The organism is Candidatus Avelusimicrobium sp. (genome assembly GCF_051874775.1).
Classification (GTDB): Bacteria; Elusimicrobiota; Elusimicrobia; order Elusimicrobiales; family Elusimicrobiaceae; genus Avelusimicrobium.
This window is the reverse complement of the sequence record NZ_JBJEGE010000019.1, coordinates 1-52,814: the sequence shown is the minus strand read 5'-3', so window position 1 is coordinate 52,814 and position 52,814 is coordinate 1. Positions and strand designations below refer to the sequence as shown.

The window sequence follows — 52,814 nt, the reverse complement described above, 5'->3', positions numbered from 1 at the left end:
ACTCCTAAACAGCCACGATCGGCCTTGGTTTTTGGAATAGAACGTCCCCTTGCTAGTTAAGGCAATAATTTCATTCCCGACGACTTGCAAATCTTTAAATTGCCCGGCCGTCGTACCTATATAGCGCAATAGCCAGCTGCGGCCCCCGTTGTACGAATACTCAATATGGCACGCGTTTTTGGGACTAATACGCAACATTTCTTTCCCTACTGCAATTATTTGGCTCATTTCTTTTTCTCCTGAAATAATTTTAAAACTTCAATTAAAAAGCTCAACACTACAAGTGACTTCTCAACTACTTTTGTTACAGTTTGTTTCTTCACTAGAAATATCCTCCCTCAGATTATCATCCTACCAAATCTGTGCGACAACTCATTTGTCGGGCTAATTTGTTATGCTATAGGTGACGGACACAAAAAAGGCGGCGCGTTACGTTGAGCCTTTGGAATAACCCACATAACCGCCGCCTGTCCGTCCCATAGGAACGGACTCAAACGATTATTTTGAGGATTCCAAAGTGCCGCCGGCAAATCCGTCAGCTCTGCTTGGCCTCTAGCCAAACTTCCTAAAATAATAAATTGTACAGGGATTTCTCCCTTCACAAATTATAACATTATATTTGGCATCTACGGGGAAAATAGCATATAATAAACCTATGATTAAATCCGCCACTTTACATAAATTTACCCGCATCTTATATCTGCTGAACAAGTTGGATAAAGGCACCGTTACGCTTACGCAGGAAGCGAAAGAACTCGGTTTTTCCACGCGCACCTTACAGCGCGATTTGCGCGAAATAGAACGCGCCGGATTTCCGCTGTGTGAAGCGGCGGCCGGCCGTTACGGTTTTGCGGAAGGGTTTTCTCTAAGCAAAATGCCGTTGTCCGCGCGGGATAAGGCGCTGTTAAGCCTTGTTGGGCAGTTGGCGCAATCTCTCGGCCCCAACTGGCAAGCCAGTTTTAAACGGCTGACCGGCCAGCTTGTACGCCCTGCACTGCAGGAGGTTTATTTCCTTAAAATGCCGCGAATGCGGCACAGCGTTTCGCCCGCCATTTTGGGAACCTTGGAACAGGCTGTTTTAAAACACCGGTACATAGATGTGTATTACACCTCCCAAACCAAACGGGCGTGGAGCTGCGAACTGCGTCCTTTAAAAATCGCGCTGTTTGACGGTTTTTGGTATTTAATTGCGCTAAACAACTGGAACACGTTTATGAAATTTTCCTTGGACCGCATTGAAAAAGTAAATATGCGTTCCAAAACCTTTGTTCCCGTGGATATCAGCGACAAATTGGCCGCTTCGCCCAACATCTGGTTTGATACGGAGCAGAAAATCAACATCCGATTAAAGGTTGCGAAACCGGCGGCCGGCTACTTTAAAGAAGTGGAATTTTTTCCCTATCAAAAGATAGAAAAAGAAAATAAAGACGGCTCTCTCTTGATTTCCTGCCGTACGGCCAATTTTATGCAGGTTCTGCCGCAAATCCAGCGGTGGCTGCCGCATATTCGGGTCGTCGGCCCGTCGGAATTGGAAAAATTGCTGACGGACCAACTAGCCGCTTATCTCAAAAACAAATAATAGTTTATTGGAACAAACGGACAAAATCACCCAGCACCCGAAACACACGATACGGGGCAAACACAAAATACTGTACGAAGCAAATTCCCAAAAAGGAAATTTTAATTTTCGCCGCCGTCTGCGGCGCAATCGTCCTCTTCTTCGTCAAAATCTTCTTCTTCGGCACGTATGTCCGCCGCGAACTGCGCCCACGCTTTAGCGGGAGCTTCAAAATTGATATTTAACCCCGTATTGGAATACGGCCCGAACACTTTATCTTCGCCGGCCAAGATGTTCTGCTCAAGCGTAATTTGCATCTGGAAATCATCCGGACGGTTATACGAAGAGCAGCAGCCGGCGGCTTGCAGCGGATGCATATAGAACGACGCTTTCGGCTCCGGCATTATCCAGTTGTTCTCTTTCCGTTCGGCCAGCGTTTCGGCGATAAAGTCGGACAAATAAATGCTTTCTTCGTCCTTTACGGCCACCAGTTTATCCGCCAAAGCGGGGTTGAAAACAGGCTCGCCCTCGCAGTAAAGCGCGATTTGATACTCCATAAATTCCCCTTCGCTGCCCGGATTGGACCAAATGGTAAGCGGAGAAATTTCCAGTTCCAGATGTCCGTGTTTGCTAAATTTGATTTTTGCCATAATCCAAACTCCTTTAAAATAATAAAATTGATTTGCCTTACCAACCTCCGCCGCCACCGCCGCCCGACCCACCGCCGGAACAGCCGCCTCCGCCAAAACCGGATCTGGAAAATGACGAGTTGGAAGATGACGAGTTGGAAGACGGCGGAACCGACGCCAAACTGATTGCAGACGCCAATGCCGAAAGTTCACCCGCCGCCATCACGGAATACCCCTGTAATTCAAGCACCTGTTTGGCGGCGGCCTCCCCCAATGCGCTTTCAAATGCGTTCCACCATTTATTTTGCACGCCCAGCGCCACGGCATAGGGCAAATAATTACAATAAATCCGAGCGGAGTCCGTCGGGTTGGAAGCGAATACGCGGTTTGTTTCGGCTACTTCCAAATACTCTTTAAATCCTTCAATTTCATCCATTTTTTGCCTGCCTAAGGGCGTATGTACAGCCAGCCGGCGCCCCAACCATTCCCCCGGGACAAGCGTCCCTAAAATCAAAACGGTTTTTAACGCCCCCAACAACCAAAGCATAACGCCCCCAAAGCCTATTAAAGCCGATAAAGACGATTTAAAAATACAGTTTAAAAGGGCACAGGCAAACATTCCAAAAACTATCGCAACGAAAAATACGACAGGGGAATTTGCCAATATCCAAAACAATACCAACAGAACAAAAAACGACGGCAAATGACGCAGCCGAACGCCGCGTACGAAGAAACGTTCTCCGCTCCATTTTTTCAACGCAGAACCTACGGCCGAACTAGCGGCCTGGAACACGGCGGATTCGCTGTTGATCACGGGCACCTTTTGGCGCTTTTCAAATAATGCGTTCAAACACGCGCATTCCTCCGGGGAGAGGAACCCGCTCGTTTCTGCCGCTGTCCGCTCCAACTGAAAGTGCCCATTTTTGGTCTTAACAACACGCACAAAACCTTTTTGCACCAGAGACATAAAAACGACGGAAAGCGTTGAATTGGACCAAGTTCTGCAACAAAAATAGTGCACCTGCGCAGGGGAAAGTCCTTCCGGCGGTTCAAAACGCCGCAAAACGCGGGACTTGGGTTCTTTACCCACCCGCCGGCCAATATAAATATAATAGGCCGCCACAAGCCCCCATGCAAGGATCCCCCAAAGGATTTCCCATCTGTGTTTGTCAAAGAAAGAAAGTTCTTTTATGACGCCTTTATTCCACGCAACGGAAACGGTAAACCCCTCATAGGCCAACAGCGGGCGGGTCGTTTCAAAAAAGAGTTCCCGCACCTGCCGCGCGTGGCGGCCTTTTTCGCCGGCAGCGCCCGTATAGAGCGAAACCCCGCCCGGCACCACCGCCGCCCCCTGCGGCAAAGACAAACGGAAAGACGCGGACTGAATGGGAAATTGCCAATCGTTCCCTGTTACGTTCCAATAAAACTCGTCAAAATCTTTTTGAAAACGCACCGCGCCTTTTACGGTATAAGATAATTCATAAACGTATCTGCCGGGAGGAAGAATCCGGCCGGCATCCCCTATATAAACGGTTTTTTCGGAAGAAGATTTTTTAACCGTATACGGTTCCTCTTTTCCGTCGCGCGACACGGAAACGATCTCATAATCCGACACCCCTTTATAGGGAAGCGTGCGGAAAATCCCGCGCCGGATTTTATCACCGTTGGCCCGCACGGCAATCGTTTCTGTAACTAACACAGAAGCATCCTCTTTGACTACGGCGGAAGAAGAAAGTTGTTCGATTTCCTCCGTAGCCCAAGCCCCCGCAAAAACGGCGGTACAAACACAAAGTATCAAACAAATCAAGAAGCGTTTCATCTTTCTATTATAGTAAATCTGCCTTTTCTTTCCGTTCCTTTTTGATAAAATATAACAAGAGGTCTGTAATGCGTTACATTCTGTATCTTTTTACGATGGGGCTGTTGTTCGTGGGCGGTATGATGGTAGGCAATATGTACCTGCCGGACCGCGCCGCGTCTTTATCGGCGGCGGTATCCGCACCCGAACTGAACAAAACAAATCCCGCCCTGCAACACGCCTCCCGCGAAAACGCACAGCGTAATTTGGCGGCGCTCAGCAGTGCGCTTTCCTCGTGCCCCGTGGTGGTAAACGAGGAAAAAGACCGTTTGATTAACCAGCTCCGGCTGCAGCTAGCGCTTGATGACTTTGAACAAAAGAAAATGAAACTGGAGCTGGAACTGTCTAAAAACAAAGAATCTAACCGCCCGACCTCCGCGCTTACGCAGGCCGCGGTCGACTACAATCAAGCGCGCGCCGCAGCCGAAAAACTGGCGGACGAATTATTCCCCCTGCCCGCCGAAGAACCCGCCGCCGTTACTGACACCACAGATGACAAAAAAGCCCCCGCGCCCGAAAACGCGGAGGCCGCCAAACAATAATTTTGTTAATGGTTATATTTATCCAAAACCGTATGACACGCGGTTTTCTGCTCAACGGCCGTGTGCGGGCAGACGATGCAATCCTCCAACTTACAATCTCTTAAATCGGCTCCGTACGCTACGGAAACATACGGCCCCAACACGCAATTTTCAGCTTTTACACCGTCCTCAATCCAGCAGGGCGGAATAATGGTATTGTTTTGTTCCAACTCCTGCGGAATATGCTGGTGCCGCGTCAGCAGCAGGCGGTTGGTTTGCAGCATTACTTCTACCGTTCCGCAGTCAAACCAGTCATTCATATATACGGGAACAATCTCCTCCCCCCGCTCAAGCAAAACGGATAATGCGTCCGTCAGTTGGATTTCGTTCTTTACCGTCCTTCCGGAACGGATAACCTCTTCCAGCGCGCCAAAAAGTTTAGCGGAATCCAAAAACGAATACGCCCCGATAATCGCCAAGTCGGACTTGGGACGTTCCGGCTTTTCTTCAAATGAAATAATTTTGCCGTCCTTAATTTCCACGATTCCGAAACGCGACGGATCCCCTACCGGTTTAATGCCCACCGCATTTTTTCCGCCGTGGACGAGCGGACGCAAATCCCCGTCCACAATCGTATCTCCCAACAAAATAAAACACGGGCCGGACACCTCGTCTTTTGCCAAATATATGGCGTGCCCTAAGCCTTTGGGTTCGGGCTGCTGTACAAACGCTGCGTCCAGATGGGGATACCGATCGCGCACGAATTCCACAATCGCTTCTTGCTTATATCCCACAATAAACACGACTTTTTGGATACCGCAGCTCTCCACCTGATCCAGAATATGGCCCAAAATGGGTTTGCCCGCCACACTGAGCATCGTTTTGGGAACATACTCCGTATAGGGCAGTAAACGCACGCCTCTTCCGGCGGCAGGGATAATTGCGGTAAATTTACTCATCGTCAAAGGGCTTGACAGGCACGGCCCGTCTCCTTTAAAAGTTCGCGGTACTGGGCCAACTGCGGCGCGTAAATTTCCGCCGCCTGCGCGGGCGTATAGGCGCTGCGGTACGTCCAGTTTTCCTCACCTACGGTGCCGGGCGTATTCACGCGCTCCAGCGTACCGATAATGTCCTGCCACGAAAATAACGTGATGGCGGAATTGGAATCCAGTACGCGGCGCAGAATGGCGCGCTGCGAAGCTGAATCAAACGGAATGTTTCCGTCCGTTTTTTGGGCGGAAATCATTTCCCAGATATTGGCGCGTTCGCGTTGGTCCATTGTTTCCCACCAGCCGCGGACGGTTTCCGTATCGTGCGTAGACGTAGTGGCCAGCGATACAGTGGGATAGTTGCGCGGTTCGCGGTAGTAACCGTTATCCTCCCGCTCCCAACGCAGCACTTTATACCCGGGAATACGCAAATCCGCCAACATACGGCGTACATAATTGGGAATAACGCCCAGATCCTCGCCTATGGGCAGTTTGCCGCGGGCCTCATCAAGCACCATACGCAGGAAATTATATCCACGGTCAATTTGGTTTTGTTCTCCTTCCAAATCAAACGCGCCTTTTGTATCTTCCGGCGCAAAAATGTACGTACGGAAGAACCCGACCAAATGATCCAGCCGGAAAATATCATACAGTTCCGTTACGCGGCGGATTTTGCGCCGCCACAAATCCAAATTATGCCGGTGTTGGTACGGCCAGTTATACGCCGGAAGCCCCCAGCGCTGGCCGCCTTCGGAAAATTGGTCCGCGGGCGCGCCTGTTTCCCAACCGAGCAAATAGTTTTCCCGCTCGGACCACACTTCCGCGCTGTCCAAATTCGTACCGAACGGGATATCCCCAAAAATCAGCACGCCTTTTTCGCGCGCAAACACTTTGGCGCGGCGGAGCTGTTGGTCCAAAATCCACTGTACGTACGAAAAGAAACGGACGTATTCGCTATACTGGGCTTCAAACGCGTCTACGGCCTCTTTTTTAAAGTCGCGCAGTCCTTCCGGCCACTGGGTCCACGTCTGCCACTTATAAAATTCTTTTACGGCGCGGAAAACGGAATAATTGCGCAGCCAGCCGGATTGCGCGGAACAGTACGCCTCAAATGCGAAAAAACGCGCGGAGCGGACGGAAGCCTCGTCGGTTAAAAACCGTTGGTAACCGTACCATAAGGCTTTCAATTTGGCTTGCTTTACTTTAAAAAATGGCGCTTTAGGGGCATTGTGCCATACAGCGATATCCTCTTTCAGCGATTCTACATATGCCCGTCCGCTTTTGCTGGCCCAAACATCTTCCACGGCGGCAATATCGGCATAAACCGGATCCGTGGCAAACGCGCTGAGCGCGGAATACGGACAAGTTTCCAGCGGAGCCGTTTCCTGAAGCGGCAGGATTTGAAGGATTTTTGTCCCTTGCGCGGCAAAAAATTCCGTCCATTCCATTAAAGAGGAAAAATCTCCCACGCCCCAGTCTTTTTCCGTTTTCATCGCAGACAGCGGCATCAAAATTCCGTTTGAACGTCCCGCCAACAGCTGATCCTGTATCGTCATATTATTTCTTTGCAATAGCTTCAATTAAAATTGCGCTGCCTTTGGGCAGCCCTACCACCTGAAGCGTCACGCGGGCGGGCGGATTTTCTTTAAAGAAAGAACCGTACACGTCATTCATTTCGGCAAACTGCGTCAAATCGGTCATATAGACGGTAGTTTTGACAACGTTTTTTAAACCGCATCCAGCTTCTTTTAGGATATTTTCCAAATTTTTTAAAATCAACTCAGTTTGTACGCGAACGTCCCCATTATAAATTTCGCCGGTGACGGGCTCTATAGGCAGCATACCGGACGTAAACACAAACCCGCCGGATTCCACCGCTTGCGAATAAGGCCCGATGGCTTTGGGAGCGCTGGCGGAATTGATAATTTTTTTCATAAATTAAACCTCTCAAATTAAGTTCGGGCGCAGCCCGTTTTTTATATGGTAGCAAGGGCGTAAGCAAGATGTCAAACTCTTTTACACGAGATAAAAAATAAGTTTTTGACCTCTCCCGACAAAAACTGCTATAATAAATTATCAAAGAAATCAGACGTGTCCAAATCAAATAAAAAAGTTGCGCACAAAATTATTTTTTTGATATAATAAATAGGTCGGGTTTAGATGTAATGCGTTTAGGCCCAAGATATTTGAACAGCTTTTAGCGCTCGTAGCTCAGTGGTAGAGCATCCGCCTTTTAAGCGGGGGGCCGTGAGTTCAAGTCTCACCGGGCGCATTTTAATGCCCTCTTCGTCTATCGGTTAGGACGTCGGATTTTCAATCCGAAAAGGGGAGTTCGATTCTCCCAGAGGGCGTTTTTTATTTGCAATTATAGGCATTTACAAGGAAGAGAGAACCGCTCTTCCTTTTTTTGTTATGATAAAAACCTCCGGTTTTGCCGGAGGTTTTTACCTATACAAACTAGCACAGCCCTCTTTATGATTTCCCCTCAAGGCTGTTTTGCAAAATAAAACAACTTTGCACCGGCAGTGTGGCTGACGGAGTTGAAAGCCATTCCTCAGATATGCACGGGGCGGCTTCGCCCCCTAAAAGCGTTTTACGCGGTGGTGGCAATAAGGCTTTTTGCCCGTGCGTTGGTAATAATGCTGATGATACGCTTCCGCCGGCCAGAAATCCCCCGCCCGCGTGATACGCGTTGCCACAGGAAAGCCCTTTTGGCGCAGTTCTTCCACCAGTTGTTCGGCAATTTGTTTTTGATTGGGATTCGTATAAAAAATTTCCGAACGGTATTGTTCGCCCCAATCAGGCCCCTGCCCGCAGAACTGCGTGGGATCGTGGATTTCAAAAAACCGTTTGGCAAGCGTTTGAAACGACACCTGTTTCGGATTAAATACAATACGCACTGCTTCGGCGTGGCCCGTTAAATCGGAACAAACCTCCTCGTAGGTGGGATTGGGCCGGTACCCGCCGGTATATCCGGCCTCTGTACTGACGACTCCTGCCACATCTTTCATTAAATATTCCACTCCCCAAAAACAACCTCCGGCAAAAATGGCCGTCTCTAATTTTTCCTTCGATCCGCCCGACGGTTTAAATGCCAACGAAACGGAATTAACGCAATAGCGCGTATTCTTAGGCGTCAGGCGTTCGCCTTCAAAAACGTGCCCCAAATGTCCGCCGCACTTGGCGCAAACGATTTCGGTCCGTTCGCCGTCCGCATCGGGCACGCGGCGCACGGCGCCTGCAATTTCCGCATCAAAACTGGGCCAGCCGCAGCCGGAATTAAATTTATCCTTACTGTCAAAAAGCGGCGCGCCGCAACGGCGGCACAAATACGTACCCGCCGCTTTATGGCGGTAGTATTTCCCGCTGAAAGGGGCTTCGGTTCCTTTATGCAAAATAACGCGTTGTTCTTCTTCGTTAAGTGGTTTCATATCGTACTCCTTTGGTTTCAGTTTACCCGTTTGACGCAGAAATGGTCAAGCGGAAAAACTGGTTAGAAAAACACGTGCCGAAAAGTTATAATATAGACATTATGAAACCTTTTTTGCTTTTATTTTTAACCGTCTGGCTGAGTGCGTGCAGTGCAATGATTCCATATAAAAACCAAAATCTGGACTATTTGCACGGCATTGAGGAAAATCCGGACGCCTACCGCGGCAAAGTGGTTTCGTTCGGCGGCGAGGTAAAGGGAATTACCGAAGACGCGCGCCGAATGCGCCTGATTATTAAAATAGACGTTCCCTTTTATTATTACGCTACCGGAAAAGATACCCTTTCCTACGAACTTTTGCTGATTTCGTTTGATAAAAAAGGTATGCTGCAGATGACGGGAATCCAAAAAGGAAGCGACGTAAAAGTATTGGCGCGCGTGGCCAATTACGAAACGCGCAAAAATCTGACGGGCAAGCCTATTGCCGTACTTCATTTAATTGCGTTTGCCGTGGCAGACCGCACCCGCGACAGAGATTTTTTCCGTTCGGATCCGCCCTATAAACAGCTGTACGAATCGTGGAAATCGGGGAAATTATTTTATAGCGAACAACCCCAAGAGGTGGAAGCCCGCCACCCTGCCTTGCAACCCAAAACGATGAGCTTTACTCCACGCCCGACCGCCACCCAAGAAAACGCGCCTGCACCGTCAAAAGGGATTGTATACGATGAGGAAGAACCCGCTTTTATCTTACCTCCGGACCCCGAGCCTGTTAAACCCGCACGGACGGAGCCCGCCGAGAAGGGCGAAATGCAGGAGAGTGACAGCGAACAACCTTTGCGAACAGCAGCGCCGGAAACCCCCTCTTTAGAAACAGCGCCTATAAAACAGGCTGACGACACGGAAACCCAGCCGCAAAAGGAAGAAAGCGAAAACAATACAGAAGAACCATATCAATAAGGGTCATCCTGTAGTGTTTTTATACGGGATCTACCGATTTTAAAAAATAAAGTAGATCCCGAGCAGAAACACCTCGGGATGACTTGTTACACAGACTGGATCCTGAAACAAGTTCAGGATGACAGAAAAAAACAACAAACAAACGACGGATTCCGGATTACGACACTCCGGAATGACGACAAGCGATACGACGGATTCCGGATTACGACTCTCCGGAATGACGCGGCAGGACAACACGCGGGAATAACGCCGCAGGACAACACTCCGGAATAACGCCGCAAGGCAACACTCCGGAAGGACAAACAATTCCCGCCATACAATAAACAGGCCGACATGCGATAAACGCTACGCCCCCCGACTTTTAACACAACAAAAACCCCGCCTCAAACGAAGCGGGGTTTAATCTTATGAAATAAGATTAGTTAAGCGCAGCTGGAGCTTTACATTCTCCCGCAGTAGTATCGTCGAGGCCGCTATAGGTGCCGTCGCTGCAACAACCGGCCTTACCACTAGCCAAGGCATCAATACCACAGAAATCAGCGCACAACTCTTTACCATTATCGTTACCAGAGGTGCACAACGTGCCCTGTCCGCCATAATAGCGTGACAAAGAGTACGCATACTGCAAGGCATTGGCACCGGTACGGGTAGCGGTAGCAATACCGGTATTAAGAGCGGTCCCGTCTAATCTGACGATAAAACCGTTTCCGTTGCCGCATTTATTTACGTTGTTAGCGGGGCCAATAGCAGCCGCTTCATCAGCCGTAGGCTGGGTGCCTTTGGTACAGTACGCATTAACCGAATTAGCATTTTTCGGAGTCACGTCCAAGGCTCTGAAATTAGCCGTATAGTTGTTGATCTGCATATATTTGCGCTGCTCGGACTGAGCAATGTTAGCCAACAACTGCACCGCTTCGCTCATGCGGGAGCGTTCGACCGCTTTAAAATACTGCGGCATAGCCATAGCGGCCAAAATGCCGAGGATCAATACGACCACCAGCAATTCAATAAGGGTGAACCCTTTATTATTCATAAAACCTCCTACAGTTTTATATATAAGTTAGGTATGCAGTCCCCACGGGACTACCCTTACAGTTTATAACTAAAAGAAAAAAAAATCAAGCCCTTTTTTAATGCTATTTATTCAAACCTGCGCCCGTCTGCCGTCTACGGGCGCGGATCGGCAGGCAGCTCTTCCGGCGTGTCTACTCCCATAAAATCCGTACACATCAGCACGCTGTCCTCGTGGGTTAAATCCGGAATACAAAACGTGCGGGTATCTTCAAACGGACGGACCAACGTATATTTGTATTTGCCCCAAGCGCCACCCACACGGTCCGCCGTAATAAACCAGTTGCCGCCGTCTAATTCTTCAAACTTGACGGCAAACCCGGGTTTGCGGTCCGCATCATCTAACTCTGCGCCGCCGCGCGTATAGAAAACCGTCCCGTCGGAACTTAAAAAGCCTTTGCCGGAACCGTCCGTATTTATCGGAGAATGAACCTCCACCGGTACGGCATCCAATTTAGGCCAGTATTTGGTGTATTGATGTTTGCTTAGTTTATACCGTTCCTGCGCCGCACGTTCCGTGCCGATCAACACTAAAGCATCAGCCATCCGCATACGTTCTATAAACCGTTGGTAAGACGGCCATCCCACCGCAGCTAAAATAGCAACAATGAGGACTACCACCAATGTTTCTATAAGCGTAAAACCTCTGTTCTTCATCATGCAAACCCCTATATTACAGATTGCCCAGCAACAATACGAACAATCCCAAAAATACGGCGCACAGCAGCAGTTTCGTTATACCCAAGTGTTTTTTCAGGAAAGTGTTGAATCCTTGTGATTCGTATCCCAACAATGCCAGCACAAACACCGCTACAAGCGGCACAATAAACATCAAATTATAAAGTACCAAATAAGATACGGCCCGCACACGGAAAGCCGGATCCTGCATAATCAGCACACAGGTAGGCACATACACCTGCCCTGTACATACCGCTTCCACCAAAGACACGCCAAACCCTACCGCCAAGGCCGCCAACGTCAAGCGCAGGGCGCTTTTGTTTTTGTCGCGCAGGAAAAACCCCATAATTTTATGGATACGCGTTTTTAAGCTAAGCGGCAGCTGCAAGAGCATCCCGTCCGATTTTTTTGTTTTATAGTATACCAAAAAATCATACACGCTAAGTAGAAAAAACAACAAACACAGGCCCGCCGTCAACATATAGAAGCCTTTAATCACGTACGAAAACCCGCGCAAAGCGTATAAGAATTTAAATACGCCAAGGCCCAACAATAAATACGCGCAGAAAACAGCCGCGCAATAGGCCGACCCTACCAAAATAATTTCACGGCGGTTGTACTTATAAACGGTTAAGAAAGAAATAAAGAACACGATTACCGCAAACGCGCACGGATTAATTCCGTCCACAAGTCCCCCGCCGATAATCGCCCAAAACGTGATTTTTTGAAACGCTTTTTCAGGCTCTCCCGCCGCGCACGCCCCGGTACGGACGTCCGTCTTTTCTCCCAGCGCAAGGGCGCGTTCAATAGCAGCCTCGGCATAGGTGCCGATTTCGCTGGGATACCCCATTAAGAAAGTTTTCCCCACCGCAGCAGCCGGATAGCCTAGGCCTTCCGTAAAACCGTACGCTTTGGCGGTTTCCATAAAAATCAGGTGGTTGCCGTCCGCAGATAAATCGTACTCCGTAAAATGAACGGAGTCTTTATATTTTTCTTTTAGCTGCGGCCAGTATTCGCGTTTTAATTTGTTACAATGCACACAGCTCGGGCTGACAAACAGCGCAAATTCCACTTTCGGCGCGTTTTGCGCAAATCCGGCCGCCGAAAACAAAAAGAAAGATATTAAAGCAAACCATTTTTTCATTTTCTAAAATTCCTTATAAGCTCATAAATTTGGAAATACCGCCCATTACCATATCCACAGACATTAACACCAAAATCATACCCGTCAAGCGTTCAATAGCCGTCAACCCGCGCTTGCCCAAGAGATTGCTGATAGGGAAAGAGGACATCAAAATTACCGAGTTAATAAGCGACGCCACCACCACCGCGCCCAGCGTAATAAATTTATTGGACTGCTGCGCGGCCGTAATCATCACCATAGAAAGCGCGGCCGGCCCCGCCACCAGCGGAATGGCCAGCGGCACGACGAACGGCTCGTCCTCTTTCGGATCACTCTTGGTTTCTTCTTCCCCGCCGAACACGAGTTTAATAGAAATAATAAACAAAATAATCCCGCCCGCAATACTCAGCGAATACTCCTGAATACCAAACGCTTTTAAGAACCACTTTCCCAAAAACAAGAATGCCACCATAATCACAAGCGCAATCGCCAGTTCGCGGAACAGCACCACTTTACGGCGTTCGGGAGACACCTTTTTCAGTGCGGCGATAAACAACGGGATATTTCCAAACCCGTCCATAACAAGCGCCAGCGTGATAACGGAAGAAATAAACGAATCCATACCATAAACTCCTTGGAAACGCGCCAGCAGGGCGCGTAATACGAAAAAACGAGGGATTTCCTTTTTATAGTATAGCAAATAATGAGCCTTACGGCCCGCCCGCCGCGCGCGGACCCAAAATTCCGCAAGAAGCGTAAATATAGTCCGTTTTTTTAGTAAGATATATACTATGTTGAGCGAACACAGAAACAATGTTTTAAACATTATTAAATGGTTTTTTTTAGCCACGGGCGTGGGGTGCGTCATCGGCGTTTTTGACGCCGCATTTTTAAAAGCGTTGGACGCGTCTATTGCGCTGCGCAACCAAGTGCCGCTTTTCTATTTGGGGCTGCCGTTTGCGCTGTATTTGGTGGCAGTATTGTCGCGCCAAATCGCCAAGAAAGACAAGGATTTCTCCACCGACGCCGTCCTCCACAAAATAAACGCTTACGAGAGTATTTCCCTCGTATCCGTAATCAAAGGGTTTGTGCTGTCCATCGTTACAATGGCCACGGGCGGTTCCGCCGGTAAAGAAGCCCCTTGCGCCGATACGGGGGCGGGAGTGTCGGCCGTACTCGCCAAAATACTGTGTATGAATCCCGCCGACCGCCGGAAAATGATGATCTGCGGCGTAAGCGCGGGGTTTGCGGGTGTGTTCGGCGTGCCGATATCGGGCGCGCTCTTTGGGTTGGAAGTATTGTGGGTGGGGCATATTTTCTATGAGGTAATGTTCCCCGCCTTGGTGGCCGGCATTACGGCGTTTCAGGTAACGTCTTATTTAGGCGTAAATTATATCTATCATCCCATTCATTTCGTACCCGTATTTTCGGAACAGTTTTTTTTAAAGATGATTATTTCCGGAATGTTCTTTGGGCTCGTCGCACTGTTATTTATTGAAATCATCAAATTTATGCGCGTGGTTTTCCGCTATATTGCACTGCGCACGCGAATGTTTTGGGCGTGCTTTATCGGGGGGCTGGTGCTGATCGCGGTCGGACATTTTATTTCGCCCTTATACTTGGGTCTCGGCGCTGCGGGAATTGACGGGCCGCTAAGCGGCCAGCCGCTGGATTCCCCTTTCGGATTTCTGTATAAGATGATTACCACTGCCGTTACCTTTGCCGCGGGCGGAATCGGCGGAATTGTAACACCGATTTTCTTTGTAGGTGCGCAGGCGGGGGCGATGCTGGCCGATTTTATGAATGTGGATCCGGCAACGCTGGCTGCGCTGGGGCTTGTAGCCGTATTGGCCGGAGCTGCCAACACGCCGCTGGCCGCCAGCATTATGGCGATAGAACTCTTCGGCCCCGCCATTGCGCCGTATGCTACGGTGGCGTGCGTGATCAGCTTTTTGGTAACGGGACAGCAGAGCGTGTATCCCAGCCAGCGAATCTCGTGGGACAGCGGCAAAGATTTGGAAAGTGCGCCGCGGGCCGAGTCCGCCAAATTCGGCCGCCGAGCCTCGGACCGGCAGAGCAAAATCCGCGCGCGCAAGACTCTCCTCAAAAAAGCGTTTAAAGAAATGACGCGCCACCTCATCCCCAACGCCAAAAATTTTGACGAAAAGAAATAAAGCAAGAACGGGCAGACAAATCATTTCTGCCCGTTCTGCCAATGATAGAAGTTAAGTACAGACGTTAATAAAGCGGAATGTTGTACTCTTTGGCTAGTTGGTTATACCGGTCAATCACTTTCCGGACAAACTTCCGTTTCTCAATATAGCTGCCAGGAAAGAAACCGCTCTTAAAACCGGCAATTACAATATTCTTTAGTTCTTTAGGCGAAAGTTTGATGTTTTTAACTAGCAGTTCCATTTCTTTCGTAACGGTGGTATTGGAAACAAGGCGGTTATCTGTGTTAATGCTGACGGGCAGCCCAAAGCGGATCATCTCTTTAATCGGATGGTCTTTAACGGACTTAATTTCCGGCAGCGTCTGCAAATTGCTCGTCAGACAAACCTCAATACCAATGCGCTCGCTGGCAATATAATTAGCGAGCGACTCCACATACCCCTGTTTGTCTTTTACTTTTTTATCTTTAATCATATCCGCCGCAAACAGGTGCGTGCCGTGGCCGATACGGTTAGCGTAGCAGTCGGTAATCGCCTGAAAAATGGATTCCGGCCCGTACGCTTCGCCGGAGTGGACGGTTTTGCGGATAAAATGTTTATGCACGTAGCGGTACGCGTCCAGATGGTCGGCAGCGGGATAGCCCGCCTCTTCACCGGCGAGGTCAAACCCTACGACGGGCAGTTTTTCCTCTTTCGCCAGTTTTACCACCATGCGCGCCAGTTCCAGCGAGCCGATGCCGAAAATTTCGCTCCGGTCCGACTGCGAAAGCGCGTTAATCAGCGTCGCATAATACGGCGACATAAATTTGTTGAAATTGCGCATCGCACACGCAATAATGCCGAAGTAAAATTCCAAATCTTCCCCTTTTTTTACGGCGGCGGAAGCGTTGTGTTCGTGCTGTGCGCGTTCAAGCCCGCGCACTACGGCACGCACGGCTTCCTGCGCGGAGAGTTTTTCGTTCGCGTGCAGCTGCGGCGCAAAGCGCACTTCCATATACCGCACGCCTTCGGCGATGGCATCCTGCCCCAGCTCATACGCCACCCGTTCAATATTTTCCGCGTTTTGCATTACCGCGCCGGTATAAGAAAACCCTTTTAAATACTCCACCAAAGAGGAGTATTTGTCTTTAAACACTTTTTGACGAAGGCCTTTTTCGGTATACGCGGGAAGATCCACGCCTTCTTTTTTAGCCAGCTCAATCAGCGTGGAAAGCCGCAAAGAGCCGTCCAAATGGACGTGCAAATCGGCTTTCGGGATACGGCGTAAAAATTCGGCGGGTATTTTCATCATTTATTTTTTCTCCACTTGCTGGCCTTGCGGCGTATCTTTTACAAGATATCCGGCTTGGGCGAGCGCGTCGCGCAGTTCATCGGATTTTTTCCAGTCTTTGGCTTTGCGCGCGGCGGCGCGGGCGTCCAAAAGCGATTGTATGTCCGCCGGAATATCGGCCTTGGGCGCTTCTTCTTCCCGAAACAAATCAAGTGCCAAAATAGAATCGGCAAACGTCAAAAAATCCAGTTTTTCATCGGCGGACAGTTCCGCGCTGCGTACCGCTTCCCACGTTAAAGCAAGCGCTTTAGGAGCGTTTAAATCGTCCTCCATCGCGGCGGTAAATTTGTCTTTCCACGTTTTGCTTTTTTCCGTTTCCGCGGGAGCAGCGGCATCCTTTTTGACCTGCACGCACAGCGCGCGCAAATTTTTAAGGCTCTTGGCCGCCGAATCCATACTTTCGTACGAAAACTCGAGCTGCGTGCGGTAGTGCGCGCCCAAGCACAAATAGCGGTAAGCGAGCGGCTCGTACCCTTTTTCTTTCAGCACGTCCAGGGTTACAAACGTACCGCCGGACTTAGACATTTTACCCGAACGCAAAATCAAAAATTCGCCGTGCACCCAGTAATTGACATATTTATTACCGGTGGCGGCTTCGCTCTGGGCGATTTCGTTAGTATGGTGAATGGTAACGTGGTCAATCCCGCCGCAGTGGATGTCAAGCGTACTACCCAAATACTTCATCGCCATTGCGGAACATTCAACGTGCCACCCGGGGAAACCGACGCCCCACGGGCTGTCCCATTCCATTTGGCGTTTTTTGTCTTTGGGCGAAAATTTCCACAGCGCGAAATCGGTCGGGTTGCGTTTTTCGTCGCTCATTTCTACGCGCGCACCGCCCTGCAAACCGCTGATGCGGGCGTGGCCGACAAGCGCGTCGTAACGGTCGAATTTGGACGTATCGTAATAAATGCCGTCGGAAGTGCGGTAGGTGTAACCTTTGTCCTCCAAGGTTTTGACCAGCGCAATCATTTCTTTAATATGCTGCGTCGCGCGGCTGACGACCGTCGGGCGCGTGCAGTGGAGCGCGTCATAATCGGCCCAAAATTTTTCTTCGTAGAATTTGGCGATATCCCACGCGCTTTTGCCTTCGCGCGCCGCGCCGAGTTCCATTTTGTCTTCGCCGTCATCGGCGTCGGAGACCAAGTGCCCCACGTCGGTCACGTTCATCACGTGCGTCAGCGGATGACGCAGGCGGATCGTGCGGGACAGCAAATCTTCAAAAATATACGTGCGCAAATTACCGATGTGCGCAAAATTGTACACCGTCGGTCCGCAGCAGTACATCGTTACGTTTTGCGGATTTTGCGGAATAAATTCGTCTTTTTTTCGGGTGGCGGTATTATACAAATACATATCAGTTAGCCTCTTTGCTCAGTTCCAGATATTGGGTACGGATTTCGTTAAAAAACAGCGTGCAGGTGGCCTGCCCTACATCGTTAGCAGAGCGTTCGCTTAACTTACAGCTTACTTCTACATCGGACAGCGGATTGACGGCCCCCACCCCGCTCATCGCGTACGTAAAACCGGAAGGGCGGTAGGTACGCAGCGCTTTGGCATATCCCCGTTCCATCGCTTTTTGGAAAACAGCCATTTCCTTGCGCGACGCGGACGGCCCCAGTTTAAATTTACGCGCGGCCACGGGCACCACTACGTCGCCGTAATTGCCGTAAGTGCCGGCCATATTTTCAGACGTAAAATCTTCATCCTCCCCAAGCGGGGTTTCTTCGCCGGAAACGGGCGGCTCCGTCTGTTCTTCCGACACAGAAGGCTGTTCCGTCGGAAAGGGAGACGAAAACTCGTAATACGCTTCATTTCCGCGGTAACGCGAATAATCAATCCCCTGCGTTACGCGTTTGCGGGAACGGAAGTCCGTGCTGCTACAAGCACACACCAAAATGGCCAGAAATAAAGAAACGATGATACGAATTTTCATACACACTCCTATTGCATAATTTTTACGGTCGCCACGGCGTGGCACATTGCCGCTTCCCCGCGGCCTATTTCGCCCACGTGTTCGTGGCTTTTCGATTTAAAGCTGACGCTTTCCACAGGCATTTCAAATACTGCCGCAAGCGACTGGCGCACCGCGTCGTAATGCGGTTTGATTTTGGGTTCCTGCGTGATGACCGTCGCGTCGATATGCACGATTTCGGCCTTGTGCGCGCGGACGATCTCCAACACTTTTTTGGCAATCGTCACGCTGGAAATTCCTTTAATGGATTCGTCCGTCGGCGGGAACAAAATGCCGATTTCCCCTGCACAAAGCGCGCCCAAAACGGCGTCGCACAGGGCGTGGAGGACAAGGTCCCCGTCGCTATGGCCCAAGAAGCCTTTCGTATGCGGAATTTCCGTTCCGCCCAAATACAGTTTCCGCCCCGCTTCCAAGCGGTGCAGATCAAAACCAAATCCCGTGCGGTATTGTACGTTTTCGCTCACCAAAGCCTCCGCAAAAGTTAAATCTTCCGGCGTGGTAATTTTATTGTTTTTATAGTCGGACGGCACCACGCGCACTTTCACGCCCGTTTTTTCCACCAGTTGAGATTCATCGGTGGCGTCTTTCTCATCACCGAATTTAGCTAGGGCCTCCGCCAATACTTCCCGACGGTAACACTGCGGCGTTTGTGCCGCCTGCAAAACGGAACGGTCCAAGGTTTTTTCCACCGCGCCGTCTTTACAAATTTTTATGGTATCCTTAACAGGCACGGCAAGCACCGCCGCCCCGTGCTCGGCCGCTTCGGTCAAACACGCTTCTATATGTACGGGCGATACAAGCGGTCTTGCTCCGTCGTGCACAGCTACGGTTCGGGCGGACGGATCCGTCAGCGCAAACCCGTTTTTGACAGATTCCAATCGGGTGTCCCCCGCATCCGCATAAACTAAATCCGGAAAATACGCGTTTAGAACAGCGCGGTTTTCTTCCGGAGTCACCACCACAATTTGGCGCACAGACGGCGCATTTTTAAATGCTTCTACCGTACGGACAAGAACGGGCTTTCCGCCCAAAGGCAACATTTGCTTAGGCCGGCCCATACGCGTGCCGCTTCCGCCCGCAACGATTACCACTGACGAAAAACCCGTCTTTTGTTTCATAAAAATTTTATTTAATCTGCGCAAAAATCATCCGGCCGGACGGCGTTTGTAAAATAGAATATACGGATACCTCCGCCCGTTTGCCAATATACTTGCGTCCATCTTCCACAACAACCATCGTCCCGTCATCCAGGTAACCGATTCCCTGCTCTTTTTCTTTTCCGTCTTTCATAATAAACAGCGACATCGTTTCCCCAGGCAGTACCACAGGTTTTAAAGCCGTAGCCAAATCGGCTACATTCAATGCTACCACATTATACAAAGCAGCAACTTTATTTACGTTAAAATCAAGCGTTACTACTTCCGCATCCAAGCTTTTGGCCAGTTTTACCACGCGCTCTTCCATCGTGTCGGCCTTGGGCGCTTTATTGGTAATGCGGACAGCCACTTCGGTAAGCTCCTGCAAGCGCGAGGCCACATCCAACCCTCGGCGGCCCTTGGCACGAACCAACGGATCTTTGGAATCAGCCATTTTGTTTAATTCTTCAAGCACAAATACAGGCAGTACAATAACGCCGGAGAGAAAATTAATTTCGCACAAGTCGACGATGCGTCCGTCCATAAGAGCGGTAACGTCGGCTACTTTTAAATGGCTGCCCGTATAGGAAAGTCCTTCCAAATCGCGCGATTTAAACAAACTGGCCAGTACGCCAAAAACAATCAAACCGATTTGAATTTTATGCGCGTGCAACGTCCAAAAGTTCATCATATCGCGCGTAGCCAAATGAGCCATTCCATAGTCAAACAGCACAAATAATAGATATCCCAACAGTACGCCGGAACACGCAATCATCAGTTTAATCAGGCGCAGACGTTTAAACAATACTTCGCCCGCCACCAACAGCGCGCCGCACAGCAGCCCGCCTAAAATAGTCATCCAATCTTGTCTGATATAAGTATAGGTAAGAAAAGGAAACGCCACTAACGTGGAAATACGAAAAAGCCAAATAGGCATAAATCCTCCAAAAATATAGGGAAAATTCCCCCGATTAAGACTCGTTATATTTTACCACTTTACGAGGGTTTTTGCAGGTTTTGTTTCGGCGGAAAAGTCTGGATACGTCCGTTTGAAGAGCGCAGCTTAGGGCCGCGCGTTGCGCGCGGCGCATTTTTCAGCGCAGTTTAAGCGTCAAATCGCTCAAATCCGCAAGCTCTACAAGCGTCATTTTGGAAAGTTTTTCTTTTTCCGGTTTAGTAACAGCGGCGGAGTAGGCCTTTTTAAAGCCGAGCCGTTGGGCTTCCTCCAGTCTGCGGTCGATAAGCGGCACTTTGGCGGCCTGCCCCAAGATACCAACTTCAGCCATAAACACGCTGTCGGGCGCGAGCGGAATTTCTTTGCACGAACTGATTACCGCCGCGCACACGGCCAAATCTAATGCGGGATCTTTTAGTTTGACACCACCGGCCAAACTAACGAAAATATCTTTATTATCAAGCGGCAGCCCCGTATGTTTTTCAAGCGCGGCAAACAGCATTAAACAACGGTTTAAATCCACACCGGTTGATACACGGCGCGGGAACGGATAGCGCGTGGGAGAAACTAGCGCCTGCACTTCCGTTAGAATCGGACGGGAGCCTTCCAACGCCAAAGAATACGCGCGGCCTTTTAACGCGCGGTCACGCGAGGTTTGCGCAAAGTATTCGCTGGCGTTTTCCACCGACTCAAGGCCGTGGCCCGTCATTTTAAACAGACCAATTTCCCCCGTGGATCCGAAACGGTTTTTATGCGGACGCAAGAGGCGCAGCACGTTGTCCTTTTCCGTATCGAAATATAGCACGCAGTCCACCATATGTTCCAAAATTTTCGGGCCAGCCAGTTCGCCGTCTTTCGTTACGTGCCCGAGCACAAACGTAATGATCCCCTTAGGTTTGCACAGACGGACGAGTTCGCTGGTACATTCGCGCACCTGCGCCACGGTTCCGGCAGAGGACGTAAACTCCGGATGGTAGACGGTTTGAATGGAATCCAAAATCAGCACATCGGGATTTACGTTTTGCACAGACTCCACGATTTTTTGCACGTCCGTTTCGCAATGTAAAAAGATATTGTCGCCTTTTACGCCCAACCGAGCAGCGCGGCCGGAAATCTGGCTAATGCTTTCTTCGCCGGAGATATATAATACTTTTAAATTTTTGGAAAGTTCCGCCGCCACCTGCAGCATTAAAGTCGATTTGCCAATCCCAGGGGCGCCCGCCAATAAGGAGAGTTGTCCCTTAACAAGCCCTCCGCCGAGCAGACGGTCAAACTCGGAGATATGAGTTTCAATGCGGGGCTCTTTGACGGCTTTGCTTTCGGAAAGTTTAACGATTTCGGACGAAAAGTCCGTAAAACTGCGCGTGCGTGCGGGAGCTTTTTTACTCTCCTGCTGTTTAACTTCTTCCACAAGCGAGTTCCACTCCCCGCAGTCGGGGCATTTGCCCGCCCATTTGGGGGCTTCGTAACCGCATTTCTGACAGACAAAAACCGTTTTAAATTTCATACCTATTTGGTTCCCGCCACGGCTGCCAAACCGAAGAAGGACGCAATGTCCTGATCGTTAAACGAGATGTTGGCCTTAACGGCAAAATCGTTGGTTTCCAACACGTCGCGGCCCCACGCACCTACGGAGAAGAAGCGGTTAAAGCGGAAATCCACCCCGTACGACAAATTGGGCTTATCAAACAGACGTCCGTTAATGACGCGGTCGCGCCCCCAGTCGGAAAATTCTCCAGTAAACGTAAAGCGGTCTAAAAACTCTTTATTGTAAAACGGTTTAAGTTCCAGCGCCACGCCGCCGGCACCGCGGATTAAACCGGCGGAAACGGCTGCCCATTTGTTATAGAGACCGAAGCGGACGTCGAACTTGTTTTTTTCCAAATAATCTTTGGAATCCAACTTGTCGTCCTCGTTGCCGATGTTGGAAATCCCCGCGCGGTAGAACGTGTAGCCGCTAGACGGGAAAATTTCAAGCGCGAGATCGCTGACAGCAAGACCGGAATCCGGCATATAGAAAAAATCGTAATCCCAATACACGTGGAAACGGCTCATTTTACCCACAAAGGTTTTGACTTCGCTCATCGTTTCTTTTAAACTGGTCACGCTTTCTTTTACGTCTTGTTTCATCTGTTCGTCTTTCATCAGCCCGCCGATAACGCCCTGCCCCTGTTCAATGCCGGCCAACAGCGCGTCCAAGCGTTCGGTTAAGTCATCCAAGTTCCGCGCAGATCGGGTTAAGTACGGTTTCATAGCGGCCACAAGCTGGTTCAAATTGGCGGAAAGCTGGCGGACTTCGGTCATCGTTTGGTTCAGCCGGTCGCCAAACGCACCCTGATTATTGACGCTGTCCACAAATTCTTTAATGCTCGACATCGTTTGGGTAATCATCGCATCCATAGGCAGTTCGTTTACGCCGTCAATGTATGCGCCGGATTTATAGGCAGCAAGCATCGTATTGCCCTGTTCCACTTTTAAATATTTGGATCCGATAATACCGGTCATCACTACGGAAAACCGCGCACCGGTGTAAATAGCGACGCCTTCGTTGATTTGGGCAACAACGATAACGTCCCCGTTTTCAATTTTGATCTGTTTTACTTTTCCTACTTCCACGCCCGACAGTTTAACAGGCGCGCGGACGGGCAGACCGGAAACGTCGGCGAATTTAATGTTCAAATCGTACGAACGCGTGACGGAAAATCCGCCTAAAAAATACAACGAGAAGCCGAATACAATAAGTCCCAATACAGTAAAAATACCCAATTTGGTTTCTGGTTTCATAATAGTATCCCTTATGTTAAAATAAAAAATCTTTCCTTTGCCGCAGCCCTTAGAACCGCCTTGATTTTTACGCCACTCTACAACGGTATTTCCCGATATTTTTGTGGAAAGTTTAGATTTTCTTTACGATGAAGCGTATTTAAAAATACGCAAGTAAATAAAAACAAGTTTCCACCAATAACGTCAGACTGCGCTCTGATTTTTAATGTTTTTGTGGCGGTTTTTGCATTTTCTTTGCGGAGAAGCGTATTAAAAATACGCGAGCAAGCAAAAAAATGAAAAAGAGCCCAAAAACGCTTAAAAATCAATCTTTTTTTAATTTCATTTGGATAGGCCCGTGACTGCTGCCCTCCACAAACTGCTTTACATACGGGTTGTCCGTTTTTCTGAATTCTTCGGGTGTACCGTAAAGTAAAATTTTTCCTTCGTACAAAAAAGCGATGTAATCCGAAATTTTAAAGGCGGAGTGCATATCGTGCGTGATAACCACCGACGTCACGCCGAGCTTGGATTTTAAATCAATAATCAAATCGCTGATAATGTCGGACATAATCGGGTCCAAGCCGGTAGTAGGCTCATCGTATAAAATCACTTTGGGGTTTACGGCCAGCACGCGCGCGAGTGAAACGCGCTTTTTCATACCGCCGGAAAGTTCGCTGGGGTTTAAATTTTCCACATCTTTTAATCCGACGAGCGCCAGTTTCTCTTTAATGATTTTGGGATATTCGCTTAGCGGCGTATCGGTTAAGTATTTCAGCCCAAACGCGACGTTTTCCCCCACGCTCATCGAGTCAAAAAGCGCCCCTTCCTGAAACAAATAGCCGAAATGGCGGCGTATGGCGGCGAGTTTGATTTCGCTGCGGATTTTCGTGATGTCTTTTCCGTCTACAAGGATTTCCCCGCTCGTGGCGTCCTCCAGCCGGATTAAGCACTTGATAAGCGTACTTTTGCCGGAACCGGAGCCGCCCAAAATACAGGTGGTTTTTCCTTCTTCAATCGTCAAGTTTACCCCGCGCAGCACTTCTTTGGGGCCGAAACTCTTTTTAAGATCCACGATTTTAATCATATTAAATCCCAAACGCCGTCAAAATGGCGGTTAAAAAATAGTCCAGCACTAAAATAAGTACAATCGTTGTTACAACAGCGCCGGTAGTGGACTTTCCCACCCCTTCTGCGCCGCCGCGCGTACTGACTCCTTTATAGCAGCATACCACCGCCACCATAAATGCAAAAATAAACGATTTGATAAATCCGTGCAGAAAATCGTTCACATCCATAAAAGACGTGATGTCCGTTATATACACTTCCCCCGGGACGCCCAGCGCATACGCAGCTACCAAATACCCGCCCAGTACGCCGAATAAATTGGAAAACAGCGTGAGAACGGGCATCGTCAAAAGAAACCCAAACATACGCGGAAGTACCAAATAGCGGATAGGGTTAGTGCCTAACGTATAAAGCGCGTCAATCTGTTCCGTAACGGCCATCGTACCGATTTGTGCCGTGACCGCCGCCCCCGCACGGCCGGAAACCACCACCGCCGTCAGCACGGGGCCCAACTCGCGGATCAGCGAAAACGTAACAATCGTGCCTACAAAAATCGGTTCGCCAAAAATATTTCCAATCGTATTACCCGCCTGAAGCGCAAGCACCATTCCCGTAAACAAACTCGTCAGCGCCGTTACGCCCAAAGATTCCACACCGATAGTTACGCTCTGCTGCGCCGCCTGATGAAATTCAAAACGCGAATGGGTAAACCAGAATACGGACGAACGCACCATATCGGCCGCGCCGCCCACTTGGTCAAACATACGGGTCATAAATGTTCCGATCGCAGTAAACATTATTCTTTATAAATCCTCGGTACGCGCTGCATAAGAAGCGTACACAGTTCGTAATCAATCGTTCCGGCCTTCTCCGCAAGTTCCGCCCAAGAGATTTCTTCATCCCCCTGACGGCCAGCTAACACCGCTTCATCACCGACGGACACCTCCGGCCCGTCCGTGATATCCACCATCATCATATCCATCGTCACGTTGCCCAGCACGCGGCGCCGTTTACCTTTAATCAGCACGTCGGCTTTGTTGGAAAGCGCGCGCAAATATCCGTCTCCGTACCCGACGGGCAGCGTAGCCACCTTCATCGGTTTTTGGGTAATAAAACTGCGCCCGTAACTGATACTGCTGCCGGCGGGAACGTCTTTTACGTACACGACCCGCGTTTTGAAAGACATTACGGGTTCGTACCCCGCTTCCAATCCAAACGCCGCGTGGCCCGGGCGTACCATATCGTAAAAGATATCCGTCCGTGCCGCAATGGCGGGGGAAGCCGCAAGGTGTATGTGGTTAATGTGAATCCCGTGGAGTCGGACATTGGTCAGCGTATCGCGGAAATAGCCTATCTGTTCTTCGGTAAACGCCGGATCCGTATCCGCACTGGAGAGGTGGGAATACAAACCGTCCAAAATGACGTGCGGGTTTTTGGCAAGCGTTTCAATGATGCCAAATACGTTGGCGCGGCGGGTGCCGATACGGCCCATTCCCGTATCCTGTTTAACGTGACAGAGCGCTTTTTTACCCACCTTGGCGGAGATGTTGCACACTGCGTCCGCCGCGGCCTGGCTGGCGATAGTTATCGCCAAATCATTTTTAATGGCGTATTCAAACGCCTCAAACGGATAAATGCTTCCCAGCACCAGTATAGGCAGTGTAACCCCTGCTTCGCGCAGTGTAAGGCCCTCTTCTACCGATGCCACACCAAAAAAATCGCACAAGTTATTTTTTTGCAAAAAAAGCCCCACGGGAACGGCGCCGTGACCGTAAGCGTTGGCTTTTAAGAGCGTTAAAATCTTGACATTCCCCACCCGCTCGCGCACGTTGTGCAGGTTGCGGGCCATCTTTTTTAAATCCACTTCGGCAATAGTGGGGCGTAAAATCGGTATTTGCATAATTACTCCGGAATCATTTGAGTATCACCGCCCATATTCTGAGCGACTTCCATATTTTCCGGCGCAGGGTTAGTGAACAACGCAAATTCGCTGAAAAAGGCAAGATCCACGTCGCCTACCGGCCCGTTGCGTTGTTTGGCGATAATCAATGTGGCCTGACGCTCTATGGCCTTCCGTTCGGGACCTTCCGGTTTATAATAAGCTTCCCTGTGAATTAACGCCACCACATCGGCGTCTTGTTCGATGGAGCCGGATTCGCGCAAATCCGATAACTGCGGGCGGTTTCCAGCCCGTCCCTTATCCTCGTTTTTACGGCTCAGCTGCGAAAGCGCAAGCACCGGCACATTAAGCGTACGCGCCAAATCTTTAAGCATACGGGAAATTTCGGACACTTCCTGTTGGCGGCTTTCCACGCGGCGTTCTCCGCCGCGGATTAATTGCAAATAGTCGATAACGATAAGTCCCAATTCTTTTCCCTGCTTTTTCAGTTCCGAGGCCAACCGGCGAGAACGCATACGCAATTCAGTAATGGAAATGCCGGACGTATCGTCAATAAAGAAAGGTGCGGAAGCCAACTCTCCCATTGCCCGCATTAGATCCGGCCATTTACCACGTTCCAAATATCCTCTTCGCAATTGATGAATTTCAACCTGCGCGGCGGCCCCCAACATACGTTCAAAAATACTGTGCCGGTTCATTTCCAGCGAGAAAAAAGCCACCGGTATACCGCACCGGACACAGGCATAATGGGCCATATTTAAAGCTAAGGCTGTTTTCCCCTGACTGGGGCGCGCGCCCAGAATAATTAAATCCGATTTACGAAATCCGCCCGTTTTTTCGTCAAATTTAGATAATCCGGTAGGCACACCCTGAATAGCGTTTTTATTTTTAATTGCATTTTCCAAAATTTCCATTACTTCCGGCGCGAGGTCTTTTGAGGCCACAAAGCCGGATAGTTTTTGTTTTTGGCTGAGTTTATAAATTTGGTCGGCGGCGGAGTCAATTAACGTCTGCGGATCGTCGTCTTCCTCTTTATAGCAGCGTTGGACAAGGCCCGTAGCGGTACGGATTAAATCGCGCACGACGAATTTTTTGTACACGATTTCCGCATAGTGCTTTACGTGCGCCGCAGTGGCCACTTTGTCCACAAGCTGCGTGAGGTAAATTTCCCCGCCCAGTTGAGCAAGTAAATTATTTCGTTTTAACTCTTCGCAAAGCGTAACGATATCAATCGCCTGACTGCGATCCACCAAATTTTTCATCGCGGCGAAGATTTTCTGGTGCGCTTCTTTATAAAAATGTTCGGGTTTTAAAATTTCAAACGCGGTTTCCACCGCTTCCGCATCCAGCAGCATAGAGCCCAATACAGCCATTTCCGCGTCTATTGCCTGCGGGGGGATGCGTTCTTCCAGTAATTTGTTCGCCATAAAAAATCCTTAAAATAAAAATCGGGACGGCATTTACCTTTCGGTAAAATACCATCCTTTTTATTGTATCAATTTAGAGCAGAAAAGGGGATAAGGACTACTTTTCCGTATAACAATGGCAAGAGCCGCGGCCCCCGCAGCCGTCGTACCAATCGTCATTTTTCATTTCCGCGCTGCAAAGGGAATCTCCCGCGAAATCTGTGTCTTCATAAGCACAACAAATACGATTGTTATTGTCGTAAAACCAAAGCAAAGCAGCCACCGTACGCGGCTTGTAGACGATTCCTTTCTTTAGCAAATAACACTCCACGCGGCCCACGTTGTTAGAACGACACAAGCCGTCGGCCAAGGAGACCTCATTGCCGTTGGTGTTAGGAAACGTCACATCCAAATCCGATAAATTATCGGCATACCCTCCATTCGCCATAGAAAACGCCTGTTGGGCTTGAACAATAGAACGGGCCGCCGTTACCATTTGGGTAAAACGCGACCGCATAACCGCTTTTTCATATTGCGGCAACGCCACCGCCGCCAAAATACCAATGATAAGCACGACGACTAACAATTCAATTAAGGTAAAACCAGTTTTATTAGATCCTGAAACAAGTTCAGGATGACAGCAAAGCGTAAATCCTTTCATAAAGGCCCCTATATTATGGTTTGCCGGCTTTATGGCTTCATGGCGTCATTCCGGTCCTGCGGACGGCAGATACTACGGAATCTCGTAGTTACTAAACAACAGATTCCCGATAGAAACATTCGGGAATGACGCAAGCATAGTAAGCCGCCAAACTTATAAAAAGTTATCCTGTTGGGTTTCCGCCGCAGAAACCACCGATTTTAAGCAAATAAACCGCAGTTGGGAAACCCCGCGCAGAAACCTCTTGGGATAACTGTATCGTATCAAAAAAAAAAAACGGGTCAAGGCCTTCCAGGCCGCGGAGTTTGTCCACCCTCTTTTGACTATGAAGTTACACTGTTTTAGGAATGGCGTGCGCGAATAAATAATAACCCATACCCCATAAAATCCATTTCCTTATTTTAATACCCGGGCTTCGTCCTGCTTATAAAAAGCGTCTGTCGTTACCGTTTCCGTTTATGCAGGCCTTTATCCTGTTTATAAAACGCCTCAAGGCGGAAAACGTTTTTATTTGTCCGAGCGGAGCAAGTTGTAAAAACGTCCGCCGAGAGTGCGTTTTATAGGATCCGGCCTGCAAGTTTTTTGCTTACTTTTTGGCGATACAAAAAGTAAAAATAATTTTTCTTTCTCTACTTTTCTTTCTTATATAAAAAAGAAAACCCCCGCTTGCGCGGGGGGTTATACAAAACGCAATTTTCAGTATTTATTTGGCTTCGGCCGCTTCTTCGGCTTTCGCTTCCGGCTTGGCGTCAGCGATTTTTTCTTCCACCGTGGTCAAAGGATTAATCTGCACTTTGATCGTGGCGGTAACGGTCGGTTTCAAATAAATGCCCACTTCGGTTTCGCCCAAAGCTTTAATAGGCATATTGAGTTCGATAGAATCTTTGGCGATGTTGTGGCCGAGAGCGGTCAACGCTTTGAAAATATCGGCTTTGTTTACGGAACCGAATACTACGCCGTCGCTGTTGACGGTTTTAGTGAACGGAAGCACGACACCGGCCAATTTTTCGGCGATGGCGCGGGCTTCGGCGAGTTCCGCTTCAATGCGTTTAGCGCGGCGTTCGGCGCCAAGCTGCCAATTTTTAATAGCGCCTTCGGTGGCGATTTCCGCCAAGCGGTGCGGCACTAAGAAATTGCGGGCGTAACCGGGCTTTACTTCAACAATGCTGCCCACCATACCCAAATTTTTGACGTTCTGTTTCAAAATAACTTTCATTGTTCGTCCTCCGGCTTATTTTTTGGGCAAAGAATACGGCAAGATAGCCAAGTTGCGGTCGCGTTTGATTGCTTTGGTAATCTGACGCTGATGTTTGGCGCAGGTGCCGGTGATTCTTCTGGAAAGGATTTTTCCGCTTTCCATCGTGAAGGACTTTACAAACTGAAAGTTCTTGTAGTCGATATTTTCGATTTTTTCCGCGCAGACTTTGCAGACTTTTCTTCTGCTTTCAAAGCGCTTTTTGCCCATAAACGGACGCGCCGGTCTTTCGGGGCGGGCGGCCGGAGCGGCGGTGTTGGCCGCGGGGGCTTGAGTTTTAATTTCTTCGGACATTGGATATTCCTCTTGTCTTAAAGTTTAAAAGGGCACGTCATCTTCCATCACTTCGGAAGTAGGAACGTCGTCCTTAGCGGCCGCGTGGGTTTCGTAAGAAGCCCCTCCCGCGGCACCGGATTCCAAAATTTGGATCCGTCGGGCCGTAACCTGCAGAGATCTGCGGGTTTGCCCGGTTGTTTTGTCGGTGTATTCGCTGCTGGTGAGGCGGCCTTCCACTTGAATGGGAGTCCCTTTTTTCACCCGGTCTTTACACCGGTCGGCTGCCGCGCCCCAAACCACCACGGGAACGAAAACCGTGTCGTCTTTCCACTCGTTCGTGGTAGCATCCAAATATCTGCGGTTCACCGCAATATCACAACGGCACACTGCCTGACCTTTCTGCGTAAACGCCACATTCGGGTCACGTGTTAACCGTCCGACTAGAAGGACAAGATTCTGTTCCGGTAATTTGATTTGTGCGGGCATACGTTAACCTTATTTTGCAACGACAGGAGCCGGTTTGGCTTTCACTTCCATAGCGAGCATCGTCATAGAGCGAAGCACTTTTTCATTGAGTTTCAAAGCGTCTTCGAAAACTTTTACAAATTTCGGTTCGGCTTTAAATTTCAAGTAGAGGTAGAAACCGTCGCGAACGTGGTTTACTTCGTGGGTGAATTTTCTTCTGCCCAATTTTTCTTCGCTGGTTACTTCCCCGCCGTGTTTGGCGATAAGTTCTTTCGCCTTCAACACGAATTCGCCCACTTCTCCGTCGGAGAGTTGGGGTTTAACAATAATTACGCTTTCGTAAGTTCTCATATACTCTATTTTAGTTGCGTTTTGTTTCGTCAAAAAATCCCCACGGGAATTTTCCGTCCCGCGAAGTTTTTTACAAATCTCTTTCGGGCGCTGATGCACCTGTGGCCCCGGCGGATTTTTTCCTATAGATATTATAGCAAAAAAACGGAAAAAAGGCTTCCGTTTCATCCCTGCCGCTATTTAAAACGATACGTGGCGTAGCGCTGGGAAGTGGAATAGGGAGTTTCCGTATGCGTTTCCAGCTTGCAAACCCGCTGGGCTACATCCCCCTTGGAAAAAAATGCGTGACAATAACGGACAGCAGAAGAAAAGTTCGTTTCAAATTCCGGCACTTCCGTATACCAAGAGCTGCACTGCACAGTTCCCATTCCGTAATCACGCAAAACGCAACGCCCCCACTTTCCACTAATTTGACTATATGTCCCAGAATCATTTTCCCCTAGCGTAGCCGCACCGAAATCCAAATCAAGTGCGCTAAAATCTGTTGTATACGCCCCATTTGCCATATAATAAACTTCTTCGGCCTCGGTAATCGCCGTCCCCATTAATACCAGTTGCTGATAGCGAGACCGCGCCACTGCCGTTTGGTACTGCGGCAGCGCAACCGCCGCCAATATACCGATAATTAAAATGACGACTAACAATTCGATAAGCGTAAAACCAGTTTTATTGGATCCTGAAATTCTATGACTAGACTCCGGACTACGGCCTTCCGGAGTGACGCTAAGCGGTAAAAGCGTCAGTTCAGGATGACAGCAAAGCGTAAAACCTTTCATATTCGTTTTCTCCATAAAAAAGTCATCCTGAGTCGCTTCTGCTCAGTTTCTACCGATTTTAAGCAAATAAGCCATAAAAGGGAGATTCCGTACAGAAATACTACAGGATAACCTATGTTATCAAAAAAAAAAAACAATACAACCCCTTTTGGCAGAGGTACAATTTCGGCGGACTAAAAACAAGGTGACAACAGAGAAGAACCTATTGTCTTTTCAGGAAGATTTTAGAAGGGCTCGTGGCCCCTTTGATGAGAGAAAGTTTGTTTTCGGGCAGGCCCAAATGTTCCGCCAATGCGGCGCGGACGGCTTCGTTGGCGCGGCCCTGCTCGGCAGGCGCTTTGACCCAGACTTCAAACGTATCGGGGGATTTTTGTTCCAGCCGGTTTTTCTTTTCCCCCGCGTGGACCTTTACTTTAATATAACTCTCCATAAGTTTATTTTACTTTTTTATTAAAAAAGTAAGCAAAAAACACTTTTACTTTTTGTTCCGACAAAAAGTAACAAAAAACTCGCAGGCCGGGCCCTATAAAACCCCATTCCGTCCGGCGCATTTTACAACTCGCTCCGCTCAAACAAATAAAATGCGATACCCGTACGGAACGGTTTTTATAGACAGGGCATGGGCCTGCAAAACACCGACAAGAAGCATAAGGTGGCCAAGGGGCGAATACAACAAGTACGAAAGTTATGTATGCCGTGCCGTGCAGAATAACATTATAGATGTTTGCCTGATTTGTCAAATTCGCTTTAGATTGTGCGGGCTAGTTGCCCGTATAGGCGTGGCTGTAGCCACGTCAAGGGTAAGGCACGCACAAGATAACAGAATTTGGCAAATTGTTGGCCCGAAAAAGACATAAGGAACGGAAAATATTTTCCGTTCCTTATGCGTAAAACGTCAGTTACCAACAGCTGTTACTTCTTAATCAAGCTCTTGGCCGTCATATCCGCCGGTTTCTCAATCCCCATCACATCCAGCACCGTCACCGCAATGTCGCCCAAGTTGCCCGTGGGCTGCATTTGGGCAGATTTATCATCGTTATTTAAGTAGATAAAGTCCACCAAATTCGTGGTATGGGCGGTTTTGGGCATATTAATTTTGTCGTCCCACATTTCTTCGGCGTTTCCGTGGTCGGCGGTAATAAACACGGCGTAATCTTTCGCCAAAGCGGCTTCTGTCACCGCACCCGTGCACTCGTCCACCACTTCCACGGCTTTAACAACAGAGTTGAAATTGCCTGTATGGCCCACCATATCGCAGTTGGCAAAGTTGATAACGATAAAATCGTACTTGCCGGAATTAATCTGGGTAATCGCTTCGTCCTTGACGATATACGCTTCCATTTCCGGATGTTCGGCAAACGTGGCGGGGTCAAAGCGTCCTTTCTTTTCAATACGGTCCTCGCCCGGGTACGGTTTTAACAGTTTGCCGTTGAAGAACGATGTAACGTGTTTGAATTTTTGCGTTTCCGCCAAGCGCAGCTGTTTCAGGCCGGCTTTGGAAATAACCTCCCCCAAGAGGTTATTCATTCCGCCGCCGTCCGTCATAGAAGGCAACGCGTTATAGGGGAAAGAATCGTAATACTTGGTTAAACCGCAATACACGCAGGGCACGCGTTCGCCGCGGCTGCCCGGGTAAGTGTCATCAATAAATGCGCGGGTGAGCTGAATGGCGCGGTCTTGACGGAAGTTGAAGAAAATCACGCTGGAACCCGCTTCCATTCCTTTGTAATCGCCCAATACGGTCGGCGGGATATATTCGTCCACCATCGGTCCTCCGTCGGGCGTTTTCATCGTTTTATAATCTTCGGACACTACTGCTTCGGCGGTCGTACCGTGCAAGCCTTTGGCGTGAACAATCAAATCATACGCTTTATCGGTCAGGCTCCAGTCCTCGCCGCGGTCCATAGCGTAGTAGCGGCCTTGAATAGTGGCGATTTTGCCTGCACCGTATTCTTTCATCTTTTCTTCCAGCGTGCGGATATAGCCGATAGAGCTCTGCGGCGGCGTATCGCGGCCGTCGGCAAAGAAATGAACGTTAATATCTTTAATGCCTTTTTCGGCGGCGTATTTGATAATGGCGTGCAAATGGTCGTGGTGGGCGTGAACGCCTTCGTCCTGTACAAGCCCCATTACGTGCAGCGGTTTATTATTTTTAACGCAGTTATCTATACACGCGGAGAACGCGGCCGATTTAAATAAAGATCCGTCCTCAATAGTATCTTTCAAGCGTTTGAGTTCCTGAATAACGATACGTCCAGCCCCCATATTGAGGTGCCCCACCTCGGACGAACCCATATATCCGGCAGGCAGCCCCACCTGTTCGCCGGAGGCTTCGATTTGGGTATGGGGATATTCAGCCAAGTATTTGGTAATGTTGGGAGTCTTGGCGCTTGTTACGGCATTATGCGGGCCGGCTTTGGCGTCGCCCCAGCCGTCGCGGATGATTAAAACCACTTTTTTCATACGGTAATTCTCCTTAATTGTGACCAATCAAATCTTGCCAGCGTTTGCATTGAAACCGGTTTAACTGTTCCAATGTCGTTACGCCTTCTTTACCTAATATTGTAAGAAAATAATAGAAAATCTGCTCGGCCATTTTCGTATCGGCCATCGCGCGGTGCCACCCTTGGCAGCTGATTCCCAACTCTTCGGCAATCAACCCCAGACGGTTGGATTCAAATTTTCCGCTCTTGCGCGCCAGCTTAAGCGTATCCACCACCGGATACGGCGGGAAACGCATCCCGCAGGAGGCAAATTCCGCGCGCAGAAAAGAAACATCAAAATCGGCGTTGTGCGCTACAATAACGGCGTTATCCAACACTCCTAAAAGTGTAGGCATAATATCGGCAAACGTCGGGGCGTCTTTTACCATTTCGTTAGTAATACCGTGAATGGCGATAACCTCCGGACTCATCGGTATCTGGGGATTAAGCAGCGTGGAAAACTCTTCCACCACGCGGCCGCCTTGGGAAACGGAGACGGCGATTTCACAAATTTTGCCGCCCTTTTCCGGCGAAAGGCCGGTTGTTTCGGTATCTAAACAAGCAAATTTAATTTCATTTAAGAGCATAAAATTACATCCAATAAAAGCGTATACGCACTAAAAATCCTATCAATACAGCACCAATAATCCCCACATAAAACGCCATAGAGGATACGTCTAACAAGCGATTACGGCGCGCATACGCGCACGCGGCAAACCATACCAACAGCACCGCCGCCCAACGCCACCCGGGAAGCAACATAATTAAAAAGAAAATCGCGCGGACCATCATTAAAAGCCAGCGTGCGTCAAATGTGGGATATTCGCGTCCGTAACGGTCCTGCTCCACGGCAAAAATAAACCAACCCAGCACACGGGTAGACAGAACGAGCCCAACCAAAAAAATAACCCACGGTTCAGCAAAAAAATTGCCCGTTTCATACAATACGCGAAAAGGCACGCACAAGAACAAAAATAACAAATTAACAAGATTTTTTACCAAAAACGTCACGGCATAACCGTGGCGGAATTTGCCGCCAAATTGAAAAAATTCATCCGAAAATACGTGGAAAACGGTAAACAGCGAAATACACACCCACCCGGGCAGATGCACCAGCTCCAAAAACGGCCAAGACATTGTTAAATACCCATAGCAAAGACCCAAACCAAGCAGTAAGAATACTCCGCCGTGCAGCAAAAAACCGGCCGCGCGGGAACGGACAAATGCTTTTTCGCCCGCGTGATTAAAAAGTACAAAATCCGTCAAAAAGTACGCCAAAAACAAACGCCAAAATACAATCATTTTTTCTCCTTGGGAAACGTCACAGTAAAACGGCTCCCTTTTCCCTTTCGGCTGGTTACGTTTAATTCGCCGCCGTGCGCCGTTACAATTTGGCGGCTGATAAACAGCCCTAAACCATATCCGGCCTTGTCGGAATTAATTTGATAATATTTTTGAAAAATTCCTTTCATTTCCTGTTCGTTCATTCCGATACCGCTGTCCTCTACAGCCAGCCAATCACTAGAAGCATCTTGCCCGCCGCACACGCGGACATAGCCTTTATCGGTAAATTTAACAGCGTTGGAAACCAAATTCATCAGTACGCGGCGCAACAGTTTCGGATCGGCCTTAAGCGTAAGCGGCGGGACATCCGTCTCAAGCAAAAGCCCTTTTTCCGCCGCAGTAGGCGCCAGCGCATCCGTTACGCTCTTGGCTAATGCGGCCGCATCCACCTGCTCTTTACGCGGGGAAAGCATACCGGCCTGCACGCGCGACACATCCAGAACATCCTCCAACAGAGACGACAAATCGCGCGCGGCGCGGCTCATCTGTTCCAAATATTCTTTTTCTTCCTCTTTGGAGGCTTTGCCGCTTTGCAAAATATATAAGTAGCCTTGAAGGCCCAAAAGCGGCGCGCGCAAATCGTGCGCGACGGCGCGGAAAACGTGTTCTTTCATTTCGCTTACTTGTGCCTGAAGCTGAAGGAGCTGATAATCTTTTAAATCGGCAGTCATTTTATTAAACTGGGAAATTAACTGTTTAAATTCTCCCCAGCCGATATCTTCATCTATTTTACCTTCCAAATTGCCTTTACTGACTTCTTTGGCCGCTTCGGACAGTGCGCTGATCGGTTCTCCCAGCCGCTCGGCAAACGTGAGAGCCCCGAAATACGCCAGCGTAGCAATAGTCAGCAGAAATAAAGCCAAAATGATATTGGTGTAATAAATGCTGCGGTACGCTTCGCTTTTTAGCTGGAGTACCGCCACGTACGCCCCCAAAATAGGTGTCGACGCATACGCCCCCACGTAACCGTCTTGTTTCGTTTTCAATTCTTTAATCAGCCGCTCGCCGGACGTAAAAGCACGGCGCAGTTCCTCCGCGTCAAACTCGGGGCGGTATTGGTATTCGCCCGCATAAACGAACCCGTTTTGATCCACCAAATAAATGCGGCCCGTTGTGCCGATACGCTGCTCCTGCACGCGCGACAAAAAAGCGAAAAAACTCATAATGCCGTACAAAAAATCGCCGTTGGGAAGCGGATAAATAAATTCGCTGATGGGACGTCCGTCCACCACATCAAAACTGCTCACGGATAACTTATTTTGTTTAGACAACTCCTCCAACACCGGATCTCCCGATAAATCGAGCGGAGGCACATCACGTAAAATCTGCTTGTCTCCGGCACGGTAGAGTTCTTTTCCTTGGGCGGATAAAACGGCCAGCATTATAAAATCGGGATTAGCCGAAAGCGCGTCACGCAAGACGGGAACGGGGCTTTTTTTAGCGTTCAGCGCGTCGGTAACGTGCGGCGCAAACGAAAGACGCCAGCCCAAATCCTCGATATGCTGGTTCATAGAAGAAGAAACGATTTGCGCCAAATTGGCGTGGGTTTCCAAGATATTATCTTTTAAATGTTCCTGATAATACGCCAGCAACAGCACCATAGGGACAAACGGCATTAACACTACGGCCAGAAACAATTTAAAAAGTTTAGAAAATAAAGACATATTTCCCCTTTGTATCATTATATCAATTCGTGACAAAACGGGCGGGAAAAATCCGCAGTGCCAAAAGGCCTAAATCTCTTTAGGCCTTTTCTACAAAGTCCGTCAGGTCTAAAGACTCTGGTATCCGGCGGTACCAAAGCCTATAGTATGAATATGATCAAATACTCGATTCTCTTTGTCCATTACGCAAAAAACGCTTTTATCCGCTGCGCGAAACGAAATGTGAAAAAACAAACCGCCACGGCGCTTTCCGAGCGGACGATTGGACTGAACCAAGAAGAAGCTGCTTTTATAGAACGTCAAACCTGCCAACTGCTGCGCTGGCAGAAGGCGGAAAACGTACGAAGACACCGCTTGGGCATTCCCCCGCCGCCCGTGCCGGGAAAAATTGCTTACGCGGTATATATGTAATTAAAATTAATTTTCTGCGCCGTTCCGCAAATACGAAGTGGCTTTTTTATGAATTTGCTGTAACAATCACAAAAAAATCCGCCGCCAGAATGCGGTTTCAAACAAAATCCCCAGCCAGATGACTGGGGAAATGTCCTCTAAAATAACTCTGTATTCAATATTCCTTCGTCAGGGACAAACGCCTAACGTTTAAATCGCAACCAACCGCCACCGCCGTTTTTTTAAATGGAAAATGCCGGATAATGCGTACTGTTTTTCCCGGATTTTCCGCCGCCAGTTTCCGCGCTTTTTGGGCAATAGGAAATATCGGAGAGGAATCTTCCAGCAGCGTATTAAAATCCCCTATGCCCGGCTCGGTAAACTCCACGACATACGGACGGAACTCCTTTAACAGCCACGGCAAAGCCGACGGCTGATTATAATCGGTATGTCCTAATCCCGCGTGTACGAATACCACCGCGGAGGGATCCTCAAGCAAAATCCGGCGGATGATTTCCGCCCAATACAGGTTGCGCGTTTCCATCCCCATGGGCGAAACTGACCGCCACGCCAATTCCGTATCGGCAAATCCCGTTCCGTAGCCGCGTTTAACCAGTTCATCAGATAATGTGGGATTTTCCAATCCCACCACGTTTACCCCCGCCCGAATAAGGCGTTCTGTTACAGCACGGTAATACGGGCGTTTGCGTACCCTGAGTTCTACATCGGCTTTGGAATGCAGCGGAATAATTTCTCCAACAGAAGCATCCGCAAATTCGGAAGCGTAATAAACATTACGTTCAGGATAAGCTTTTTGATATTGATATACCGCACGTTCCGTTTCGTTCACCATCCAATCTATTTCGTGTACTTCCCCCAACATTACTACCCGTGCCGTAACGGGAATGTAATTTAAGTAGTGTATGGAACCAGCTACAGCATCCAGCACGGGGGCCGGTTGCAGCTTAGACAAAGCCAGCTGGCGTTCCAAATAATTCAAGACCGACTTTTCCTGCAAAGCGGTACTTCTGCGAATCCATTCGGCGGACGGAGCACGAGCCGGATCCAACACAAAATACTCTCCCAGCATCCGTTCCACGCCCGAAAAATCGCCCGCGCGCTGTAAACTTTTCCAATAGGCCGCTTGTGCCGCCGGAAGGCGGGGCTCTAACAGTTTTCGGGCGACCACGCGTTCTGCCGTTCCCCGAACAGATTGTTTTACACATACGGCCACAGCTTTTCCCTGGGCACGGACGCATACGGACAAGGCAAATACGAAAATAAAAATTAAAGCATAACGGAATTTCATATTCATACTATGCCAAAAAAATGTACAAAAGAACAGGGTCATTGGACCTACCTACCCTTAGGTCCACCCTGTTTTATGGAAACCTTTTTGTCAAATTCACTTTAGATTGTGCACGTAAATTGCCTGCCTAGGCGCAGCCGTAGCCACGTCAAAGGCAAGGCACGCATAAGATAACAGAATTTAGCAGATGGTGACCCCTTAAAAAACATAAGGAACGGAAAAATTTTTCCGTTCCTTATGCGTAAATCGCAACTTACCAACAGTTGTTATTCAACTATTTCTTGGCGTTTTTGACTTGCTCAATAATGCGCGGCAAAATCTGATGCACATCACCCACCAAGCCGTATTTGCAAACGTTGAAAATCGGCGCGTTTGCATCTTTATTGATACCGATAATCACATCGCTGTGTTCCATCCCTACCACGTGTTGCACCGCACCGGAAATAGCGCAGGCTACATACAATTTGGCAGATACGGTTACGCCACTCTGACCGATTTGCTGTTCTTTTGGTTTGAGTCCAAGGTCGATAGCCGCGCGCGAAGCACCCACGGTACCGCCGAGTTCGCCCGCCAAGCTTTCCAAGAGGTTAAAACCTTCTTGATTTTTCATACCGCGTCCGCCGGCGATAACCACTTCGGCTTCGTCTAGTTTCATCCCAGCCGCAGGCGGATCAATATGCGTATTAATAATACGCACACGGGAGGCTTCCGCCGGAACGGAAATGGTTTCATTTACAATCTGGGCCATTCTGTTGGGCGTCGTAACCACCTTTTTAAACACATTGGGGCGTACGGTGGACATCTGCGGACGGTAATCCGGACATTTGATGTCGGCCATAATGTTGCCGCCAAAGGCAGGGCGGGTTTGAATTAAATTGCCTTCTTTAACGGAAAGGCCCGTGCAGTCGGCGGTGAGGCCCACAAACAGTTCGGAGGAAATACGCGGAGACAAATCGCGGCCGATGTACGTAGAAGGATACAGCACCACGCTGGGATTGTACTTTTTAATTAAAGTAACCATCGCATTGGCATACGCAGTGGTGTTATAACGCGCGTAGGCGGGTCCTTCCACGGCATAAATTTTATCGGTGCCGTATTGGGAAAGTTCCGCAAAATACGGTTGAATGTTGTTGCCGATGACGACTGCGCAGAGTTCTTCGCCCAGCTGGTCCGCCAACTCGCGGCCTTTGGACAAAAGTTCAAAGCCCACGGGGCGTACTTTTTGAGTTTTGCCGTCGTCGGAAATTTCAACAAATACCCATACGCCTTTATAAGCGGACAGGTCTTTTTTGGCCGCGCCGGTGGCGGGTAAAGACAAAGCCTTAACGGGACACCCGCTCACGCACGCGCCGCACATCGTGCACGCATTGGACGCAACCGCTTTGCGGTTGACCAAAGAGAGCGCCCCAAACGGACAGGTGGATACGCATTTGCCGCATCCTACGCAGTTAGCAGAAATCTGAATCATTTAATGACACTCTCCTTTTTCAAAATTTCAACAAATTTATCGGCTAGTTCCACAGCAGATCCGGAGAACATTTCGCCTTTTTGGCGGGCCGGCGGCGGGAAGATGCGGTCCACGCGCGTGGGCGAGCCTTCCAAGCCCAGTTTGTGCGGATCCGCGCCGATGTCGGCAGCCGTCCAAGTATAAGTGGCTTTATCCTGCGCTTTGTGCGCGGCCATAAAAGACGGATATTTGGCAACGTAATCGTGCGGCATCGTCATCGTAACGAGAACCGGTAAATCGGCTTCCAAAATTTGGTGGCCGCCTTCAATTAATTTTTTTACAACCACTTGGTTGCCGTTCGCATCAATGCTTTCGCAGAACGTAATCTGCGGAATACCCAAGTGGAACGCAATCCCGGGGCCGGTTTGGGCGGTATCACCGTCAATGGCCATTTGGCCGCAAAGAATTAAATCGTACTGGCCGATTTTTTTAACAGCCGTAGCAAGCGCGTAAGAAGTGGCCCACGTATCGGAACCGGCAAACGCGCGGTCGGACAGCAGCACGCCTTCATCAGCACCTAACGCCAAGGCCAAGCGCAGCACAGCAGTAGCCTGCGCGGGCCCCATAGACAGAACCGTCACTTTCGCACCGGTTTTGGCTTTAATTTCAAGTGCTTTTTCCAAAGCAAAATGGTCGTAAGGATTCAAAATGCTAGGCACGCCCGCACGGATCAGCGTACCGGTTTTCGGATCCACTTTTACTTGGGTGGAATCGGGAACTTGTTTAATACATACAATGATATTCATATCAGATCCTATTTCTTAAAGATTTCTCTGAGTTTGGCCGAAACAACGTCCATATCGTCGATAAGGCCGCGCATTTTATCTTCAATACCCACCAAATTTACGCCTTGGCTGAGTTCAGCGGTATTAATCGTCGGGCAGGTGCCTAAAATTAAACGCAGCCCGTCGGACGCGGTTTTAAACGCGCTCTGGCGCGCATTGACGCGGGCCATCGTGCATAAGGTATTGATATCAAAGCGGCTGCCTTCGGTAACCACTTTGTTGGCACATTGGCGGGAGAATACGGCCGCCACTTCCATTTCGCTGATCAGGTCGCCCAACATAAAAGTTACGTACTGGTGGCGGGTCAGCTTGCTCAAGCGGCATTCGTCAAGCACGCGGGCCAAGGCTCTAAAACCTAAGGCCACGCTGTCGGCGCCCACATTGGGGTTCTGCGCGTGGATAGCGTCAAACTCGGCGGCTTGGTTCAAATAGTATTGGCCGCGCGATTTCAAATGTTCCTGCCAGCGGCCGCGGAAAATCGTCATTTCCAACACTTCGCTGGTACCTTCGTAAATGCAGGTAATTTTAACGTCGCGTTTGATTTTTTCCACGGAGAATTCTTTGGTGTAACCGAAACCGCCCATCGCCTGAATGGAGTCTTCAGCGGCTTTATTGCCCGATTCCGTAGCGTACAATTTGGCGATGGCGCCTTCGGTGGCGAGACCGTGATTGTTGACTTCCAGCTGTTTAGCTGTCCAGTCGATATAAGCGCGGGCCGCTTCAAAGCGGACGTAATGCGGGGTAATAAGTTTCAACATAAACCCCTGTTTTTCAGCGAGCGGGCCGCCGGCCTGGATGCGCTGCTGGGCATACTGCAAAGCGGTTTCCACCGCTTCTTCGCCGCCGCCCAAACCGAACGCGGCCACCATCAAACGGGTGTAACCGAATACGGCCTGCGCCTGTAAGAAACCTTGGCCTTCTTTGAGACCGATCAAATTTTCGGCGGGAACATAAACATCGTCAAACGCAAGACCCGCGGTGTTGGACAGACGGATCCCGTGTTTGTCTTCGTGCACGTCCTGCGTAAACCCGGGGGTGCCTTTTTCAACAATGAACCAGCTCGGGCCGCCGGGAGCCAGCGCGAGCACGGTGTAAATATCGGCCACGCCGCCGTTGGAAATCCACATTTTGCTGCCGGTAATTTTGTATCCTACCACTTTTCCGTCTTTAATGACGTGTTCGGCGCGGGTGCGCAAAGAAACAAGATCGGATCCGGCGTCGGCTTCCGTCGCACCGTAGGCGACGAGTTTATTTTCGTGCGCGATTTTTTGGAACCATTTGGCTTTCTGTTCGGGGGTCCCGCCCACGTTAATCGGGTCGCTTCCCAAGAAAGTGGCGAATACGCCGGTGGCAATACCCAAATCGATGCGGGCAAGCTGTTCGCACACGCGGTAAATTTCGGTGGTTTGACCGCCGAGGCCGCCGTATTCTTCGGGGATTAACAAAAGATGTACGCCCAGCACATTGTGGTCGTACATTTCTTTCAAAATATCCAAGGGAATTTCGTTCTTGGCGTCATGCTCCCGGATGAGGTTAAAGGAAATCCGGTTTTTAGCATATTGCTTCAAACTGTCTAACATCAGGTTTCTGGTTGTCAGGTCGTTTTTTGCCATGTTTGGGAGTCTCCAAAATACAATATAGATATATGATACTATTTTTTGGGCTTATGCGCACTGCAAGGGCATAAAAAGCCCCGGAAAATGAGCTTCCCTTGTCTTTTCAAAAAATCTTGCTATAATTTAGATAATAGATAAACCTATGGAGAATCTTTATGAAAAATTTTCTTTTAAACTTCTTATGCTTGGCTGTTAGTATGCCTGTTTTCGCAATGCCAGACTTAAGCGCCAAAATCAATCAGAGCGTGCAAAAAGCAACAGAGGAAAGTCTGCCGGAGAAAACTCCACTTACTTCTATAAATAAAGACATTTTGGAAACAACTGTCCTCTTATTTGTTTCTGACCCGAAAAACGCGCAAAGCACCGTGAATGCGGCTCTTTTTGGTGCCAATATGTTGCCGATTGCGTGTAACTCTGTGCAGCAGGAACTTCATTTTACCAATAGCTACGGACAAAACAGCTCCGTTGCAACATTTGCAGTATGTCAAGGCTGGAATCTTACTTCCAATGGTGAAGGAGATTCGTCCCGAACTATGGAAACTTTCCTTATTATAGATACGCGCAACGCTATTACCAGCCGAACCCAAGGAACTTTCCGCATGGGCGGTCGCGACGGAATGACTGCCGGCGAATTATTGGCATTACTTGAAGAACCTGCAGAAAAAGCTGTTGTGCTGTTTAAATTGTCGTCGAAAGAACAAAATGCGCTGGTACCGTTAGCCGAAACAGCATATGCGGTCACAAAAATCAGGGAGAAACACATTCCTGCTTCTCTCAACAAAATCAAGCAGGGTTTAAACGAAGTGGCCCAAGCCGATCCGAACATCTTAAAACTTTTTTTACACACACCTTTTTACGACTCGTATAACCAAAGTGGAGCCAATACCGTTTTCTGCGAAACGGTTGCCCGCTTGTCCCAAAGCAGAGAAAACTTAACGCCGTATATGCCGTCAATAAAAGAGTTGTTAAAGCTATTGCTTGCCAAAGGAGCGGCTGATTCGCCTTGTTTAAACGATTCCAATGCAAAAGGAATCGCCGCTTATTACGACTACTATTTCAGCAGGTATACGCCTGGCCAACCCATTGTCAAATTATTAGATGTGTTGCTGCCGAAAACCCCCGTAAAAGAATATGAGATGTTCCGTTAAGTGTAGCTATGCCGCAAATAAAAGAGGTATAATAACTCTATGAACTGTATTTTTTGCGGCATAGCCGACGGCTCCGTCAAAAGCCAACTCATTTATGAAGATGACGACGTGGTGGCGTTTAAGGATTTAAACCCGCAAGCGCCTACACACCTTTTAATTATTCCGCGCAAGCATATTGCGCGTTTGTCCGAAGCAGAGGAGTCGGACGCGCTTCTTTTGGGCAAAATTTTGCTGGCAGCGCAAAAACTTGCCAAGCAATTTAATATAAGAGATTTCCGCCTGGTAACTAATAATGGCAAAGGTGCGGGTCAAAGTGTGGACCATTTGCACTTCCATTTGATGGCTGGCAGGCGTTTTTTGTGGCCGGCAGGTTAAACCTGTACAAAATGCGCCAAAATAAGCTATAATGTATAAGGAAATAAAAGCTTTCTTATCTTTATCTACTAGCCGTAGAAGGTGGTGAAAAACGTAATGGTTTTCGTGAAAGTAAGAGACGCCGAACACCTCGAAGAAGCCCTCAAACGCTTCAAAAGAGAATGCGAAAAAAACGGTATCTTGAAAGAAATCAAAAGACGCGAAACGTATATGCCTCCGAGCGTAAAACGCAAAATCAAATCGCAGGAAGCTCAACGCCGCGCTAGACGCACCAAACGCAGACGTTTTTAATTAAAGCAGCACCACAGGCAATAGTCCTTTACGCAAGTATCGGGCTATTGCCTTATTTGCCTTTAATCCCAACTAAGCGGACAGTGCGTTGTGAACAATAATATCGTAGAAATTATCAAGGACAAGTTGGACATTGTGGAATTTATCCGGCAGTATGTACCGAACCTTAAACGCGCGGGTAAAACCTACAAGGCCTGTTGTCCTTTTCATAAAGAAAAAACCCCCTCTTTCACTTGTAGCAGCGAAAAGGGGCTTTACTATTGTTTCGGCTGTCAAGAAGGGGGCGATATTATCGCTTTCCTGATGAAAATGGAAGGTCTGTCGTTTAACGAGGCACTTGAAAAACTGGCCGGCATAGCGGGAGTGCAATACAAACCCGCGCGGCCGGTAACGGGCGAAGAACAGCGCCGCGCCAACGTGCGCCGCCTGCTTGACAGAGCCAAATCGTTCTACCACAAAAACTTAATGTCAGCCGGAGGCGAGTTCGCGCGCGCGTACGTAAAACAGCGCAATTTGACAAAAGAAATCTGCCAAAAGTTTGAACTGGGTTTCGCCAAGAACGACGCCACCGCTTTTGCGCGTGAAGCAAAGGCCGCCGGATACACGGAAAAAGATTTAAAAGACGCAGGGCTGTGCGTGATTACCGCTTACGGAGCGCGGGATTACTACCGCAACCGCCTGATGTTCCCGATTATCAACCAACGAGGCGACACTGTGGGATTTGGCGGACGCATTTTGGGAGAAGGCGAACCCAAGTATTTAAATTCGCCCGAAACGGTTTTATTTACAAAAAGCCACGTGTTGTACGGACTGAATTTTGCAGGACCCGCCATCCGTAAAGCGGGTAAAGCCGTACTGCTTGAAGGCTATATGGATGTAATTGCCTGTCATCAAGCTGGCGCAGAATATACGGTGGCACCGCTTGGTACCAGTTTAACCGAAGAACACGCACGGCTTTTGAAACGCTATACAGATAATGTAACCGTACTGTTCGATCCGGACGCAGCAGGCATCAAAGCCGCTTTGCGCGGTGCACTTATTTTGATTGAACACGGACTGTTCGTCAGAGTGGCGTCTTTGCCGGAAGGGTTGGATCCCGACGAATATATCGCCAAATACGGCAAAGAAGCTTTTGAAAATATTTTAAACCAAGGGCAAGATTTAATTGTCTTCCATACGGCCCTTCAGCTACAAATGTATCCCCAGCCTCTCGGTGCACAGGATAAAACACGCATCATAACGGAACTGGCGGACACTATCGGCAAACAACCGGATGAAATCGTCCGGCGCGAATGGGCTAAATATGTGGCCGAACACGTAGGCGTGGACGAAGCTCTGGTACTTGAAAGGCTGCGCCGCCCGGCGATGCAAACGCCGTTTGCGCGCAGACAGGAAGCGCGTCCCGCCGTGCAAATGCCCGCCAACCCGGCGGAAGAAGAACTGACGGCGTGGCTGCTAAGAGCACCGCAGCACGCGGAACTTTGCGCCGGACTTACGCAAAACGATTTTTCCACAGTGCAGGCTTGGAAATTATTTGAAGCCGTACGTAAAGCGGCCTCGGAAACTTTGGACGCGCAAACCGCCGCGCAAAAAGCGGCCGCCTATGCACCGGAGAGAAAAAATGATATCGTCCGGCTGGCGTTGTTTCAACCGCCTCAGGAAGCGGAACCGGCACACGACATCGCCGCCTGTGCAGCCAAACTCGCGCACGCGGGCCTGCATAAGAGACTAGAAGAAATAAAACGCCAGATGAAGCGTCTGGGCGCGGGCAATGTACCGCAAGAGATTTTTCAAGAATATATGCAGTTGCAAACCAAATTAAAAAAATAAGCAGTTGAGGAAACTTATGGCATCCGGAAACAAAGAGCTAAAAGATTTATTAGAAGAAGGAAAAGAGAGCGGATTTCTGTCGCTTGAAGAACTGAACCGTTCCATCGCCGCAGCGGATATGAGCGCCGAGGATATCGACGGCGTAATGGGCACACTTGACGACCTCGGTATTCAAGTAGTAGACCAGAAAAAATTTAAAGCTGTCGCCGCGCAGGAAAAAGAAATGTTAAGCGAGGATTGGTCCGCAAGTTCCGACATTTCCAACTCCATCCGTATGTACTTGTCCGAAATGGGAAAAGTGCCGCTTTTATCGCGCGACGAAGAAATTACGCTCGCGCGCAATATCCGCGAACGCGAAAAAGAATTGCGCAAACTCGTTTTGGAATCCCCCATCACAATGCGCGAAATCTGCAATTGGGAAGAGCTGGTCGATCAAGAAGAAATGACCACCAAAGAGCTTATGCCCCGCGGAAAACGTACGACGCGAGAGCTTAACAATATGCGCCGCAAACTTAAAGACGCAGCCACTTTTATCGGAAAACGTGAACAGGAAATTACCAAACTGATGAAAGAACTGCGCGAAGGGAATCTTCCCGATAAAAAACGCAACAACTACATCGAAAAACTGGAAGCTAAACAGAAAGAAGTGGTAGCCAGCATTACCAAGCTGAACTTAAACCAAAACAAAATCAAACGCTTGACGAATAAAATTAAAAATCTGGCAGACCGTTTAAGCGAAACTTCCAACGATATGAAACGCTTTGACGAATACTTTGGGCCTTACGAGTCTGTCAAAAAACTCGTCACGCGGTTTCACGCAGGCAAAATCAGCGAAAAAGATTTTAAGAAGCAAACCAAATTTACCATCGAGGAACTGGACCGCGCCATTAGTAACATTGAGGACATCCGCCGACGCCACGACCAAATGGTAGATATGCTGCCGATGACGGAAAAAGAATTCATCGCGTTTAACGACCGCATTGTATTCTTTGAAGATATGATTTTGCAAGATAAATTAAAACTGATCAAAGCCAACCTGCGCTTGGTGGTATCCATCGCCAAGAAACACATCAATTCCAATTTGGAACTGTCCGATCTGATTCAGGAAGGCGGCCTTGGGCTGATGAAAGCCGTGGAAAAATTCGAATACAAACGCGGTTTTAAATTCTCCACCTACGCCACGTGGTGGATTCGCCAAAGCATCAACCGCGCCATTGCGGACCAAGCCAACACCATCCGTATTCCGGTGCATATGAAGGAGCTCGTTTCCAAACTGACAAAAGTTACCAACAAGTTCCGCCAGGAACACGGCCGCGAGCCCACGTTGGAAGATTATTCCAAAACGCTGCGCCTGTCCGTGGAAAAGGTGAAAAGCGTACTCAAAATCATGCAGGACCCGATTTCTCTGTCCACGCCTATCGGTGAGGATGAAGATTCTAATCTGGAAGACTTTATCGAAGATAAGAATGGGCCGAATCCTACGAGTGCAGCTGTGGATTTCCTGCGCAAACAGGAAGTGGCCGATGTGTTGGCCACGCTGTCTGAACGCGAAGCCAAAATCATCAGCCTGCGCTTTGGAATTGATTCTGGCTACCCCCGCACCTTAGAAGAAGTGGGAAAAATGTTTAACGTAACACGCGAACGCGTACGCCAAATTGAGGCTAAAGCCATTCGCAAATTACGCCACCCCAGCCGTACCAAGATGTTGAAAGATTACCAGGAATAGTTTGCTGCACGACCCTGCCGCAACAGGTTGGAACTTTACAAAAACGCCCCGAACTTACTTCGGGGCGTTTTTGTATCACAGTAAAACAAGCATTCGCTTGTTAGTTATTGAAATACCACCGTTCTACTTCTTGCATCAATTGATGTTGTTGGGCAGAATTTAGTTTTTTCTCCACTTGTTGTGTAAGTTTTCCGGATAATCTGCCAGCCCCAGAGGATGCTGACGCCGAAGCAGGCACAACCGGTCTTGTGAACTTAGGGGCCCCTGCGGACGCCACATCAGATCCGCCCCAAACCTCAAAATGGTTTTTCTTGTTAAAATGCATTTCTAAATATACAAATTCACCATTTTTTCCTTCAACATAATGTACAACACCTTTTGAACCGTATTTGACAGAGCGGAGCAAAGATTCCCGATTGTTTGCGTAAAACCAAACGGAACGGCGGGTAAGCGTTTTTCCCTTTTCCGCTAGTTTTTTCCGTTCTTCCGCCAACAGATTTTTCCCGTCTTTCGTGACCAACCGAAAGGAGGAATCGTACAGATGCATATAATAGATTTTCTCGCCGTTCGGGCCTTGTGCCAATAAGGGACGGTTTAACTTGTCCCGATGAATCACTGTTTCCGGAAAAGACATAAACGGTGAAAGAGAACTGTCCGTGCAGGGTGCAAAATCTTGATCCTCTTTCAATACTCCGTTTTGATAGGTTTTTACATTCCACACATCATCTTCTTTAGAGCGAATTGCATACGGACCTGTTCCCAACTGCATTCCGTTCACATAATATGCCGTAGAGCTTTTACACAAGCTGCGCCAGCCGTTATTTCCGCCGCGCTGATTTTTGTGCGTAATATCAATCAAATTAACCACACCATCAGCATCATCACACGTCAGGGACAGCGTGCGGCTGTTCATCACTGTATTATCGGGATTTTCCCCCCTGTAGAGAGGGTGCGTATTGCTGTCACGGGCAAGTGAGTACTGATCACTAAAACCCAAAGAATGACCTATCTCGTGCAGTAGATTTGCAAACATTATTTTTTCCGAACTCGCACGAAAAGGCGATTTAGTGACTCTCTGTCGGCGCGGATTTTTCGGCACATAAATTTTGGGACCGTCAAATAAATAACACGCACTCGCTGTATCCCCGCATAACGACACAACATCCTGCCAGTCCACAAACTCAATAGTAATATCTTCCCCTTCTTCTACAAATTCCACTGGAATTCCTCTTTCCAGCAGCGGCAGAATATCGCCAAATTCACGTTCGCGTTTGGCACTGCGGATATGTTTCGCCGTATTAAAAAACCACTCGTTATATGCATCTTGAACTCTTTCGCGCCACAACGACAGGTTTTCCTCCGGCTCATTTCTAAATTCAACATACACCTTAACAGGACGTCCCTCTAATACGGAACGGAGCAAATACCGTCTCCCCACATTATCGGAAGAGTCCCCCAGCGAAGACCCGCTGTTTTCCGACTGGGAAGGCGAATCATAATCCGACAAGGCACCCCACGGAGCGGCCCACAATAAAACCGATGATAACAAACAAGATAATATAAAAAAGATACGCATAAGAATCTTCCTAAAATAATTTCGTTGAAAAGATATAAATAGTATACAATTCTTTTCTTCAAAAACAAGTTATCCCGCATATGCGGCCGCCCCACGTGCCAACACTCACATATGCTACCGTTATAGTAACGGGTCTCTCCTTTAATAAGCAAACCGCCGCTTTTTGGGCGGCGGCTTTACACTTTTTAAACGTATTAAAATTATTTTTCGTCTTTCCTTTCAGACACTTTTATATTTTCCAGCTCACCAATCAAACTCAGTAACGTGGGCTGCAGTTTGGTCATATATTCCTGTTCAAACGTGCTGATGCGCTGTTCCATACGGGCCAACTGTTTGGCTAAATCGCTGTTTGCTTTTTCCTGCGCGATTTTAAGTTCCTCCAAACGGTAGTGCAAATCTCTTACTCTTTCTTTTAAATCAGCCGTTTCCAAGGCTGCGGAACCTTGTAAAGACTGCAACACCGCCGCACGCGGTTTATACGCAGGCTGTTGAGCTACGGTAACGACGGTCAAATTTTCTACCGCCGGTTCAAAATCCGTCTCGCGCGCCAGCGCAGCACGGTACTTAGCCGTAAAAACAAACAGTAAAATAAAGCAAACGGTAAACCCGATTAACTGTAAAATGACGATGTTTTCCATATTAAAAATATCATATCATATTTTAGGCATATTTTTATTTGTATGTATCGGATTTTACGCGGGTATAGGGATCATCGCAAAAAGAACGGATAATTCCTATCAGCCGTAAAACGCACCATACTGCAGCCGTCCATACAATAATTTTACCCCACACAGAGTGGGCCTGATACCACTTTAGAAACCAAAAATAAATGATCAGCCCCAGCGCTATAATCACAAAACCGCACATTTTTAATCCGGACAAAGAAGCATTCCGTATAACAGGCTGCCCGCTTGGCCGCCATGGCACCATAATTACCGGCAAGAACTGTAATAAGAAAAATGGGTTCATCTATTTTGTCCTCCGTCAAACTACCGTCTTTTGACAACTACAAAGCACGCCCCGAATACGGCAGCGTACAATAACGCACTTACCGCGGCGCGCCACAACCCGCCCCAGCCGGGGCCCCACGCATATACGGCCCCACCCAACAATAAAAACGCAGCCACATTTATTAAGCTGAATTTAAAAGCCATAAAAAAACCTCCTAACGGATTACCGTTCCCGTTTGCCCCGTTTGGTAGTGCACGATACGGATTTCCACGCCCTTTTCTTTGGCCAGGCGCACGGCGTCCGGATGAAGCACGCTCGCACCGTTTAAGGCGAGCTTATACATTTCGTCAAAATCCAACACTTCGTATTTTTGGGCTTTTTCGTCTTTGTTGGGGTCGGCGGAATAAACGCCGTCCACGTCTTTAATCATCTCCACGTGCTTTCCCCCCAGCTGGCAGGCCAGAAATACGGCCGACACGTCCGACCCGCCGCGTTTTAACGTGGTAATTTCCTTGTTTTCGCCGATTCCCTGAAAACCGGCCACCACGGGGACGTGTCCGGACTCAATCTCCCGCACCAAGCGGTCTCCTTTCAGAGATAAAATATCTGCCCCCGTATGCGTACAAGTGGTAATAAGGCCGATTTGCGACCCCGTCAGCGATACGGCGGGAACACCAATGGCCCGCAGCGCAATAGACAAAAGCGCCACGCTGACGCGCTCGCCGGTAGTAATCAGCATATCCAGTTCGCGCTTGTCGGGGCTGGCGGTAATGCTGTAGGCGTGATCCAGCAAGACGTCGGTTAAATTACCATTGGCCGAAGCCACAATTACGGGGATAAAACCGTTGTCATAGCGGGATTTGATTAAATCGGCCGCCATCAAAAGTTTTTGTTTATTGGCCAGCGTATTGCCGCCGAATTTCATAATGCAAATTTGTCTCATAGCCAGTCCTATAACCACGCGGGCAGGCTGTGTCCTGCCAGCATTTCTTCGTAAGAAGTCCGTTTGCGTACGACGCAAAATTCCCCGCCGCGCACCATCACTTCCGGCACCAGCGGGCGGAAATTATAAATAGACGACATTGATGCGCCGTATGCCCCAGCACACATTATAGCAAGTAGCCGCCCTGCTTGCACAGGCTCGATAATGCGGTCTTTGGCGAAAACGTCGCCCGACTCGCAAATCGGCCCAACGATATCGGCAATTAACGGCGCAACGCCCTTTTTGGAAATGGGCTGAATGGTATGCCACGCGTCGTACATAGCGGGGCGGACCAAATCATTAAAACCGGCGTCCACTACAATAAAGTTTTTGCTCCCCATTTTTTTCGTACAAACCACTTCGGTTACCAAAATACCCGCGTTGCCCACTACCGAGCGGCCGGGCTCCACGATAATATGTTTGTGCAAACTGCCCAGCGTCTCGCGCACCACCTCTGCATACGCCGTGCAGGTAAGGGGCAGCTCCGCATTATAGTTAATGCCCAAACCGCCGCCCAAATCAATATTATCCAACACGATGCCTTCCGCTTCCAGTTCCCTCACCATTGCCGCCACTTTGGCAAACGCCAGCCGGAACGGTTCCGCGTCCAACAGCTGCGACCCAATATGCACCGCAATCCCCGCCAAACGGACGCCTTCCATTTTGGACGCTTCACGGTATAGGGGGAGCGCGTCATCCCAGTCTACGCCGAATTTGTTTTCTTTCTTGCCGGTGGTAATTTTGACGTGCGTCAAGGCGTCCACGTCCGGATTGACGCGCAGCGCCACATTGGCTTTTATCCCCAAGCGCAGCGCGATTTCGTTGATAGCGCGGACCTCGGCGGCTGATTCCGCGTTAATTTGCAAAATTTGGTTTTTAATGGCCGCTTCCAGTTCCGCCGCCGTTTTACCTACGCCGGAAAATACGATTTTATCCGCAGGGATACCGGCTTTCATCGCCACGTACATTTCGCCGGCAGACACCACATCCGCACCGCTACCCATACGCGCCAAAGCGGATACTATTGCCAAGTTTGTATTGGCTTTCACGGAATAACAGACCGTAGCGTTAAATTCCGCCAATGCTTCGCGGTACGCCTGATAGTTTTGCGTCAGTTTGTCAGACGAATAGCAATAAAAGGGGGTTCCCACCTCCCGCGCAATCCGTTTTACGTCTACACCTTCCGCATACATTTCGCCGTTTTGATAATGAAAGCACATAGTTTTCTCTCCTTGGCTGCAACGCACAAAAAAGCTCCCGCTTACAATTAAGCGGGAGCGTTGCAAACCGGTTATATTAAGTAAAGCGCTATTTTTCCGCAAAATTGTAAGCCGAGGCGCAAGAGCGTTTTTTGCTCTTGTCCTGTTTGCTTACACGTTTGACGGATAGAATAAAGCTCATAAAGTTAGTATAGTAAAATTCCAAAAAATACGCAACTAACCTTTTTTATACGCAATACAAAACAAAAAAGACCGTTATACTCCCCAATATAAAGGAGGAGATTTATGAAGAGAATCGTACTTTTGCGCCAC

General features: G+C 48.9%; 53 protein-coding genes, 2 tRNA genes and 1 pseudogene. 13 read left to right on the top strand and 43 right to left on the bottom strand.

What is annotated here, in order from left to right; all coding sequences use genetic code 11:
• Positions 1-228: pseudogene (locus tag ACI351_RS03980) on the bottom strand (WD40/YVTN/BNR-like repeat-containing protein); the annotation flags it as partial.
• Positions 229-655: 427 nt separating this feature from the next.
• Between ACI351_RS03980 and ACI351_RS03975 the strand changes: the two are divergent.
• Complete coding sequence (locus ACI351_RS03975; protein WP_439733964.1) at positions 656-1,579, top strand: helix-turn-helix transcriptional regulator; 924 nt, start codon at positions 656-658, stop codon at positions 1,577-1,579.
• Between the two features lie 101 nt (positions 1,580-1,680).
• On the opposite strand, the gene ACI351_RS03970 is transcribed toward ACI351_RS03975, so the two are convergent.
• Both ACI351_RS03970 and ACI351_RS03965 read right to left on the bottom strand, forming a co-directional pair.
• On the bottom strand, positions 1,681-2,208 hold the full coding sequence (locus ACI351_RS03970; RefSeq protein WP_439733963.1) for a hypothetical protein: 528 nt from the start codon (positions 2,206-2,208) through the stop codon (positions 1,681-1,683).
• A 37-nt stretch (positions 2,209-2,245) separates the two neighbouring features.
• Positions 2,246-4,006 carry a DUF2207 domain-containing protein gene (locus tag ACI351_RS03965; RefSeq protein WP_439733962.1) on the bottom strand — a complete coding sequence of 587 codons (1,761 nt, stop codon included), beginning with the start codon at positions 4,004-4,006 and terminating at the stop codon, positions 2,246-2,248.
• Positions 4,007-4,074: 68 nt separating this feature from the next.
• On the opposite strand from ACI351_RS03965, the gene ACI351_RS03960 reads away from it, so the two are divergent.
• Positions 4,075-4,587 (top strand): hypothetical protein, encoded by a 513-nt coding sequence (locus tag ACI351_RS03960; protein ID WP_439733961.1) that lies wholly within the window; start codon positions 4,075-4,077, stop codon positions 4,585-4,587.
• A gap of 5 nt (positions 4,588-4,592) precedes the next feature.
• On the opposite strand, the gene ACI351_RS03955 is transcribed toward ACI351_RS03960, so the two are convergent.
• From ACI351_RS03955 to ACI351_RS03945, 3 genes are read right to left on the bottom strand one after another with little or no spacing between them, the layout of a single operon-like run.
• On the bottom strand, positions 4,593-5,525 hold the full coding sequence (locus ACI351_RS03955; RefSeq protein WP_439733960.1) for a sugar phosphate nucleotidyltransferase: 933 nt from the start codon (positions 5,523-5,525) through the stop codon (positions 4,593-4,595).
• A gap of 2 nt (positions 5,526-5,527) precedes the next feature.
• A complete protein-coding gene (malQ, locus tag ACI351_RS03950) occupies positions 5,528-7,111 on the bottom strand; it encodes a 4-alpha-glucanotransferase (RefSeq protein ID WP_439733959.1) in 1,584 nt (527 codons plus the stop codon).
• A 1-nt stretch (position 7,112) separates the two neighbouring features.
• On the bottom strand, positions 7,113-7,490 hold the full coding sequence (locus ACI351_RS03945) for a RidA family protein (RefSeq protein ID WP_439733958.1): 378 nt from the start codon (positions 7,488-7,490) through the stop codon (positions 7,113-7,115).
• 265 nt (positions 7,491-7,755) lie between these two features.
• On the opposite strand from ACI351_RS03945, the gene ACI351_RS03940 reads away from it, so the two are divergent.
• Both ACI351_RS03940 and ACI351_RS03935 read left to right on the top strand, forming a co-directional pair.
• Positions 7,756-7,827: transfer RNA gene (locus ACI351_RS03940), tRNA-Lys, on the top strand.
• Positions 7,828-7,834: 7 nt separating this feature from the next.
• Positions 7,835-7,906 (top strand) — tRNA-Glu (locus ACI351_RS03935).
• 231 nt (positions 7,907-8,137) lie between these two features.
• Here ACI351_RS03935 and ACI351_RS03930 read toward each other — a convergent pair.
• Complete coding sequence (locus ACI351_RS03930; RefSeq protein WP_439733957.1) at positions 8,138-8,986, bottom strand: bifunctional methionine sulfoxide reductase B/A protein; 849 nt, start codon at positions 8,984-8,986, stop codon at positions 8,138-8,140.
• Between the two features lie 101 nt (positions 8,987-9,087).
• On the opposite strand from ACI351_RS03930, the gene ACI351_RS03925 reads away from it, so the two are divergent.
• Both ACI351_RS03925 and ACI351_RS03920 read left to right on the top strand, forming a co-directional pair.
• The gene (locus tag ACI351_RS03925; protein WP_439733956.1) at positions 9,088-9,945 is read left to right on the top strand and encodes a hypothetical protein; all 858 of its coding nucleotides are present in this window, start codon (positions 9,088-9,090) and stop codon (positions 9,943-9,945) included.
• A 118-nt stretch (positions 9,946-10,063) separates the two neighbouring features.
• Entirely contained in the window at positions 10,064-10,192 is a 129-nt protein-coding gene (locus tag ACI351_RS03920) for a hypothetical protein (protein WP_439733955.1), read from the top strand.
• 171 nt (positions 10,193-10,363) lie between these two features.
• On the opposite strand, the gene ACI351_RS03915 is transcribed toward ACI351_RS03920, so the two are convergent.
• The 4 genes from ACI351_RS03915 to ACI351_RS03900 form a co-directional block, all read right to left on the bottom strand.
• Positions 10,364-10,978 carry a type IV pilin protein gene (locus tag ACI351_RS03915; RefSeq protein WP_439733954.1) on the bottom strand — a complete coding sequence of 205 codons (615 nt, stop codon included), beginning with the start codon at positions 10,976-10,978 and terminating at the stop codon, positions 10,364-10,366.
• 134 nt (positions 10,979-11,112) lie between these two features.
• Positions 11,113-11,676: a type IV pilin protein gene (locus ACI351_RS03910; protein ID WP_439733953.1), complete on the bottom strand. Its 564-nt coding sequence runs from the start codon at positions 11,674-11,676 to the stop codon at positions 11,113-11,115.
• A 13-nt stretch (positions 11,677-11,689) separates the two neighbouring features.
• Positions 11,690-12,838 carry a hypothetical protein gene (locus ACI351_RS03905; RefSeq protein WP_439733952.1) on the bottom strand — a complete coding sequence of 383 codons (1,149 nt, stop codon included), beginning with the start codon at positions 12,836-12,838 and terminating at the stop codon, positions 11,690-11,692.
• A 13-nt stretch (positions 12,839-12,851) separates the two neighbouring features.
• Positions 12,852-13,439: a MarC family protein gene (locus ACI351_RS03900; RefSeq protein ID WP_439733951.1), complete on the bottom strand. Its 588-nt coding sequence runs from the start codon at positions 13,437-13,439 to the stop codon at positions 12,852-12,854.
• Between the two features lie 169 nt (positions 13,440-13,608).
• On the opposite strand from ACI351_RS03900, the gene ACI351_RS03895 reads away from it, so the two are divergent.
• Complete coding sequence (locus ACI351_RS03895; protein ID WP_439733950.1) at positions 13,609-14,991, top strand: chloride channel protein; 1,383 nt, start codon at positions 13,609-13,611, stop codon at positions 14,989-14,991.
• Between the two features lie 64 nt (positions 14,992-15,055).
• Here ACI351_RS03895 and ACI351_RS03890 read toward each other — a convergent pair whose 3' ends face one another.
• From ACI351_RS03890 to ACI351_RS03785, 22 genes are all read right to left on the bottom strand, one after another.
• Positions 15,056-16,279, bottom strand: coding sequence for an adenosine deaminase family protein (locus ACI351_RS03890; RefSeq protein WP_439733949.1), 1,224 nt, complete (start codon positions 16,277-16,279; stop codon positions 15,056-15,058).
• A complete protein-coding gene (cysS, locus tag ACI351_RS03885; RefSeq protein WP_439733948.1) occupies positions 16,280-17,674 on the bottom strand; it encodes a cysteine--tRNA ligase in 1,395 nt (464 codons plus the stop codon).
• 1 nt (position 17,675) lies between these two features.
• Positions 17,676-18,254 carry a hypothetical protein gene (locus ACI351_RS03880; protein ID WP_439733947.1) on the bottom strand — a complete coding sequence of 193 codons (579 nt, stop codon included), beginning with the start codon at positions 18,252-18,254 and terminating at the stop codon, positions 17,676-17,678.
• Between the two features lie 8 nt (positions 18,255-18,262).
• Positions 18,263-19,411 (bottom strand): 2-C-methyl-D-erythritol 4-phosphate cytidylyltransferase, encoded by a 1,149-nt coding sequence (ispD, locus tag ACI351_RS03875; protein ID WP_439733946.1) that lies wholly within the window; start codon positions 19,409-19,411, stop codon positions 18,263-18,265.
• A 7-nt stretch (positions 19,412-19,418) separates the two neighbouring features.
• Positions 19,419-20,366, bottom strand: coding sequence for a PIN/TRAM domain-containing protein (locus tag ACI351_RS03870; RefSeq protein WP_439733945.1), 948 nt, complete (start codon positions 20,364-20,366; stop codon positions 19,419-19,421).
• A gap of 157 nt (positions 20,367-20,523) precedes the next feature.
• The gene (radA, locus tag ACI351_RS03865) at positions 20,524-21,891 is read right to left on the bottom strand and encodes a DNA repair protein RadA (protein ID WP_439733944.1); all 1,368 of its coding nucleotides are present in this window, start codon (positions 21,889-21,891) and stop codon (positions 20,524-20,526) included.
• 2 nt (positions 21,892-21,893) lie between these two features.
• Positions 21,894-23,168, bottom strand: a complete 1,275-nt coding sequence (locus ACI351_RS03860; protein ID WP_439733943.1) for an MlaD family protein — start codon at positions 23,166-23,168, stop codon at positions 21,894-21,896.
• A 304-nt stretch (positions 23,169-23,472) separates the two neighbouring features.
• Positions 23,473-24,234 (bottom strand): ABC transporter ATP-binding protein, encoded by a 762-nt coding sequence (locus ACI351_RS03855; RefSeq protein WP_439733942.1) that lies wholly within the window; start codon positions 24,232-24,234, stop codon positions 23,473-23,475.
• 1 nt (position 24,235) lies between these two features.
• Positions 24,236-24,988, bottom strand: a complete 753-nt coding sequence (locus tag ACI351_RS03850; RefSeq protein WP_439733941.1) for an MlaE family ABC transporter permease — start codon at positions 24,986-24,988, stop codon at positions 24,236-24,238.
• Positions 24,989-25,011: 23 nt separating this feature from the next.
• A complete protein-coding gene (gene alr / locus ACI351_RS03845) occupies positions 25,012-26,115 on the bottom strand; it encodes an alanine racemase (protein WP_439733940.1) in 1,104 nt (367 codons plus the stop codon).
• 2 nt (positions 26,116-26,117) lie between these two features.
• On the bottom strand, positions 26,118-27,542 hold the full coding sequence (dnaB, locus tag ACI351_RS03840; RefSeq protein WP_439733939.1) for a replicative DNA helicase: 1,425 nt from the start codon (positions 27,540-27,542) through the stop codon (positions 26,118-26,120).
• 97 nt (positions 27,543-27,639) lie between these two features.
• Positions 27,640-28,182: a type IV pilin protein gene (locus ACI351_RS03835; protein WP_439733938.1), complete on the bottom strand. Its 543-nt coding sequence runs from the start codon at positions 28,180-28,182 to the stop codon at positions 27,640-27,642.
• Between the two features lie 703 nt (positions 28,183-28,885).
• Positions 28,886-29,398, bottom strand: a complete 513-nt coding sequence (gene rplI, locus ACI351_RS03830; RefSeq protein ID WP_439733937.1) for a 50S ribosomal protein L9 — start codon at positions 29,396-29,398, stop codon at positions 28,886-28,888.
• Positions 29,399-29,413: 15 nt separating this feature from the next.
• Positions 29,414-29,731 carry a 30S ribosomal protein S18 gene (gene rpsR, locus ACI351_RS03825; protein WP_439726603.1) on the bottom strand — a complete coding sequence of 106 codons (318 nt, stop codon included), beginning with the start codon at positions 29,729-29,731 and terminating at the stop codon, positions 29,414-29,416.
• Between the two features lie 24 nt (positions 29,732-29,755).
• Positions 29,756-30,199, bottom strand: a complete 444-nt coding sequence (locus ACI351_RS03820) for a single-stranded DNA-binding protein (RefSeq protein WP_439733936.1) — start codon at positions 30,197-30,199, stop codon at positions 29,756-29,758.
• 9 nt (positions 30,200-30,208) lie between these two features.
• Positions 30,209-30,529, bottom strand: a complete 321-nt coding sequence (rpsF, locus tag ACI351_RS03815) for a 30S ribosomal protein S6 (protein ID WP_439733935.1) — start codon at positions 30,527-30,529, stop codon at positions 30,209-30,211.
• Positions 30,530-30,705: 176 nt separating this feature from the next.
• Entirely contained in the window at positions 30,706-31,305 is a 600-nt protein-coding gene (locus ACI351_RS03810; protein ID WP_439733934.1) for a type IV pilin protein, read from the bottom strand.
• 202 nt (positions 31,306-31,507) lie between these two features.
• A complete protein-coding gene (locus ACI351_RS03805) occupies positions 31,508-31,735 on the bottom strand; it encodes a DUF167 domain-containing protein (protein WP_439733933.1) in 228 nt (75 codons plus the stop codon).
• 482 nt (positions 31,736-32,217) lie between these two features.
• A complete protein-coding gene (gene gpmI, locus ACI351_RS03800) occupies positions 32,218-33,768 on the bottom strand; it encodes a 2,3-bisphosphoglycerate-independent phosphoglycerate mutase (protein WP_439733932.1) in 1,551 nt (516 codons plus the stop codon).
• A 13-nt stretch (positions 33,769-33,781) separates the two neighbouring features.
• A complete protein-coding gene (locus ACI351_RS03795) occupies positions 33,782-34,375 on the bottom strand; it encodes a 3'-5' exonuclease (RefSeq protein ID WP_439733931.1) in 594 nt (197 codons plus the stop codon).
• Between the two features lie 4 nt (positions 34,376-34,379).
• Positions 34,380-35,090, bottom strand: a complete 711-nt coding sequence (locus ACI351_RS03790) for a hypothetical protein (RefSeq protein ID WP_439733930.1) — start codon at positions 35,088-35,090, stop codon at positions 34,380-34,382.
• Positions 35,087-36,796 (bottom strand): sensor histidine kinase, encoded by a 1,710-nt coding sequence (locus tag ACI351_RS03785; RefSeq protein WP_439733929.1) that lies wholly within the window; start codon positions 36,794-36,796, stop codon positions 35,087-35,089. Before ACI351_RS03785 ends, ACI351_RS03790 begins: the two co-directional genes overlap by 4 nt.
• Positions 36,797-36,943: 147 nt before the next feature.
• Between ACI351_RS03785 and ACI351_RS03780 the strand changes: the two genes are divergently transcribed.
• Positions 36,944-37,207, top strand: coding sequence for a hypothetical protein (locus ACI351_RS03780; protein ID WP_439733928.1), 264 nt, complete (start codon positions 36,944-36,946; stop codon positions 37,205-37,207).
• Positions 37,208-37,361: 154 nt separating this feature from the next.
• Here ACI351_RS03780 and ACI351_RS03775 read toward each other — a convergent pair whose 3' ends face one another.
• From ACI351_RS03775 to ACI351_RS03760, 4 genes are all read right to left on the bottom strand, one after another.
• Positions 37,362-38,495 carry a hypothetical protein gene (locus tag ACI351_RS03775; protein WP_439733927.1) on the bottom strand — a complete coding sequence of 378 codons (1,134 nt, stop codon included), beginning with the start codon at positions 38,493-38,495 and terminating at the stop codon, positions 37,362-37,364.
• A gap of 274 nt (positions 38,496-38,769) precedes the next feature.
• Positions 38,770-39,963 (bottom strand): FAD-binding protein, encoded by a 1,194-nt coding sequence (locus ACI351_RS03770; protein WP_439733926.1) that lies wholly within the window; start codon positions 39,961-39,963, stop codon positions 38,770-38,772.
• Positions 39,960-40,748, bottom strand: coding sequence for an electron transfer flavoprotein subunit beta/FixA family protein (locus ACI351_RS03765; RefSeq protein ID WP_439733925.1), 789 nt, complete (start codon positions 40,746-40,748; stop codon positions 39,960-39,962). Before ACI351_RS03765 ends, ACI351_RS03770 begins: the two co-directional genes overlap by 4 nt.
• Positions 40,749-40,756: 8 nt before the next feature.
• The gene (locus ACI351_RS03760; RefSeq protein WP_439733924.1) at positions 40,757-42,400 is read right to left on the bottom strand and encodes an acyl-CoA dehydrogenase family protein; all 1,644 of its coding nucleotides are present in this window, start codon (positions 42,398-42,400) and stop codon (positions 40,757-40,759) included.
• Between the two features lie 158 nt (positions 42,401-42,558).
• Between ACI351_RS03760 and ACI351_RS03755 the strand changes: the two genes are divergently transcribed.
• The 5 genes from ACI351_RS03755 to ACI351_RS03735 all read left to right on the top strand — a co-directional run bounded on the left by ACI351_RS03755 (position 42,559) and on the right by ACI351_RS03735 (position 47,773).
• Entirely contained in the window at positions 42,559-43,551 is a 993-nt protein-coding gene (locus ACI351_RS03755; protein ID WP_439733923.1) for a hypothetical protein, read from the top strand.
• A 39-nt stretch (positions 43,552-43,590) separates the two neighbouring features.
• The gene (locus ACI351_RS03750; protein ID WP_439733922.1) at positions 43,591-43,926 is read left to right on the top strand and encodes a histidine triad nucleotide-binding protein; all 336 of its coding nucleotides are present in this window, start codon (positions 43,591-43,593) and stop codon (positions 43,924-43,926) included.
• A gap of 96 nt (positions 43,927-44,022) precedes the next feature.
• On the top strand, positions 44,023-44,217 hold the full coding sequence (rpsU, locus tag ACI351_RS03745; RefSeq protein WP_087286540.1) for a 30S ribosomal protein S21: 195 nt from the start codon (positions 44,023-44,025) through the stop codon (positions 44,215-44,217).
• Positions 44,218-44,307: 90 nt separating this feature from the next.
• Positions 44,308-46,047 carry a DNA primase gene (gene dnaG / locus ACI351_RS03740; RefSeq protein WP_439733921.1) on the top strand — a complete coding sequence of 580 codons (1,740 nt, stop codon included), beginning with the start codon at positions 44,308-44,310 and terminating at the stop codon, positions 46,045-46,047.
• A 16-nt stretch (positions 46,048-46,063) separates the two neighbouring features.
• Complete coding sequence (locus ACI351_RS03735) at positions 46,064-47,773, top strand: sigma-70 family RNA polymerase sigma factor (protein ID WP_439733920.1); 1,710 nt, start codon at positions 46,064-46,066, stop codon at positions 47,771-47,773.
• A 100-nt stretch (positions 47,774-47,873) separates the two neighbouring features.
• On the opposite strand, the gene ACI351_RS03730 is transcribed toward ACI351_RS03735, so the two are convergent.
• The 6 genes from ACI351_RS03730 to lysA form a co-directional block, all read right to left on the bottom strand.
• Complete coding sequence (locus ACI351_RS03730) at positions 47,874-49,349, bottom strand: hypothetical protein (protein ID WP_439733919.1); 1,476 nt, start codon at positions 49,347-49,349, stop codon at positions 47,874-47,876.
• A gap of 200 nt (positions 49,350-49,549) precedes the next feature.
• Entirely contained in the window at positions 49,550-49,987 is a 438-nt protein-coding gene (locus ACI351_RS03725) for a hypothetical protein (RefSeq protein WP_439733918.1), read from the bottom strand.
• Between the two features lie 34 nt (positions 49,988-50,021).
• The gene (locus ACI351_RS03720) at positions 50,022-50,231 is read right to left on the bottom strand and encodes a hypothetical protein (protein ID WP_439733917.1); all 210 of its coding nucleotides are present in this window, start codon (positions 50,229-50,231) and stop codon (positions 50,022-50,024) included.
• Positions 50,232-50,338: 107 nt separating this feature from the next.
• Entirely contained in the window at positions 50,339-50,503 is a 165-nt protein-coding gene (locus ACI351_RS03715) for a hypothetical protein (RefSeq protein WP_439733916.1), read from the bottom strand.
• Between the two features lie 11 nt (positions 50,504-50,514).
• Entirely contained in the window at positions 50,515-51,243 is a 729-nt protein-coding gene (locus tag ACI351_RS03710; RefSeq protein WP_439733915.1) for an amino acid kinase family protein, read from the bottom strand.
• Between the two features lie 8 nt (positions 51,244-51,251).
• Positions 51,252-52,502 carry a diaminopimelate decarboxylase gene (gene lysA, locus ACI351_RS03705; RefSeq protein WP_439733914.1) on the bottom strand — a complete coding sequence of 417 codons (1,251 nt, stop codon included), beginning with the start codon at positions 52,500-52,502 and terminating at the stop codon, positions 51,252-51,254.
• Positions 52,503-52,814 lie beyond the last annotated feature (312 nt).

Excerpts from the sequence above, each read along its gene's own strand:
- ACI351_RS03890 (WP_439733949.1), bottom strand. The coding sequence starts at position 16,279 with ATGATGAAAATACCCGCCGAATTTTTACGCCGTATCCCGAAAGCCGAT.
- ACI351_RS03970 (WP_439733963.1), bottom strand. The coding sequence starts at position 2,208 with ATGGCAAAAATCAAATTTAGCAAACACGGACATCTGGAACTGGAAATT.
- rplI (WP_439733937.1), bottom strand. The coding sequence starts at position 29,398 with ATGAAAGTTATTTTGAAACAGAACGTCAAAAATTTGGGTATGGTGGGC.
- ACI351_RS03750 (WP_439733922.1), top strand. The coding sequence starts at position 43,591 with ATGAACTGTATTTTTTGCGGCATAGCCGACGGCTCCGTCAAAAGCCAA.
- ACI351_RS03880 (WP_439733947.1), bottom strand. The coding sequence starts at position 18,254 with ATGAAAATTCGTATCATCGTTTCTTTATTTCTGGCCATTTTGGTGTGT.
- ACI351_RS03805 (WP_439733933.1), bottom strand. The coding sequence starts at position 31,735 with ATGGAGAGTTATATTAAAGTAAAGGTCCACGCGGGGGAAAAGAAAAAC.
- ACI351_RS03860 (WP_439733943.1), bottom strand. The coding sequence starts at position 23,168 with ATGAAACCAGAAACCAAATTGGGTATTTTTACTGTATTGGGACTTATT.
- ACI351_RS03850 (WP_439733941.1), bottom strand. The coding sequence starts at position 24,988 with ATGACCCGTATGTTTGACCAAGTGGGCGGCGCGGCCGATATGGTGCGT.
- ACI351_RS03895 (WP_439733950.1), top strand. The coding sequence starts at position 13,609 with ATGTTGAGCGAACACAGAAACAATGTTTTAAACATTATTAAATGGTTT.
- ACI351_RS03790 (WP_439733930.1), bottom strand. The coding sequence starts at position 35,090 with ATGATTGTATTTTGGCGTTTGTTTTTGGCGTACTTTTTGACGGATTTT.
- malQ (WP_439733959.1), bottom strand. The coding sequence starts at position 7,111 with ATGACGATACAGGATCAGCTGTTGGCGGGACGTTCAAACGGAATTTTG.
- ACI351_RS03730 (WP_439733919.1), bottom strand. The coding sequence starts at position 49,349 with ATGCGTATCTTTTTTATATTATCTTGTTTGTTATCATCGGTTTTATTG.
- ACI351_RS03900 (WP_439733951.1), bottom strand. The coding sequence starts at position 13,439 with ATGGATTCGTTTATTTCTTCCGTTATCACGCTGGCGCTTGTTATGGAC.
- ACI351_RS03835 (WP_439733938.1), bottom strand. The coding sequence starts at position 28,182 with ATGAAAGGATTTACGCTTTGCTGTCATCCTGAACTTGTTTCAGGATCT.
- ACI351_RS03715 (WP_439733916.1), bottom strand. The coding sequence starts at position 50,503 with ATGGCTTTTAAATTCAGCTTAATAAATGTGGCTGCGTTTTTATTGTTG.
- ACI351_RS03930 (WP_439733957.1), bottom strand. The coding sequence starts at position 8,986 with ATGAAACCACTTAACGAAGAAGAACAACGCGTTATTTTGCATAAAGGA.
- ACI351_RS03920 (WP_439733955.1), top strand. The coding sequence starts at position 10,064 with ATGACAGAAAAAAACAACAAACAAACGACGGATTCCGGATTACGACAC.
- gpmI (WP_439733932.1), bottom strand. The coding sequence starts at position 33,768 with ATGAAAAAAGTGGTTTTAATCATCCGCGACGGCTGGGGCGACGCCAAA.
- ACI351_RS03910 (WP_439733953.1), bottom strand. The coding sequence starts at position 11,676 with ATGATGAAGAACAGAGGTTTTACGCTTATAGAAACATTGGTGGTAGTC.
- ACI351_RS03795 (WP_439733931.1), bottom strand. The coding sequence starts at position 34,375 with ATGCTCTTAAATGAAATTAAATTTGCTTGTTTAGATACCGAAACAACC.
- rpsF (WP_439733935.1), bottom strand. The coding sequence starts at position 30,529 with ATGAGAACTTACGAAAGCGTAATTATTGTTAAACCCCAACTCTCCGAC.
- alr (WP_439733940.1), bottom strand. The coding sequence starts at position 26,115 with ATGCAAATACCGATTTTACGCCCCACTATTGCCGAAGTGGATTTAAAA.
- ACI351_RS03960 (WP_439733961.1), top strand. The coding sequence starts at position 4,075 with ATGCGTTACATTCTGTATCTTTTTACGATGGGGCTGTTGTTCGTGGGC.
- cysS (WP_439733948.1), bottom strand. The coding sequence starts at position 17,674 with ATGTATTTGTATAATACCGCCACCCGAAAAAAAGACGAATTTATTCCG.
- ACI351_RS03735 (WP_439733920.1), top strand. The coding sequence starts at position 46,064 with ATGGCATCCGGAAACAAAGAGCTAAAAGATTTATTAGAAGAAGGAAAA.
- ACI351_RS03820 (WP_439733936.1), bottom strand. The coding sequence starts at position 30,199 with ATGCCCGCACAAATCAAATTACCGGAACAGAATCTTGTCCTTCTAGTC.
- ACI351_RS03925 (WP_439733956.1), top strand. The coding sequence starts at position 9,088 with ATGAAACCTTTTTTGCTTTTATTTTTAACCGTCTGGCTGAGTGCGTGC.
- ACI351_RS03765 (WP_439733925.1), bottom strand. The coding sequence starts at position 40,748 with ATGAATATCATTGTATGTATTAAACAAGTTCCCGATTCCACCCAAGTA.
- ACI351_RS03870 (WP_439733945.1), bottom strand. The coding sequence starts at position 20,366 with ATGCCTATTTGGCTTTTTCGTATTTCCACGTTAGTGGCGTTTCCTTTT.
- lysA (WP_439733914.1), bottom strand. The coding sequence starts at position 52,502 with ATGTGCTTTCATTATCAAAACGGCGAAATGTATGCGGAAGGTGTAGAC.
- ACI351_RS03785 (WP_439733929.1), bottom strand. The coding sequence starts at position 36,796 with ATGTCTTTATTTTCTAAACTTTTTAAATTGTTTCTGGCCGTAGTGTTA.
- ACI351_RS03710 (WP_439733915.1), bottom strand. The coding sequence starts at position 51,243 with ATGAGACAAATTTGCATTATGAAATTCGGCGGCAATACGCTGGCCAAT.
- ACI351_RS03725 (WP_439733918.1), bottom strand. The coding sequence starts at position 49,987 with ATGGAAAACATCGTCATTTTACAGTTAATCGGGTTTACCGTTTGCTTT.
- ispD (WP_439733946.1), bottom strand. The coding sequence starts at position 19,411 with ATGAAACAAAAGACGGGTTTTTCGTCAGTGGTAATCGTTGCGGGCGGA.
- ACI351_RS03780 (WP_439733928.1), top strand. The coding sequence starts at position 36,944 with ATGAATATGATCAAATACTCGATTCTCTTTGTCCATTACGCAAAAAAC.
- rpsU (WP_087286540.1), top strand. The coding sequence starts at position 44,023 with ATGGTTTTCGTGAAAGTAAGAGACGCCGAACACCTCGAAGAAGCCCTC.
- radA (WP_439733944.1), bottom strand. The coding sequence starts at position 21,891 with ATGAAATTTAAAACGGTTTTTGTCTGTCAGAAATGCGGTTACGAAGCC.
- ACI351_RS03760 (WP_439733924.1), bottom strand. The coding sequence starts at position 42,400 with ATGGCAAAAAACGACCTGACAACCAGAAACCTGATGTTAGACAGTTTG.
- dnaB (WP_439733939.1), bottom strand. The coding sequence starts at position 27,542 with ATGGCGAACAAATTACTGGAAGAACGCATCCCCCCGCAGGCAATAGAC.
- rpsR (WP_439726603.1), bottom strand. The coding sequence starts at position 29,731 with ATGTCCGAAGAAATTAAAACTCAAGCCCCCGCGGCCAACACCGCCGCT.
- ACI351_RS03955 (WP_439733960.1), bottom strand. The coding sequence starts at position 5,525 with ATGAGTAAATTTACCGCAATTATCCCTGCCGCCGGAAGAGGCGTGCGT.
- ACI351_RS03905 (WP_439733952.1), bottom strand. The coding sequence starts at position 12,838 with ATGAAAAAATGGTTTGCTTTAATATCTTTCTTTTTGTTTTCGGCGGCC.
- ACI351_RS03945 (WP_439733958.1), bottom strand. The coding sequence starts at position 7,490 with ATGAAAAAAATTATCAATTCCGCCAGCGCTCCCAAAGCCATCGGGCCT.
- ACI351_RS03855 (WP_439733942.1), bottom strand. The coding sequence starts at position 24,234 with ATGATTAAAATCGTGGATCTTAAAAAGAGTTTCGGCCCCAAAGAAGTG.
- ACI351_RS03775 (WP_439733927.1), bottom strand. The coding sequence starts at position 38,495 with ATGAAATTCCGTTATGCTTTAATTTTTATTTTCGTATTTGCCTTGTCC.
- ACI351_RS03755 (WP_439733923.1), top strand. The coding sequence starts at position 42,559 with ATGAAAAATTTTCTTTTAAACTTCTTATGCTTGGCTGTTAGTATGCCT.
- ACI351_RS03975 (WP_439733964.1), top strand. The coding sequence starts at position 656 with ATGATTAAATCCGCCACTTTACATAAATTTACCCGCATCTTATATCTG.
- ACI351_RS03915 (WP_439733954.1), bottom strand. The coding sequence starts at position 10,978 with ATGAATAATAAAGGGTTCACCCTTATTGAATTGCTGGTGGTCGTATTG.
- ACI351_RS03810 (WP_439733934.1), bottom strand. The coding sequence starts at position 31,305 with ATGAAAGGTTTTACGCTTTGCTGTCATCCTGAACTGACGCTTTTACCG.
- ACI351_RS03770 (WP_439733926.1), bottom strand. The coding sequence starts at position 39,963 with ATGATTCAGATTTCTGCTAACTGCGTAGGATGCGGCAAATGCGTATCC.
- ACI351_RS03965 (WP_439733962.1), bottom strand. The coding sequence starts at position 4,006 with ATGAAACGCTTCTTGATTTGTTTGATACTTTGTGTTTGTACCGCCGTT.